This is a genomic window from Oceanotoga teriensis (assembly GCF_003148465.1).
GTDB lineage: Bacteria > Thermotogota > Thermotogae > Petrotogales > Petrotogaceae > Oceanotoga > Oceanotoga teriensis.
In genome coordinates, this window is record NZ_QGGI01000003.1 from 1 (window position 1) to 57,671 (window position 57,671).

The window sequence follows — 57,671 nt, forward strand, 5'->3', positions numbered from 1 at the left end:
AAACAGGCAACTATGGTGTAGATTTTTCCACACTTATTAAGAAATTGGAAAAGAGTAACTTATAGGCCCTTTTCCACCATAAAATCCGAATACCCAAAAAATATTTGATCAATATTAGAGGTGGAGATGTTTAATGGACACAAAACCGAGAATATTTATAATAACCGGTCTTTCTGGAGCAGGAAAGACCTTTTTATTAAAAACTTTAGAAGATGAGAATTATTATACTGTTGATAATGTACCTCCTCATCTTATAAATTCTTTTTTAGATGTTATAAGAACTTCAAATGTTAGGAAGTTAGCTCTTGTAAGTGATTTGAGGTGGAAAAATCCTCAAGAACTAGTTAATTCATTTTTGAGTATAGAAAATAATGCCCCAGAAAATATGGAGATAAAAAAAGTTTTTCTTGAAGCAGATAATCAAACTCTTATGAATAGGTTTAGAAAATCAAGGAGAAGTCATCCGCTTGGGACACCAGTTTTAGAAGCAATTGAAAAAGAAAGAAAATTATTGAATGAAATAAAGAATATATCTGATATAATAATGGATACTTCGAATACGGAACCATATGAATTTAGAAAAAATTTTCTTATGAGAATAAATGAAGGAAAAAGAACTCTAAAAATGAATATAATGAGTTTTGGATTTAAACATGGTATACCAGAATATTCTGATTATATATATGATGTTAGATACTTACCAAACCCTTATTATTTTACTGATATGTATAAACTAACTGGACTTGATGAAAAAGTAAGAATATATTTAGAAGAGTTTGAACAAACACATAAAACAGTTCAAATTCTCGAAGAAGCTATAGAAATAATAATGAAAGAATATACAGAATCTGGTAGAGTTGAAGCTTATTTTTGTGTTGGATGTACTGGTGGAAAACACAGATCTGTATATGTAGCTCAAAGAATTTATGATGAGATGAAAAAAAGAGGTTTTGATGTTATATTGCAACATAGAGATATTGATAAGGAATGATTTTTTATGAAGAATATAGTGGTTATTGGCGGAGGAACAGGATTAAATCAATTGCTTAGAGGATTAAAATGGGAAAAAGAATTTTCTATAATATCGGTAGTAGCAGTTACAGATGATGGAGGAAGTTCTGGTATAATACGAAATGATTTTGAAATTCTTCCACCAGGCGATATAAGAAATAATATAGTAGCATTAGCTGAAAAGGAATCTCTCTTGACTGATCTTTTAAATTATAGATTTAAAGAAGGCTTTTTGGATAATCATAATTTAGGGAATATCATATTATTAGCCCTTACAAGATTAAACAATAACAATTTTCCAATGGCTATAAAAAATTTATCAGAATTTTTAAACACCAGAGGAAAAGTCTACCCTTCTTCTACAGAATTGATAACCATTGCAGCTGAATTTGATGATGGTGGAATTGAATTTGGTGAAACTAATATTGTTAATAAGAATAAACCAATAAAAAGAGTATGGATTGATGGTAACAATGAAGCTTATGAACAAAGTAAAACGGCCTTGAAAGAAGCTGATGCTATAATATTAGGCCCTGGAAGTCTTTATACAAGTGTTGTGACTAATATTCTTGTAAAAGGAATAAAAGAAGCAATAAACGAATCAAATGCTAAAAAGATATATATATCAAATATAATGACTCAATTGGGCGAAACAATAGACTATGATTTAAAAAAACATGTTGATATAATTGAAAATTATTTGGATTCAAAACTCGATTATATAATAGCAAATGATGGAAGTATTCCTGATTTTGTATATAATAGATATAAAAAACAAGGTGTTGATAATGTTAAAATAGATTTTTATGATGACAGAATTATACAAAGTGATTTGATTTATTTTATCAATAAAGAAAAACCTATAATTAGACATGATTCAACGAAAATCTCTAAAATATTAAAAGAAATTATAATTGGTGATTAAAAATGGCTACTTTTTCAGAGGAAGTAAAAATGTCTTTAGTGAACACATCCTTTCTTTATCCCGAAATAGAACTTTTTGGGGCTATAAAAGGGAAGGGTGATTTTGTTTTAGATGGACATAAAAAATTTATAAAAATAACGGTTAGTTCTATAAGCTCTATGAAAAGAGTTTATAAGCTTTGTAAACAACTTTTTGGAGAATTTATCAGCGCATATGTTAAAATAGAGAGAAGATTAAACCTTGGAAGAACGGGAGAAATTTTATTAGATTTAAACTTTGTAGATAAAGTTTTATCTTCGCAAGGAATAAATTTATATAAAGATACTCTTCCGAAAGTATTGAAAGAAGATCCAGTTAAATTTGGAGTTTTTTTAAAAGGAATGTTTCTTACAACTGGTTCAATTTCATTGAAATCTTCATATCATATGGAGTTTTATCTTGATATATCAGAAGAATTTGTTAAAGATTTGATAGATAATTTTAAAATTCTTTTGGGGGTTAAAAGTAATTATATACATAAAAATAATAAAATAAAGTTTTATATAAAATCTTCTGGAGATATATTGAATATTTTGGAAGCTATGGATGCTCAAGAATCATCTAAAAAACTTTTGGATATAATGAGGATAAGAGGAATAAAAGGGAATGTTAGTCGTACTATAAACTTTTTAAGTGCAAATGCATCTAAAACAGCTGAGAGTTCTTCGAAACAAATAGATGATATAAATTATATATGTTCAACTATAGGAATAGACTCTTTAGATGATAATCTTAAAAAAATAGCTTTGTACAGACTTGAAAATACTGAAGACAGTTTAAAAGAAATGGCTGAAGCTTTAAATATGAAAAAATCTACTCTTTATAGCAGAATAAAAAAGATAAAAGGAATATCTAAACAATTACAGGATGAACAAAATCTTGAAGAGGAGGGTGAAAAAAAATGAAATGCCCTTTTTGTGATAATGAAGAAACAAAAGTACTTGATTCAAGACCTGTTGGAAGTGGTAACTCTGTCAGAAGGAGAAGAGAATGTTTGAAATGTGAAGGAAGATTTACGACTTATGAAAGGTATGAAGAGAGTAAGATAAGGGTAGTCAAAAAAGATGGAAAAAGGGAATTATTTGATAGGGAGAAACTAAAAGATGGTATAATTAAAGCCTGTGAAAAAAGACCTGTTTCTTCAGAAGATATAGAAGAAATAGTAGAAGAAATAGAAAATCTAATAAGAAGAAGTGGAAAAAGTGAAATCTTTACAACAGATATAGGTGATAAAGTTATGGAAAGACTTAAAAAAATAGATCAGGTTTCTTATGTCAGATTTGCTTCTGTTTACAAAGAATTTAGAGATTTAGATAGTTTTTTAAATGAAATAAAGAACTTAAAAAATAACTAATAAAAATTTATACTAAATTTAATAAAAAAAAATATTAATTAAAAAAACTGTGATATCTTTAAATGAATAAAAATTCCTTATGATACTGGGGAGGTATTATAGATGGCCGAAGAAATTTATCAACTTACCAAAGAAGGTTATGATAGGTTAAAAAAAGAAAGAGATGTTTTAAAAGTAAAACTAATGGGTGAAATTGCTGATAGAATAAAAGATGCAAGAGAACTTGGAGATCTTTCTGAAAATAGTGAATATGAAGAAGCTAAAAATGAACAGGGTAAAATAGATTCAAGGATAAAAGAAATAGATTATATACTTGATCATGCTGAAATAATAATTGAAACAGCTACGAGTGATGAAGTTAGACTAGGTACAAAATTAAAAATATATGATTTTAAATTAAAAAAAGAAAGAGAATTTATGCTCGTTACACCACAAGAAGCAGATTTATCTGAAAACAAATTATCTTCTGATTCTTTGATAGGTAAGGCTGTTTTAGGTAAGAAAAAAGGTGAAATAATAAGCATAAAAACAATAAAAGGTCAGATAAAAAAAATAGAAATAAAAGATATAAATCTATAAACATTACAGTAATCGGAGGTGTAAGATGAGTGATCTAAAAAAGCAGAGATTGCAGATGATAGATGAAATTAGAAATTCAGGAATAAATCCTTATCCATATAAATTTGAAAAGGAAATGTCGGCTTCTGAGATAAAAGAAAAATATGATGAAAAAATAGAAGCTGGGAATCTTTTAGAAGAAGAAGTTTTTAAATATGCTGGAAGAGTAATGACTTTAAGAAGTCATGGTAAATCAGCTTTCTTACATATAAAAGATGATACAGGAAGACTTCAAATATATATAAGAAAAGATAAACTTGGAGACGAAAAATATGAATTTTTCAAAAAGTATATAAATCCAGGTGATTGGATTGGAGTGAAAGGATTTCCTTTTAAAACGAGAACTGGAGAATTAACTGTTTTAGCAACTGATTTTGAATTGTTGACCAAATCAGTTAGGCCTATGCCAGAAAAATGGCATGGATTAAAAGATAAAGAAATAAGATATAGACAAAGATATGTAGATATGATATCTAATGATAAAGTTATAGAAACTTTTAGAAATAGATCTCTTGTTGTTAGATATATAAGAGAATATTTAAATGAAAGAGATTTTTTTGAAGTTGAAACTCCTATACTTCAAAATATAATGGGTGGTGCAAATGCAAGACCATTCATAACACATTTAAATGTATATGATATACCTATGTATCTTAGAATTGCCACTGAACTTCATCTGAAAAGACTTGTTGTTGGCGGAATGGAAAGAGTATATGAACTTGGAAGAATTTTTAGAAATGAAGGAGTAGATTATAAACATAATCCAGAATTTACAACGATAGAATTATATCAAGCTTATGCTGATTATAACGATATTATGGAATTGACAGAAAATTTATTAGCGTACGTTGCAGAAAAAATACATGGTACTACAAAGATTAAATATGGAGAATTAGAAATAGATTTTAAACCTCCATTCAAAAGAATAGATATGAGAGAATTTATAAAAGAACATCTTGGTGTAGACATATTAGAAGATTCAATAGAGACTATGGACAATTATTTAAAATCTAAAGATATAAACGTGGAAATAAAAGAAAGAGGTAAATATATAGATGAACTTTGGGATTTAGTAGAAGATAAGTTAGTTCAGCCAACATTTATAATGAATCATCCTGTAGAAATTTCACCTCTTGCAAAAAGACATAGAGAAGATCCAAGACTTACAGAAAGATTTGAACTTATAGTAAATGGTACGGAACTTGCAAATGCATTTTCTGAATTAAATGATGCTGCAGATCAATATTCAAGATTTAAAGCACAAGCAGATTTGAAAGATCTTGGAGATGAAGAGGCACAATTGATGGATTTAGACTTTGTAAGGGCTCTTGAGTACGGTATGCCTCCTACAGGAGGTCTCGGAATAGGTATAGATAGATTTGCCATGTTTATGACAAATACTCAAACAATAAAAGATATAATACCATTCCCACTTTCAAAACCTATGGCTTTTGAAATGGAAGAAGCTATGATGGATGAAAGTGAAAAAGAAGAATAAAATGCTTGAGATTAATTTTTATTAAAAATAAAGTAAAGAAATTGATAACCCATTAAATCTTATTGTATAATATATAAGGAATATAATGGAAAAATTTAATATATGGAGAGGAGGAGCACTGAAATGGCTAAAAGATGTGATATTTGTGGAAAAGAACCTAAAGCTGGTAATAAAGTAGCTCATTCAAAATCAACAACAAGAAGATGGTGGAAACCAAACGTACATAAAGTTAAAGCTGTTCTTAAAGATGGATCAGTTAAAAAAATAAATGTATGTACTTCATGTTTAAAAGCAGGAAAAGTTACAAGAGCATAATTAAATCCGACTCATAATGAGTCGGATTTTTTTAATATAAAGAAATGTTAATAAAACTTGACAAAAACATTTAAATATTATACAATAATATGGGTGTAAAAACAAAAAACGTTGAAACAAAAAGTTTCAACGTTATGGTGGGCTCGGATGGACTCGAACCATCGACCACCCGGTTATGAGCCGGGGGCTCTAACCAATCTGAGCTACGAGCCCTAAACACGTAAATAATTCTATCATAAGTTTTGGATTTTGTCAACACCCTAAATAAAAACGTTGAAACAAAAAGTTTCAACGTTATGGTGGGCTCGGATGGACTCGAACCATCGACCACCCGGTTATGAGCCGGGGGCTCTAACCAATCTGAGCTACGAGCCCTAAATCCGTAAATAATTCTATCATAAGAAATTGCTTTTGTCAATACTTTTTTTTGTAAAAATGAAAAAATAATAAAATGTTCAAAATACTGCAAAAAAGAGGTGTTTTACCATGATAAAAGATTGCATTGAAAAAGATGCCGGTCTTGATCCAGTAAGGATTGCATTATCCAAATACCCCAGAATTGTAGTTATAAAATCTGTAATCAAGATTTTGCAGAAAAGGAAGATCATAACATTACAGAATATAGAAGGTCAAGTACTGGAAGAATTAAAAAAATAGTCAGATAATTCTGACTATTTTTTTAATTTGATTATTTTTAAAGCTTTATTTAAATATTTGACTTTTAAAAATGTACAAGATATAAAAAACACAAAAATACCTATAAAAATTTGTATTATTGTACCAAAATTAGAATTGAATATCAAAGTAGAATATATCAATGATAAACTCATTATTAAAGAGGCTATTATTATTTTTAAAATTTCTATTAAATCTTCGATTTTAAAATATTTAAAAGATCTGTAAGAAGATAAAAACATTCCAACTATACCAGATATTGAAGTTGCAAGAGCTATACCATATATTCCAAATTTAATGGCCAATAAAATATCCAAAATAATATTAATTCCAAGCATTATAGATGAAATTAATGTTGGAGCTTTAGTATTTAAATCAGAATGATAAGTTCTGACAAAAATTCCATGTAAAGAATAAAATGGTAATCCTATTGAATAAAATACTAAAGTTTTTGCTGTTATAAAAGTATCTGCTGATGTGAAATTTCCATGTTCATATATTAAAGATATGATTTGATTACTTAAAAATATCAATCCAAAAGTAGATGGAATGGAAAAAAACAATATTAATATAACACTTTCTCTCAAATATTTTGAATAATCATTCTCATTCTTCATTTCTCGAGCATAAGATAGTTTGGGTAGCAATGCATTGGCAATAGAGACTCCAAATATTCCAAGTGGCAGTTGATAAAGTCTTAAGGCATATTGTATTGTAGAAACTCCACCTTTTCCCGTCCAAGTGGCAATATTTGTATCTATTACAGTATTAAAAGTAGAGATTGCAACTCCTAACAGTGCTGGACCAAAGAGATTTAAAATTTCATTAATATATTTTTTTTCAAAATCAAAAGTTATTTTAAAACCTGTTTTTTTAAGAAAACACCATACAAATAAAAATTGAGCTAATCCACCTATTGTAAAACCGATAGTTGGGCCTAAAATTTTTGGAAAAAAGTAAGAAGAAGTAAATATAAATATTATAGTTAATATATTTGTCAATGCTGGAGCTATTGCAGGAATAAAAAATATATTTTTAGTATTTAAAACACCTGAAATTACTGCCCATAAGGATATAAAAATTATAAATGGATAAGTTATTTTCATCAAATTGGAAGTTAAAGTTAATAAAGAATCTGAAAGCCCAGTTCCCATTATATAAGCAATTCCATCAGAAAATAACAAAATTGGTATATAAAGAATTACAGTTGCTATCAAAGTTGCCCAGAAAGTTGTACTAAAAAATTTTTGGGCTTCATCACCTTTTTTTCTTGTAAATAAAGGTATAAATGCTGATGAAAGGGCACCTTCAGCAAAGATACGCCTTAAGTAAAAAGGTAAAAGTATAGCTATTAAATAGGCATCATATTCTCCACTTCTTCCAAAATAATGAGCAAAAGCGGCATCTCTAAAGAGACCTAAAAATCTACTCAACATAGTTGCAAATGCAAAGAAAAAAGAATGCTTTAAAAGTTCAGACATTAAAATTCCTCCAAATAAAAAAAGGGTGCATAGCACCCTTGAATATAAAAGTTATTATTTTGTTCTATATAGCCTATCGCCAGCATCGCCTAATCCAGGAATTATATATGCATGATCATTGAGTTTTTCATCTACTTCAGCGATAAATATATCAACATCTGGATGGGCGTCTTGAACAACCTTAATACCTTCAGGTGCTGCTAATAAACACATAACAGTTATATTTTTACCACCTTTTGATTTAACAACATCAAGAGCATAATTCATAGAATGACCTGTAGCGAGCATAGGATCTAAAACAAATATTTGATGATTATCAGTGAGTTGTGGGAATTTGACATAATATTCTACAGCTTTTAAACTTTCTGGATCTCTGAAAACACCCAAAAATCCAACTCCAGCATTTGGAACCAATGAAAGAACTCCATCAAGCATTCCAAGACCGGCTCTTAATATGGGAACTATGGTGACTTTTTTATCATCAACCATTTCACCTTTTGTTCTTATTATAGGAGTATCTACATCAATTTCAGAAGTAGGTAATCCTCTTGCGGCTTCATAAGTCAATAGAAGTGTAATTTCATTCAACAGTTCTCTGAATTCTTTAGGACCTGTTTCTTTATTTCTCATGATAGACACTTTGTGTTTTATCAAAGGATGATCAGCTACAAATAGTTTTCCCATAAAAACACCTCCACTTCAAAATATTTTATCATAATATGGGTAAAATTAGCTTAAAAAATTGATAACAAAAAATCGGGAAAAATATCCCGATTTAATATAAATAATATTTATTTTTAAAAAAGAAAAAATGAGGTATTACAGACAAAAAATTGCCTGCTGAAAACTTAAAAAATTTATCAGTAAGTTTTAAATTCATCACATACCTCCTCGTTTTAACCTTTTAAGATAATAACAGATTAATATAAACATTTTAATACCATTAGATATAATTTTTATTTCAAAATAAATATTATATGTTATCATTATAATATTATAGTTTATCACTATATAAAATAAAAAAATGGAGTTGATATCATGAACATAATATTTGATATAGGTAATGTGCTTTTAAAATTCAATCCAGAGAATATACTCGAAAATTATCCTGTAAATGATAGAAAAAAATTAAGATAAATTATATTTGAATCTAAAGAATGGAAAGAATTGGATAGAGGAACTATAGAATCTGATTATGCATTTGAAAAATTTAGAAATGAAAATCCAAAATTGAAAAAAGAGATTACTGAAATAGAAAATATTTGGATAGATTATTTGATACCGATTGAAAAAAATATAAAAATATTAGAAAAACTTGATGAAAAAAATGAATTATTATTATTATCAAATTTTCATAAAAAAGCTTTTGAAATAGTGGAAAAAAAGTATGAATTTTTTAAAGTATTTAAAAAACGTGCCATATCTTGTTATATAAACAAGTTAAAACCAGATTATGAAATATATGATTATATCATCAAAAATTTTGATTTAAATAAAGAAGAAACTGTATTTATAGATGATACATTAAAAAATGTTGAAGCAGCTCTTGAATATGGAATAAAATCTATTCATTATAAATATGATATGAACTTAGAAAAAGAGTTAGAAAATATATGAAATGAAGGTGATTGAATGTATGATATTTCCATAATTGGTGCAGGGGTAGTTGGTTGCAATATTGCAAGAGAATTATCAAAATATGATTTAAAAATAAGTTTGATAGAAAAAAGTTATGATGTTAGTAATGGTGCATCTAAAGCTAATTCGGGAATAGTACATGGCGGTTATGCTGCAAAACATGGTACACTCAAGAGTAAATTTAATGTTCTTGGAAATAAAATGTATGAAAAATTAAATCAAGAATTAAATTTTGGATATAGAAAAACTGGTGGCTTAGTAATAGGTTTTGAAGAAGATGATTTGCAAAAAATAAAGGAACTTTATGAAAATGGTTTAAAAAACAATGTAGAAAATATTAAAATAATAGAGCGAAAACAGATATTAAATATAGAACCCAATATAAATCCAAAAGTGAAATATGCATTGTATTCAGAAGATGTTGGAATAACTTCACCATATGAATTTACAATAGCTCTTGCAGAAAATGCTGTTGAAAATGGAGTCGAACTTTATTTAAATTCTCAAGTAAAAGATATAAAAAAAGAAAAACAGTATTTTGAAATATATTTTAATGATGAAATGATAAGAACAAAATATATTATAAATGCTGCTGGAATAAATTCAGATAAAATAGCTAAAATGGTGAATGCAAATAATTTTAAAATAATACCTAAAAAGGGTCAATATATAATATTTGAAAAGGGAACAGGTAAAAAGTTTAATAATGTTATATTTCAAGTTCCAACAAAAAAAGGAAAAGGTGTACTTGTTACTTCAACATATCATGGAAATCTTATGATAGGACCGAATTCTGAAGAAACTGATGATAGAGAAGATATATCAACAGATATAGAAACATTAAAAAATATTATTAAAACTGCAAAAATGTCATATCCGGATTTAAATATGAAAAAAGCTATAAGAACCTATTCTGGATTGAGGGCGTCTTCTGATAAAAAGGATTTTATAATAGAAGAAAGTAGAATTAAGAACTTTATAAATGTTTCTGGAATAGAATCACCCGGATTGACATCATCTCCAGCAATAGCTATTGAAATAAAAAATATATTATCAAAAATAGGATTAGATCTAATAAAAAAAGAAAAATTTAGTAAATATAGAAAACCTATAATAATACAAAAAGAGTTAAGCGATGAAGAAGTAAAAAAATTATTGAACGAAGAAGGACCAAAAAAGATAATTTGTAGATGCGAAAGAGTTTATCAAGAAGAAATAGTTGATGCGCTTACAAGAAATATAGAGGTAAAAACACTTGATTCTGTTAAAAGGCGTACAAGGGCAGGGATGGGTAAATGTCAAGGATCTTTCTGCTCTTCAAGAGTTTCTGAATTGATAAAAAAATATAAAGGAGTAGATCCTGAAACTTATAAAAATCAATGGGAGTTATTGAAGAAATTAAAAAAATTAACATAGATTCACTTGAATTTAACTAAAATTAATAGTATAATAATATTACAGTTGATTATTTAATATTTGAGGGGTTGATAAAATGAAAAAATTGTCTATGAAGTTTTTAATTCCCACTGTTTTATCTATATTGATTTTTGGAATTATAATTTTAATACAGGGATACTATTCCAACTATAATTCTATTCTTCTCGAAAGAGAGAAACAAATAAGCGATATAGTTGACTATACTTATGGGTTTATGGAGAATACTTATAAAAATTATCAAAATGGTGAAATTTCCAAAGAAGAAGCTTTAGAACTCATAAGAGAAAGTATATACAATATGAAATTTTCAGAAGGTGGATATATTTTTGGTTATGATTATAATGCAAAAGTTATGATACCTTTTGCAGATAAAAAGGTTGGAGACGATCTTTCTAAGACTAAAGATGTAAAAGGTGCCTATATAGTTCAAGATATGGCAAATATAGCTAAAAATGAAGGAAAAGGTTTTTATAAATATTATTGGGAAAATTATGAAACCGAGACTATAGAACCAAAAATATCTTATGTTCGAGAATTTAATGATTTGGGTTTATGGTATGGAACTGGAGTATATATAGGATATATACAACAAAAAGCAATGGGTATACTTATACAACAAAGTCTTTTATTAATAGGTGGAATAGTTTTAATATTTATAATAATATATTTTATAGGTAGGAATATAAGCATAAGAGTAAAAAATCTTAATGAAAGTATTGAACAATTTTCTAAAGGTGATTTGACTGTAAGTTTTGAATCGAATGGTAAAGATGAGATTTCTCATATAACAACAAATCTTGATAGAATGGCGAAAGCATTGAACAAAATAATAACAAATATAGACGGATCTTCTGAAGATGTTAATTCTTCTGCAGATTCTTTATCCGCCTCAGCTGAAGAATCCAGTGCAACTCTTGAAGAATTGAGTTCTCAAATGGGAATTATAAAAGAGGGAACACAAAATTCAGCTGAAAGTGTTGAACAAATCAGTTCTGGAGTACAAGAAGTGGCTTCAAGTTCTGTTTTAATATCAGAAACAGCGCAAGATCTTGCAAAGTCTGCTTCAGAAACGACACAAGCGGCACAAAAAGGCTCATATTCTATAAATGAAATGGGAAATACTATAAAAAAAGCCGTTGAAAAATCAACAAACACAGAAAAAATAGTAGAAAAATTATCTTCAAATGCAAAAAATATAGGAGAAATAGTTAGTTCTATAGAAAATATTACTGAACAGACAAATTTGCTTGCTTTAAACGCTGCAATAGAAGCAGCTCGTGCTGGAGAAGCAGGAAAAGGATTTGCTGTTGTAGCAGATGAAATCAGAAAACTTGCTGAAGAAAGTAAAAAAGCAACAGAAGAAATAGCTGATATACTTGAAAATGTTCAAAATGATACAAAAGATGTTAATGACGCTACTTTGGAAACTGTAGATGTGATAAAAGATATAAATATTGAAATGAAAGATGTTTTGGAACAGTTTGGGATTATCTTATCTAAAGTTGAAACTATGACAACTTCAACTGAAAATCTTTCTTCAAGTTCAGAGGAACAGAGTGCTGCGGCAGAACAAATGAGTGCGTCTATGGATAATATTACAAGAACTGTAAATGATATAAACAAACAAATAACTGAAATAGATACTGCTATAGAACAACAAGCACAGGTTGCTCAAGAAATAGGGGCAAGTTCAGAAGAACTTTCTGGTCTTTCTGCAAATTTAAAACAATTAATAAAAAAATTTAAATTGAATTAATGATAAAAGGGGGAAAGTTATTATTAACTTTCCTCTTTTTCTATTTCAATGTATAATATATTAAATATAAAAAAGAAGGTGAATATAAAATATGAATAATATAATAAAATATTTATATATAAATGGATGTGATATAAAAAAAGACGAACCTTTAAAAAATCATACATATTTTAGATTGGGTGGTAAAACTCCATATATGATATTTCCTAAGACTAAAGAAATTTTTATAAATACTTTAAAAGTATTAAAAGAAAATAATATTAATTTTAAAATTATTGGTGGAGGAGCAAATTTAATAATTAAAGATGAAAACTTAGATTTTTTGATCTTATCTACTAAATATTTAAACAAAATCAATATAAAAAATGAAGATGTTTTAAATTATATACTTAAAGAAAGAAATAATGAAGAATATAAAAAGGTTGAAGTGTATGCTGAAACTGGTATATATTTAAGCAATTTAGTATATCAACTTGCAGAAAATAATTTATCTGGAATGGAATTTTCAAGTGGTATACCAGGTACACTTGGTGGAGCAATATTTATGAATGCCGGTGCATATGATGGTGAAATTAAACAAGTGATTTCTGAAGTTGAAATTATAGATTTAAATGATTTAAAAATAAAAAAAATTAACAATGAAAATATGAATTTTTCTTATAGAAGAAGCATATTACAAAATTCTAATAAAATAGCATTAAGTACAATATTAAAACTCGAAATCAAAGAAAAAGACTTTATAATAAATAAAATAAAGCAATTATCTGAGAAAAGATGGGAAAGACAACCCCTTGAATATCCATCTGCTGGGAGTATTTTTAAAAGACCTAAAGAAGATTTTTATGTGGGTACTACAATAGAAAAAATGGGTTTAAAAGGTTATAGAATTGGAGATGCTGAAATTTCAGAAAAACATGCTGGATTTATAATTAATAGAGGAAATGCAACTTTTAAAGATGTTATGAGTCTGATAGATTATATAAAAGAAAAAGTAAGAAAAGAATATAATATTATTTTAAATGTTGAGCCAGAAATTTGGAAATAAAAAACTCCGGAATAATTTATTCCGGAGTTTTTCTAATATACATGTTACGAAAAGGGGTATGGTTAAAAGTTATAACCTATTGAAAATGATAATATGTTAACTTTATTTATGAGCCCAAAATATCTTAAAGCTATGTATGAATTTCTTAAAAAGTTTATTGAAGTTCCAATATGAATACCAAGATCATTAAAATTAAAACCTTCTTGTAAAGCAGATGTATAAGTTCCAGTACCAAATTCTAAAGACAATGAAGGGTTAATATGATATATACCATATAATGAAAAAGAGATATCATTTGCATATTGTGAAACATCTTCAACGGTTCCAAGAGTATTTTTTTCTCTAAAGCTATATTTGTAAAAAAATCCATCTAATCCAATTCCAAACTGAGAATCAAGAATATTATTAATATTCACAGCAACCTCAAATCCTTGTCCTTTTTCATAATTATAAGAATACTCTTCTTTGTTATTAAACCCAATCATAGAATATCCACCAAATATTGTTAATGGGAATCTATAATTATTTATTTTTCTTTTAGTATCTTCATTTATGCTACTTGATACTGTTAGATTATTTCTCTTACCAGCTACAGTATAACTCAAATCAAAAATCATTGAATTTTGAGATAATTTTAGAGGCTCAAGTTTAAATTTAGCTTCAGTATCTTTTACAAAATTTCTATTGTTTATTAGAATATCTTTATTTAGAGATAGATCTGTTATTGGAACAAAAGGCATCTTAATCTTACCACCAGAAAAAATTACAGCTCTATCTTGAACTTCAAAAGGCGAAAAAGAAACAGGTCTAAAAGTTATAGGTCTTACTTGATTTCCAAAAGAATCTGTAAAAGTAGAACTATCCCAATCTATTTGAACAGTTTGCAAAGTTTTATTTATGATTTCTATATAATAATTATATACTTTTCCATCAGCTCCAAACCAATTTGTATATTGATCAAATCCATCAATTATTTCAAAATATACAGAAGAATTGCCAATCCAAGGACCATCTGGTTTTTCTACATATAGTTGAACTATTAAATCTTCGTTTTCTTCAAACCCAATATAATATCTTTTTGAAAAAATTGAAATAGATAATATTAATATAAAAATAAATATAAATATTTTTTTCATGATATTCCTCCCAAAATAAAATTATACTCAATTAATTATTCTATTAAAAAAAGTTAAATCCTCAAAATATTAGTATATTTGAAAAAAAATTCTGATGTATAAAACAATTATAATATAATTCAATAAAAAATCAAAAAATAAAAGAAATTTTTTTCACATGTATATACAGCAAATGAAAGAAAATTCAAGAAAAATAAAGATTTTTGGCTTTAATTATGTTTATTTGACAATAAAATCTGATTATATTATAATATACCTAATTTAATTTAAAAGGAGGGATTTTTGTGAAAAGACAAAGATGGGGCTCTCGATGGGCTTTTATTCTTGCGGCTGTTGGATCTGCTGCTGGGCTTGGTAATGCGTGGAGATTTCCATATAAGGCTTATACAAATGGAGGTGGAGCATTTTATATACCTTATTTTATAGCTTTATTTGTAGCAGGAATACCTCTTTTAATGGCGGAATTTGCTGTTGGTCAAAGTTTGCAATCAAGTGCACCTAAAGCAATGGCAAAAATTAATAAAAAAGTTGAGTTTATAGGTTGGTGGGGAATAGTAACTTCTTCTCTTGTAACATTTTATTATAGTGTTATTATGGGATGGATATTTAATTATCTTATTTTTTCATTTAATGTTTCATGGAAAGAAAACCCAGAAACATTCTTTCTTGAATTTCTTCAAAGAAGTTCTGGACCTGGAGAAATAGGAAATATAGTTATACCTGTTGCTATAGGACTTGCAATAACTTGGTTATTTGTTTATATAGTATTAAGAAAGGGAACAGAAAGTGTTGGAAAAGTTGTTTTATGGACAGTTCCTTTGCCTATAATTCTTTTAATAATATTGGGAATAAGAGGATTCACATTAGAAGGGGCTTCAACAGGATTAGATTATCTCTTCAATCCATCTCTTGAAAAATTGAGTTCTCCCAGTGTTTGGGCTGAAGGGTTTGGACAAATTTTTTATTCTTTAAGTGTTGCTTTTGGAATAATGATAGCTTATGGCTCTTTTAATAAAAAGAAACAAGATATAGCTAATAATGCAATAATAACAGCTTTGGGTAATTCTGCAACATCTTTTTTAGCTGCAATAGCAGTTTTTTCGGTTCTTGGATATATGGCAAATGTTTTATCTGTAAAAGTTCCAGAAGTAGTTACAGGAGGGATAGGTCTTGCCTTTGTGACTTATCCACAAGCTATTGCTCTATTGCCTGGTGGAATAGTTGTTCAAGCAATATTTGGGTTTTTATTTTTTGTGATGCTTTTAACCCTTGGTATAGATTCTGTTTTTTCACTTGTTGAGGCTATTGAATCATCTTTTTCTGATAAATTTAATTTTAAAAAGAAAAAATTTTTAGGTATTTTCATGGGAATAGGTTTTATAATGGGATTATTTTTTTCTACTCAGGGTGGAATATTCTGGCTTGATATTTTTGATCACTTTCTTGGAACTTATGCTCTTTTAATGGTAGGAATATTTGAAACTATAATATTTGGATGGGTTATGGGTGCTGAAAATATTAGAGATTATATAAATGAAGTATCAGAAATAAAAATAGGAAAATGGTTTAATATAGCTATAAAATATATAATTCCAATAGTATTAAGTATAATTTTTGTAAATGGACTTATAGATGAGATAAAAAATCCTTATGAAAATTATCCAACATGGTCTCTTATAATTGGATTTATGGCATTTGTTTTAACTCCTTTAATTGCACTTATATTCAGTATGTTAAAAGCCAAAAATCCAAAAGAGTTTTATAAAAAAGAAAAAATTGAAGAATCTCTAAAAGAAGATATAGAAAAAAACTTTGAATTGGAGGTTGATTAAAATGAGTTTAGGATCTATTCTTTTCATGCTTTTTGCTGGAATTATATTATTTGGTGGCCTTGGAATATCTCTAAATATCGCATACAAAAATATAAAAAAAGAAAAAAAACAATAATAAAAAAGATTCATATGATATATATCATATGAATCTTTTTTTTAGGGTATAATATACTGGATAATGGAGGTAGATTATGGATATTAGAGAACTTGAAATAAAAAATGTTTATCAAATAAAAAATAAATTATATGAAGATAAAAGGGGATATTTTTCAGAAATATATAGAAAAAATGATTATGAATTTTTGAAAACTAATTTTGTTCAAGAAAATTATTCTTTTTCAAATAAATATACTTTGAGAGGAATGCATTATCAAATAAAAAAACCGCAAGCAAAATTAATAAGATGTTTAAATGGTCAAATAATAGATGTTATATTAGATCTCAGAAAAAATTCAGAAACTTATTTAAAAGCTTTATCTATAAAATTAGATAAAAATTATACATTATACATTCCAAAAGGAATAGCACATGGATTTTTAACTCTTAAAGATGAAACTATTGTATATTATAAAACTGATGAATATTTTAATTCTAATGATGAAGATGGATTTATATGGAAAGATCCAAAAATATTTGAATATTGGAATTTAAAAGAATTTAATATAAAAGAAGAACAATTGATATTGAGTCATAAAGATAAACATTGGGGATACTTAAGATGAAAATTCTTTTAACTGGATCTGATGGGCAACTTGGAAAAGAATTTTCAAAAATTAAACTTATAAACTATAAAACAAATAAAAAAGATTTTGATATAACAAATTATTATCAAATGAAAGAATTTATAGAAAAAAATAAAATCACACATATATTGAATACTGCGGCATATACAGATGTTGAAAATGCAGAAATAAAAAAACAATATACTTTAGAAGTTAATAATCCAGAAAATTTGATTGAAATATGTAAAGAATATAATATAAAATTAATTCATTTTTCTACAGACTATGTTTTTAACGGTAAAAAAATAAATTATACTGAAAAAGATGAAACTAATCCAATAAATTATTATGGCTATAGTAAACTATTGGGAGAAAAAAACATACAAAGAAAATTAAAAAATTATCTAATATTGAGAACTTCATGGTTATATGGAGAAAAAGAGAATAATTTTATAAAAAAAATAATAAAAAATACTGAAAATAATGAAATTATAAAAGGTACCATAGATGAGATATCATCTCCGACTAATGTTAAAGACTTATTGATTCCAACTTTAAAACTTTTAGAAAAAGATAGTGTAGGTATATATCATATATCTGGAGATGGAATATGTTCAAGATATTTATGGATAAAATATATATTGAAATACTTACAAAGAAATAATAAATTAGAAAGAGTTTATCAAAAAGATTTCAAATTGATAGCTAAAAGGCCTATTATATCAGTTCTTTCAAATGAAAAGATAAAAAATGAATTAAATATAAAAATAAATCATTGGAAATATTCTACTTTTGAATATATAAACTTTTTAAAAACAAATTCATAATAAATTAGAATAAAAATGATATATTATAATGGTGATAAAAATGATAGATATATTCGTTACGGTAATAGACAATTATGGTGATGCTGGATATACTATAAGATTAGCTTCTGCACTTCAAAAAACATATCAACAAAAAGTAAGAGTAATAACGGATTATAAAAAAATATTTTATGATATAAACGATGAAATAGACTTTGAAATTTTAGAAATTAAAGATATAACAAATTATAGAAGTTCAGAAAAAATAGTATTTATGTTTCAGTATTTCCCAAATGAAGATTATATAAAAATAATAAATAAATATTCAAAAATATGTGTAACTATTGATTATTTTACTCCAGAGAAGTGGGCAATTAATTCAAATAACACGATGTCATATCATCATGGTTTGAACATAAAAAATACTTTTCTTGTTCCAGGTTTATACAAAGAAACTGCGGGTATATTAAACTATAGTTTCTTTACTTCAAAAATAAAAGGGTATCATAATGTTTATATGTATACCCCAGAAAAAGTCAATTTTTTAAATGATCCCATAACCCTTTGGGGGAAAAAAATAAAAAAAGAAAATATAAAAAATATGGATATATCTCCTCAAAGAATATTTGATAATTATATTTATGGTGCTAAATATAATTGGATAAGAGGAGAAGACTCTCTTCAACTTGCTTTGAATTCTGGAATACCATTTTTTTGGGAAGCTTATAAACAAAAAAATCAAATACATCATTTAAAAGTTGAAGCTTTTTTACACTTTATTAAAAGTTTTTTTGAAGAAGAATATCTTTATAATTCTTATTCTTTAATGATAAAGTATTTAAATGATTATAAAATAAAACAAAGTATAATTCAAGAATATAAAAATATAGATAAAAATTACAATTCTTTACAAAAAACATTTAAGAAATTAAAAAATTATTTTCAAATAACATCAAGTCTTCAAGAAAATTTAATACAAAAACTTGAGATAATATAGTAAAATAATCTTGAAAATATTAAGAAATGGAGTGATATAAGTGATTTTTGCATCAGAATTAAAACCAGGATATGTTATAAAATACAATGGACAGCTTCATACTATACAAAAGTATAAATATAACTGGTCTGGAAGAAATGAAGCTACAGTTACATTAAAAATGAAAAATATTGAAAATGGTTCAACTGTAGACACATCCATGAAAGGTGGAGAAAAGTTAGAAGATGTAGTTTTAGACCAAAGAGAAATGAATTATATATATAAAAATGGAGATTATTATGCACTTATGGATAATGAAACATATGAACAAATAGAAGTTCATATAGATGATCTTGGAGATATAGTAAACTTTCTTGCAGAAGAAGGAACAGTTTTTGTATCTTTCTATGAAGAAAGACCTGTATCTTTTTCATTGCCTAAAAATGTTACACTGATTGTTGAATATACAGAACCAGGTGAAAAAGGTGATTCAACAGGAAATCCTTTAAAGCCTGCAAAATTGAATACAGGTGCAGAGGTTAATGTTCCATTGTTTGTTAACATAGGAGACAAAATAGTAATAGATACATCAAATGGTGAATATTTATCGAGGGCATAAAAGTATAACTCAAAATTATTTTTGCTGTACTTCAACATCTTTGAAGTGCAGCTTTTTTAATTTAAAATTAAAAAAAATAAATTATAATATAATAAAATACATAGAGGGGGTAAAAAATGAATTTTTTAAAAGTAAAATCAGAACCCATACAATTAAAAATAAAAAGATTAAAAGATGGAAATTTAAACGAAACTTTATGTGATGAAAAATCAAAAAAAAATCCAGGTATTGGTGAATTAGAAATAATAAGACAAAAAATACTTGGAACATTAAAATCAATATTTTATACAACTCAAGTTTTAAGTGTTAACTCATCTAAAATACAAAGAATAACTGATAAAATAATACAATTGACAGAAAAATTAGATGATTTTATAAATGAAACACAAAATAAAATAGATGATACAGTTTCTTCAACAGAAGAAGTAAATGCTGGTTCAGAAGAAATAGCAGTGTCTTCACAAGATATTGCAAATTCGTCTGAAAAAATAAGAGAAAGTTCTGACAATCTTTTAGATAAATCAAAAATTGGAAAACAAAAAATAGAAAATATAACTAAAATATCAAAAGATTCATCAAATCAATCTGAAAATACTTTTAAAATAATGAGTGAATTAACTGAGAATATATCAGATGTTTCAAGAATATTAGATACAATAAATTCGATAACTGAACAAACAAATCTTTTAGCTTTAAATGCTGCAATAGAAGCTGCTCGTGCGGGAGAAGCAGGAAAAGGATTTGCCGTAGTTGCTGATGAAATAAGAAAATTAGCAGATGATAGTAAAAAGGCAACGCAAGAAATAGCTCAAATAATACAAAAAGTTCAAAACACAAGCAATGAAGCTGAAAAGTCTGTAAAAAAGACAGTTAATAATATAAATGATACTTATAAATATTCTTTTGAGATTTCAAAAATGTTTGATGAAATAACACAAGATGTATCTCAAGTGCATAAAATGATAGAATCGTTGACTTCATCTTCAGAAGAACAAAGTGCTACAACCGAAGAAATGTCTTCGGCAATGAATAATATAAGAAACATAATAGAAGATATATCTTCCGAAATGCAAAATATATCATTTTTGTCAAAAGATGAAAAAGAACTTACCAATACTTTGGAACAAGTATTGCCAGAACTTACAGAAACAAAACAAAAACTTTTAGATGTTTTTAAAGAATATAATATAGCTGAAAAAAATTTTGTTCAAGAACAAACTGAAATAGCTATACAAGCACATCAAAAATGGGTTCAAAATTTAAATTTAGCAATAGAAAATAAAAATTTTATGAATATTGAAAATGATTCTAAAAAATGTAAATTTGGTATATTTTTGCAAATAATTGAAAAAAATATAGAAGATCAAAATTGGAAAGAGATTATAGAATTACATGAAAAACTTCATGATGCATCTAAAAAGGCTGAAAATAACATAAAAAATAAAGATTTTGAAAAGGCAAATGAAAATTATGAACAAGCCGAATTGATAAGTGAAAAATTAATTAAAAAACTTCAAAAAACTAAAGAATAAAAAATTAACATTTTTTTAAACAAAATTATATATAATAATTATGACAGGGGAAGCATATATAGATTATAAAAAACGGTTAATCCGTTCAAATACAACAATAAGGGGGATCTATGTATGAAAAAAATCCAAAACAGAATATCTTATCAAAGGTTTACTCAAAAAAAACCAGAAGGTTTTGTGATGGTGTTCAAGAATGATGAAAAAGAAATCGAGGTACATGATTTTAATTGTAAACACGTAGATTTAGGTTTTTTTGAAAAAAATTCAGAAGATCTCGAAAAAGGCAAAAAAGAATTTTATTTTACTACAAGGCTTCAAAAAAATGTAAGGTCAAATAAAGGATCATATAAAATTAAATTTTGTCCAGAATGTATAGAAAATAAAACATCCATGATGACAAGAATGAATAAAGTTATGAGTGAATTATAAATATATAGCTCCTGTATAAAACACAGGAGCTATTTTCATATAAAATTATAATTTGATAAAATTTATTATAAATCAATGTTTCAATTATTTCTATAATTAGATGATTATATAATGTATTAATTTGGTGACTTTAAAAATAATGTAAAAAAACAAGCGAGTAATGAAACAAAAAATTAAACAAAAGAGGGTGATAAGGATTAGATTTTTATCAAGAACTAAAAACGTTTGCAAAAACATCATTTAATAGGTACAAAAAGGAAGTTAAAAAATTATTTGAATAATCCAAAAGGGTGATGTATATGAGAAAATTTGTACTTATAATTAGCTTTTTAATAATAATAATTTTGACATTTTTAATGTTTTTTTTAGGTAAAAATATTATTTTTGGTATTATTGGGTCAATAGTTGGAATATTTATTGGTTTTTTTGTAGGAAAAGGCATTGGTATAGCTGGAATAATTAGTAAAGGTGGTTTTGGAAAAAATGGCAGTATAATTTTTGCGATTATTGGTGCTATAATAGGTGCTCTAATTGGTTTAAATTTTTAAATGATATTGAAATTTAAAAATTATCAAAAAATATACAGCTAATATTTATAAATAAAGTATTATAAGAAATGGTTTTTTCTGAAAATTTGAAAAATATAGAAAAAATAAAAAACGATGATTTTAAAATCATCGTTTTTCTTTGTCAATTAAATCAAAAAACTGATAAAAATTAGTATATGAATTTAATTTAGAAAGATTAGATTTATTATCAAAAGAACTGTAATTTTTTAATAACTTTTTTCTTTTAGCCATCAACATCAACTCTGTCTAAAATATCATTAATATAAGGTATAGCCCCATATCTTCCAGATAAGTATTCATTTTCAAAGTTACCAGATCTTCTAACATTCTTGATTTCTAATAATGAAAAAAGCTCTGACGCTCCATATTTATTTTTTGTAGCGAACCATATATTATCTTTGTTCAAAGTTTGATTTTTTAAAATTCTTGTGTTATGAGTAGAAAAAATTAATTGAGCATTTTTTTTATTATATTCTGAATTAAAAAGATCTATAATTTTATCTAATAATAAAGGATGAATACTTGTATCTAACTCATCTATTAATAAAACCCCACCTCTTTTTAATGTAGCCAAAAAAGGGCCAATAAGTGAAAAAAACTTTTTAGTACCTTCAGATTCTTCTTTTTCAAAATCTAAAACTACACTCGATTTTTCATTATAAAATTCTCTGAATTTTTTGCGGAATTCAGAGAAGAAAACAATAAAAGAGAAAACATATTAGTTGAAATTTAAAATCAGAATAAAAAAATAAAGGAATATATCTTGGAATATCAAGTTGAGATAAAATGATAATATTTTGAAAAAGAAGTTTTTTTCTCTTAAAACTTTCAAAAATATATAGAAAGCTATTTATTACAATGATAATTTTATATTAATACGAGAATGAATACCACTGCATTTTTTTAATATTGAATGATATAATTGAAATGTATTATTTTATTATTAAAGGGAGAGTTAAAATGAATAATGATATTATTATATATAATAAGTCTACAGATGAAAGAGTTAAATATAATAACAATTCAAATGTTAAAAATGAAATAAGAAGAAATTTAAAATCTATTGATTATCAAAATGCTTCTAAGAAAATATTATTCTCCGAATTAAAAACAAATGATCTGACTTTTTTTGACGTAGAAAATATTTTGATTTATAACATAGGAACTAGTTACTTTAAAAATTTAGCTAGAGATGGTTTGGTATTTTATCATAATGAATCATCAATTGACGATAGAAATTATAATTATACATATAAATTGGTTTCAAAAGCTGATACTGATTGCTTATTTGAAAGAAATAGATTAATTAATTTTGATATATCGTTAGATAAATTAACTACTAAAACACATCCTTTGGAATTTATGAAAAAAACAAAAATACATCCAGAGGATAATTATAATAGTGAATCAATATCAAAAATTGGAATAGATTTGGTTTTAAAGTTTAAAAAAGAAAATAATAAAAACTTAACTTCATATATTAAGAAAATTATAGATGGTATAACTCTATCTTTACATTGTTTTGGGGACATAAGTGAAGATTTATTAAGAAGTATGAGAAATAAATACAATGATATTTGTCGAGAAGATTTTAAATTTGAAAAGTATAAAATATTTGGTTGTAAAGAGAACTTAATATTTCTTTATAGGAATAGTATAAAAGTAAACCCTGATGACAATAAAGTTAAATTATTTAGAATAACAAGAAAAATAGATAATAAAATAAACTCAGAAGTTAAAATTAAAGGCTCAATATACAAACTTTAATAAAATTTAAATAATAGAAAACTAATAATAAATATAATGACGTTTTTCAATTATTTCTATATTTAGACGATTAATATTATGAAAATAAATTATTGTGGAGGTAAAATTTTATGTATGAAAATATTATAGAAATGATAGAAAACGCTCAATATAAAGATGCTTTAACCGAAATAGAGAAGATAAATAATTCAAAGTGGGAGAAGTATAATTTAAAGGGTATAATTCTCTTCCAAACTGAAAATATAGAGCTTGCAATTCGTTTTTTTAAAAAAGCATTATCTATAGAAAAAAATAATGATATTTATTATAATTTAGCTCTCTGTTATTATAAAAAAAGTATGTTTAAAATATCATGGAATATTTTAATGAACTTAAATAATAAGGATGAAAAAATTTTTTATCTACTTTCTTATATTGAATTTGAACAAAGAGATTTTACACAATTAAAAAAGATAGATTATTATTCAAGTGCTAAATTTAAAATCAATGATTTAAATAAAAAGGTTAAATACTTACATTTTATGATTGATAGCCCTATTTCAAAAAAATATATTGAATTTATAAATGAGAATTTTACAAAGGAAGATCATAAATTTATTATTATTAGTAATGATGTTTTTACTGATGATTATTATGTCATTAATAATATTGAATCTATAAGATTATTAGCGACAAACTATGAAAAAATACTTCTACATGGAATTTTTAATTATGAAGTTATGTATTATTTATTTTTAAATGAAGAAAAAATTGATTTTAAAAAAGTATATTGGTTTATTTGGGGTGGTGATTTATATTATTATAAATTTAGAAAAAATAATTTTAATTCTGATTTATTTGAATTTGTTAGAAAAAAAATTCTAAAAAAAATTGTTAATATTATTACTGTAACCTCTGAGTATGACTTTGAATTAGCAAAAAAATGGTATAAAATTAATGCAAAAAAATATTTATTATTATATCCTAATTTAATAGATTATAAATTCCTTAAACGATTAAAAAATAAAAAAAGATCATCTTGTAACCTTAGAATACAATTAGGGAATTCGGGTGATCCAAGTAACAAACATATAGAAATGTTGAATATTTTATCAAAATTCAAAAATGAAAATATTGAAATAATAACGCCACTATCTTATGGAGGAAGTAAAAATTATATTGAAAAAGTAATTGAAACCGGAAAAGATATTTTTGGTAAAAAATTTAATTACTTAAAGAATTTTTTACCCCCTCAAGAATATGGTAAGTTTTTAAGTTCAGTAGATTTAGCTATTTTTAATCACGACAGGCAACAAGCTTTTGGGAATATTTTATATTTATTATTTCTTGGTAAAAAAGTTTTCTTAAAAAATGATACTACTTCTTGGAAAACTCTAAAAGAAAAAAATTTAATAGTTTGGAATACTTATGATATTTATCAAATGACATATAATGATTTAATAGAAATTAATGAAAGCGATAAAAATATTAATAGTGCTATTATTGAAGAAGAATATTCTTTTGAAACAAGATTTAAGTTATGGAAAGATTTTTTTGATAACAAAAATAATTATTGATAGAAAGGAAGTTAGAAATGAGAATATTGATAATAGGCCAAACAACTTTACACTGGGGAAGAATGGAATTTGGAAATATAGGTAATTATTACATCATAGAACCATTCATTAGAGAGCTTCATAAAACTTTTGAGAATTCTGAAATAAAAACAACACTACAAATGTCAAAAAGATTTTGTAAAGATGAGAAAGTTGAAAGTTTACCGATAGATCTATATTATGGCTTTAACAAAAGTAATAATTTAGAATTAGCAAAATATGAATTAACTTTGGTAGAGGATTATTTAAAGAATGGAAAATTTCAAGAAATAACACCATACATAAAAGAAGTTTTAGAATCTGACATAGTCATAGATTTTAGTGGCGATATTTGGGGAGATAACGCCAATTTTTTGGGAAAAGATAGATTTGAAGTCGGTTTATATAAGGATTTAATAGCTCAAAAATTAAAGCCTACTTATATGATAGCTGGTTCTCCTGGTCCATTTAAGGATATCAAAACTAAAGATTTAGCAAAAAAAGTATATGAAGGATTTGACTTAGTAACAAATAGAGAACCTATAAGTTCAGATATAATTAAAAGAGAAGGTTTTAATACTAATAATACAAGTGATTTAGCTTGTCCAGCATTTTTATTTGAACCAATAAATATAGAAAAAGCTAAAGAAAAAGAAGAAGTAAAAAACATATTTGATAAATCAAAATTAAATATAGGTTTTGTAATTTGTGGCTGGAATTTTGAACAAGGACCTTTTGACAAATGGCCAAGAGATGATAAAGATTATATAACATTTGCTAAATCAATTGAACATATAGCTAATAAATATGATGTAAATATAATTTTGATGTCACATTCTAATGGATTTCCTATTCCACCTAAAAAATTTAAATTACAGCATGGAAGAGATTATCCTATTATAAAACAATTAGAAAAAATACTTAAAGATAGAGGCACAGCTAAAAATATTCAAACTATTGATGGAGTATATGATGCTTGGACAACTAAGGGAATTATTGGTAATTTAGATTTAATGATAAGTGGAAGAGTACATGCTGCAGTTGCAGCTTTATCACAAAAAATACCAACAGTTATAATAGATTATGGGCATGAACCAAAAGCCCATAAATTAAAAGGTTTCGCTAAAGTGTGTGAAATGGAAAACTATGTAGCTGATCCAAGCAAAGAAAATGATTTGATACAAAAAATTGAAAAGCTATTAGATAATAAAGATAAAATAAATCAACATCTTAATTTTAAGATAGAAGAAGTTAAACAAATGGCGAAAAACAATTTTTATGAAATAAAAGAACATTTAAAAAGAATTGGAGTTTTATAAATGAAGATAGGAATTATGCAACCATATTTTTTACCATATATTGGATATTGGCAATTAATGAATAAAGTAGATAGGTTTGTTGTATATGACAATATTCAATATACTAAAAGAGGCTGGATAAGAAGAAATAGAATATTGATGAACAATACAGATAAAATGATAACCCTACCCATAAAAAAAGATTCTGATTTTTTAGATATAAAAGAAAGATTCTTATCTGAGAGATATGAAAATGAAAAAAGTAAAATTAAAAATCAGGTAAAAGAAGCATATAAAAAAGCTCCTTATTATAAAAAAATAGAACCATTATTAATTAAAATACTTGATTTTGAAGATAAAAATTTATTTAATTATTTATTAAATTCATTACGTATTATCAAAGAATATCTAGGGATAAAAACAGAAATAATAATCTCTTCTGAAATAGAAATGAACCATAATTTAAAAGCTGAAGAGAGAGTTATTGAAACATGTAAAAAAATGGAAGCTGATCATTATATAAACCCTATAGGTGGAACAGAACTATATAATAAAGAAGATTTTAAAAAAGAAGAGATAAAATTAAATTTTATAAAAACAAATGATATAAAGTATAAACAATTCAACAATGAATTTATTCCAAATCTATCTATAATAGATGTAATGATGTTTAATTCAAAAGAGGAAATAAAAGATATGCTAGAAAAATATACTTTAGAATAGAAATGGGGACTATATTATGAATTATTGTTTTTATGTTTCTGGCAAGGCTAGTAGGCTTTATAAAATAATTAAATACGCAAATAAAAATTTTATAAAAAAAATAAAATTTGTTTACTCTGATAGTAAAGATAATAGATATTTAAAAGAAATCTTAGAAGATAAGAGTATTTTATATATTTTAAAAGACTTTTATGAATTAGAAAAACCAGACAGAAACTTAAAAAATTCTGATAATTTACTCAGGCTGATGAAAAAAAATAAAATAGATTATTGTTTTTCTTTCGGAGATCACATATTAAAAGGAAAAATTTTAAAAGAGTATAAAAATAAAATAATAAATTTTCATCCTTCTATTTTGCCAAATTATCCTGGAAGAAACGCCATTGATAAAGCTATAAATGATAATGCTTCTATTTTAGGAAATACTGCTCATTTTATAGATGAAGGAATTGATACAGGGCCTATCATTTTGCAAAGTGTTATTTCGTCAGAAGCTTTTTATAAAAATGGTTATGATTTTATTTTAGATTTACAAATAGAGATGTTATTTAATCTTGATAAATTATTGGAAAATAAAAAGATAAAAGTAGAAGGGAATAAAGTGAAAATAATAAATGCTGATATTACAAAATATTTTATTTTGCCAGATATTAAGGACTGATTAAATGAATAAAAAAATATTAGTTACAAAATCATCTATGCCCAATTTAGATGAATATGTAGAAGAAATAAAAGATTTATGGGATACTCATTGGTTAACCAATATGGAAATTAAACATGATTATTTAGAATAATTTATAAAAAGATTTAGTTGAATTAAGTAAATTAATGAAATTTCACAAAAAATTAGAGTTATGAAGTTATTTGATGATTAACATATATTCTTATGATGACGAGGGTAATAAAGTTTATATAAAAGTTCAATTAAATAAGGATGATTAAAAGACTATGATTACTTTAAATGATTATATTAAATCTTTAAATACAGCGAAAACTTATAATAAAACCAAATATTTGTTAAAATGGATTAATGAAAAAAACAAAACTACTTATGTTGATATCAAAGAAATTAAACTTGAGGATAGTAACTATTGGTTTTATGATAAGAAAGAAGGAGCTATAAGAAATAAAAATAATAGTTTTTTTTCTATTAAAGGTATAGAAAAATACAAATTAGGTAAACTATTAGAATCTCATCCTATTATCATACAGGATGAAATAGGTTATTTAGGTATAATTACTTCAAAAATAAATGGAGTTTTACATTTTTTAATGCAGGCAAAAATTGAACCTGGCAATATTAATAAAGTTCAAATTTCTCCAACTATTCAAGCCACAAAAAGTAATTTTTTGCAAAAACATGGGGGTAAAAAACCAGCCTTTTTAGAATATTTTATAAACTCTGAAAAATATGAAATCATAGTAGACCAAATACAATCGGAACAATCATCGAGATTTTATAAAAAAAGAAACAGAAATGTAATATTATACATAAAAGATCATATAAAGGAATCTGAAAACTTTCGATGGTTTACATTAGGCCAAATTAAAAAGCTAATGAAATATGATAATTTAGTTAATATGGATACAAGGACAGTGCTTTCTTGTATACCTTATTCTACGTTAAAAAGAGAAAAATTTACAGAAGATATAAATAATAGTATTTTTTTAAATCAATTAAATCTAAAAATAAATCATGAAAAAATAAAAAAAATATATTATAGTTTAAACAACAAAAAAATGTTTAATAATTATAGTATAAGATTAACAGATCTTTATTCTTTAAATAACTGGAAAATGGAACATGGAAAATTTCAAGATATTGAAAATAAATATCCGTTTGAAGTTATTTTTGCAGATATAACAATACAAGGTAGAGAAGTTTATAATTGGACGCAACCACTTTTTAAAGCTAAAGGGAAAGCTACTTTTGGTTTGGTTTTTTTTGAAGAAGACGGAGTTATTCATTTTATTATAAAAGAAAAACCAGAAATTGGTTGTTTTGATTATGTTGAGTTAGGACCAACAATACAAAAAGAATTTAATGATAATTTTGAAGATAATATTGAAAAATTATTTGAACAAAATTTAATTCGAAATTCTGGAATAATAGCAAAAGTATTACTTTCAGAAGAAGGTGGAAGGTTTTATCAAGAACAAAATTTAAACATTATAATGAAAATAGACAAAAATGAATTAAATAAAATTTATCTTCCAAAAGAATATCATATAATTGATTTTATTACTTTAAATAAAATGATACAAACTAATAATTTGATCAATATTCAATTAAGGAATCTCATATCTTTATTGGAGGGTTAAGTATGAAAAAACTAAAAATGGGAATATTATCAACATCAAATATAAATCGAAGAAAGTTTTTGCCAGCTTTGAAAAAAAATAATTTTTTTGAATTTATAGGAATAGCTGTAGCCAACGAAAAAGAGAGAAATGTTTTACTTAAAGATGTTAATTTAAACGAAAACATAAAAAAATCTTTAGAAACAGCTAAAGAAATAGTTGATGAGTATGGAGGTAATATTTATAATAGTTTTGAAAAAATAATTAATTCGAAAAAAATAGAAGCAATATATGTTCCTTTACCGCCTGCTTTACATTATTATTGGGCAAAGAAAATATTAGAAAAAAATAAACATGTTTTTTTAGAAAAACCTTCAACTATAAATTATAAAGATACTTTAAATTTAATAGATTTAGCTTTAGAAAAAAATCTATCTATACATGAAAACTATGCTTTTGTTTATCATAAGCAATTATTTATAATTAAGTCATTAATAAAAGAAAATACCATAGGAGATATAAGAAAAATAACTACAAATTTTGCGTTTCCATTTAGAGGTAAAAATGATTTTAGGTATAAAAGAGTATTAGGTGGTGGAGCTTTATTAGATTGTGGTGGATATCCTATAAAAGTATCTTCAGAAATATTAGGAGAGGATGTTGAAATTGTTTCTTCTGTTTTAAATAAAAAAGATTTTGAAGTAGATTTATTTGGAAATGTCTTATTAAAGAACAAAAATAATATTGTTTCTAGCATTTCTTTTGGAATGGATAACTCTTATAAATGTGAGTTGGAAATTTGGGGAAGTGAAGGAACTATTTATACTGATAGAATTTTTACTGCTCCAGAAAATTATAATCCAAAAATTTATATAAAAAATAATAAACAAAATAAAACAATAACAGTGGAAGAAGAAGATCAATTTTCAAATTCAATAGATTTTTTTTATAATACAATCATTAATAAAAGTATAAGAGAAGAAAATTTTAAAAAAATAATAATTCAAAGTAAATTAATTGAACAAGCATTTGATAAAAACAAGGGAGATATATATGAAAGATAAAATAATACCATTAGTAAAACCTTCTATGCCTCCATATAGTGAATATATAAATGAAATAAAAGATTTATGGGATACTAGATATTTAACTCATACAGGTCCCAAGCATAATCGGTTAGAAAAAGCATTAAGCAATTATTTGAACGTTGATAAAATTGCTCTTTTTACAAACGGGCATTTAGCCTTAGAACTTTCAATTTTAGCTCTTGAAGTAAAAGGAGAAGTTATAACTACTCCTTTTACTTTTATTTCTACAACCCATGCTATTGTAAGAAATGGATTGGATCCTGTTTTTTGTGATATAAAAAAAGATGATTATACAATAGATGCTTCTAAAATTGAAGAGCTAGTAACAGAGAAAACCTCTGCAATTCTTCCTGTTCATGTATATGGGAATATTTGTGATTATAAGGAAATAGAAAGAATAGCAAAAAAATATAATTTAAAAGTAATATATGATGCAGCACATGCATTTGGAGAAACGGTAGATGGAATAAATGTATCTAATCTTGGAGACGCTTCTATGTTTAGTTTTCATGCCACAAAAGTGTTTCATACAGTTGAAGGTGGTGGAGTTACTTTTAAAGATGATAACCTTTATAACAAATTTGGAAGTTTAAGACAATTTGGGATGAATCAAAAACATGAAATTATTGATATAGGAACAAATGCAAAAATGACCGAAATTCATGCTGCTATGGGATTATGCAATATGAAACATATTGACGATGAAATTAAAAAAAGAAAAAAAGTAGTAGAAAGATATAGAGAAAGGCTTTCAGATATTAAAGGAATAAAATTAAATGAAGAAAAAGAAAATATAAAAAATAATTATGCCTATTTCCCAGTTTTATTTGATGGATACAAGGCAAATAGAGATGAAGTTTTTGAAGAATTAAAGAAAAGCAACATTATGGCAAGAAAATATTTTTTTCCGTTGACAAATAATATAGAATGTTATAAGGACAGATTTGATGTAAATAAAACACCTATTGCAAAATATGTGGCAGATAGAATATTGACTTTGCCATTATATGCTGATTTAGAATTATCAGACGTAGATAGAATATGTGATATTATAATAAATATTTAAATGAGGTGATAATGTGAAAGGTATTATCTTAGCAGGGGGAAGTGGAACGCGACTATATCCAATTACAAAAGGAATAAGTAAGCAATTATTGCCAATATACGATAAACCTATGATATATTATCCTTTATCAGTATTGATGTTATCAGGAATAAAAGAAGTTTTAATAATTTCAAATCCAGAATATATTGATTTATATAAAAATTTATTTGAAAAAGGATCTAAATTAGGAATGAAAATAGAGTATAAAATACAGAAAAATCCAAGAGGGCTTGCAGATGCATTTATTGTAGGTGAAGATTTTATAGGAAATGATGATGTCGCTTTAATATTGGGAGACAATATTTTCTATGGTCAAGATTTTGTACCAAAATTAAAAAAAGCTGCTGACTTTGAAAAAGGTGCTACAATTTTTGGTTATTATGTTAATAATCCTAAATCATTTGGAGTAGTTGAATTTGATGAAAATAATAAAGCGATTAGTTTAGAAGAAAAACCTGAAAAACCAAAATCAAAATATGCAATACCAGGTTTATATTATTATGATAATTCTGTTGTAGAAAAAGCAAAAAATCTTAAACCCTCAGATAGAGGAGAGTTAGAAATAACAGATTTGAATAGAATATATTTAGAAGAAAATGAATTGAATGTAGAGGTTTTGGGAAGAGGAGTTGCTTGGTTAGACACCGGAACATATGATGGCCTTGCTAATGCATCAGAATTTGTTAGAACAATACAAAAAAGAACAGGGTTATATATTTCTTGTCTTGAAGAAATTGCATATAGAAATAAATGGGTAAGCAAAGAGCAATTGATTGAAATTGGAAAAGAATATGAAAAAACAGAATATGGTAAATATATCTTAGATATAGCAGGTGATATAAAATGACACTATTAGTAACAGGGGTAGCAGGATTCATAGGAAGCAACTTTGTATACTATTACCTAAGAAAACATATAGATAGAAAAATAATCGGATTAGATAGTCTAACATATGCAGGAAACATAGACAATCTATCTAAACTTACAGAAGAAGAAAAAAGTAGATTTAGCTTTATAAAAGGCGATATTACTGATCAAAAAACAGTACAAAAAATATATGAAGATTATGAAATAGATGGAATAATAAATTTTGCAGCAGAATCTCATGTAGATAGATCTATACATGATCCTCAAATATTTTTAAAAACAAATATATTGGGAACACAAAATTTATTAGATATATTTAAGAAAAATTATAAAGAAGGAAATAAATATTTACAAGTATCAACAGATGAGGTATATGGTGCCCTTGGTTCAACAGGATTTTTTACAGAAAAAACACCTTTAGATCCACATAGTCCATATTCAGCAAGTAAAACGAGTGCAGATCTTATAGTAAAAGCATATCATGATACCTATGGAATAAATGTAAATATAACGAGATGTTCAAATAATTACGGACCATATCAATTTCCCGAAAAATTAATACCATTAATAATAAATAATGCTTTAAATCATAAAGAATTACCGATATACGGCGATGGCAAGCAGATAAGAGATTGGTTATATGTAGAAGATCATTGTCAAGCAATAGATATGGTATATGATAAGGGTAAAAAAGGCGAAGTATATAATATAGGCGGACATAATGAAAAAGAAAATATAGAAATAGTAAAGACTATAATAAATTATCTTCAAGAAAAAACAGGAGATAAAAAAATAAATGAAGATTTAATAAAATATGTAAAAGATAGACTTGGACATGATAGAAGATATGGAATAGATCCAACTAAAATAAAAGAAGAGCTTAATTGGGAACCAACTATTATGTTTGAACAAGGAATAAAAATGACTATAGATTGGTATTTGAATAATAAAGAGTGGATGGAATCTGTTATAAGTGGCGAGTATTTAGATTTTTATGAGAAAAATTATATTGATTAGAGGGATATTATGGATTAAAAAAATTCTATTAAAGGTATTTGAATCTAATTTTATTGCTTTTATTGGTGGGGATAATCAAATATTTTTTTCAACGTTTTTATACCTCTCATAAATAATATCTTGTATGAAGTTAAGAATTAAAGTAAATAATCAATATTGAAGGTATTAAGAATTTTTTACATTAATGTTCTGAAGTCTTTAAAATTTTAGAACTTAGAGGGTTTGGATGAGGTCAATGTATGTATCTGATGTTGGTGATGGTTTGTGTATGGCTATAGACACATTTTTTGGGAAAACAATTCAAATTGACTGTGGTAGTAAACAAGGCAGTGAAGTTGCATTAAGAGGTCTTATGAATCTTTACAATCGTTTTTATAACCCTGATGTTTTTATGCTTTTTCACTTTCATAAGGATCATTACAATGGTCTTATGTTTGCTTCTTCCAAAAGTTCTTTTTCTTATACGTGGGGAATAAAGGAAGTCTATTATCCCAAAATTCCTAATTTTCCAAAAAAAGATAAATTTATGACCTGTTTATTTACAATGAACCTTAGACTCTTTGGGAACGAAACAGGTATTATGGAATATGATTTTTTGAAAGCGATATCAAGAATAAACAGAGGAAGACCTTTTAAATACAAGCCTTTCTCTAAAGGGGATGTAATAAATATAGATGAAACATCATTTGAGGTTTTATGGCCACCAATGGAAATTGATGGAAAAGAAACGAAGGCTGAAGGGATGTAATAAATGATTTTAATAAAGCAATGGAAATGGAAGAGGATAAAAAACTAAAAGAACTATATGAACGTGTAAAATCAGAAGGCCTATTTAGGAAATATTTTGAAGAAAGCCAACGAAAATTTACAGAAGAAAGAGACCATTCTAAAAATGTCAATGAACTAGTAAAAAAAGAATATGAAAAGAAAAAATTACCAGACATTTTCAAGAGAGCAAATGATTCTCTTAAGAAAGTAGCAAATCATTTAAGTCTTACTTTATTAGGTGATGGTGGGTTATTGTTTTTAGGAGATCTGGAGCACCAAGAAATAAAAAAAGTAATAGGTGATTTGATAGCAGCAGGTAAAAAGAAGTTTTATACGTTGATAATCCCACATCATGGTACACATTGGGATAATAGTTTAAAAGATATTAAATGTATTTATTCCATAACTTCTAACGGCAGAAGATTATGTTTTTATATAAAGCCAGGATTTAAGAGTATATCGAAAAAGTCTTTTGCAATTCATGTTGATGGTGATATAGCAATTCCTCAATTTCTGCCTAAAAAAATTAATAGATTTTATCCAAGGTGGTTTTATGATGAATATTGATGTTTTTTGCTTAACTATGGATTAACAGCGTACTTAGTTTTCCAGACTATCTTTATTAGAATTAAATAATTTTATTCATGAAAAATCTAAAGTAAATAATAAAAAGAACGATAATACTATGAAGTTCTCTGGCCGGAGATAAAAAATATTAGCCCATGGAAGGGCATAAAAAAAACATGGAGGTGGAATTATGAGAATAAATCATAATTTAAATGCATTAAACGCATGGAGAAACTTAGGAAATGCAAATTCAGGAATGGGAAAATCATTAGAAAAATTGAGTTCAGGATTAAGAATTAACAGAGCTGGAGACGATGCTGCAGGATTGGCTATATCAGAAAAGATGAGAGCACAGATAAAAGGATATGATATGGCAACAAAGAATGCACAAGATGGAATATCATTGATACAGACAGCAGAAGGAGCGTTAACAGAGGTACATTCAATGCTTCAAAGAATGAGAGAAATATCAGTACAGGCTGCAAATGATACAAACAACACAGAAGATAGAAGTGCATTGGCAAAAGAAATAGCTCAATTACAAAAAGAAATAAACAGAATAGGATCAACAACTAAATTTAATGGTAGTTCATTATTTGCTGCAAATAAATCATTCAATTTACAGATAGGTCCAGATAAATCATCAGACCTCGTTTTAAATGTAAAATCTCAAGCTGTTACAACAGCTACTCTTACAATAAGTGCTATTTCAATAACTTCTAATACAGCTGCACAAAATGCTATAGCAAGTATAGAAAATGCAATAAAAGTTGTTTCAAGTTTAAGAGCACAATTTGGAGCATATCAGAACAGATTGGAACATACAGTAAATAACTTAAGTGTAGCAAGTGAAAACTTAACAGCAGCAGAATCAAGAATTAGAGATGTTGATATGGCGAAAGAAATGATGAGTTTCACAAGAGAACAGATATTATTACAATCATCAAATGCTATGTTGGCACAATCAAATCAATTACCACAAAATGTATTATCATTGTTGAGATAAAAAATATAGCTGACCCAAGGAAGGGTTAAATAATAATTAATTACATGGAGGTGGAATTATGAGAATAAATCATAATTTAAATGCATTAAACGCATGGAGAAATTTAGGAAATGCAAATTCAGGAATGGGAAAATCATTAGAAAAATTGAGTTCAGGATTAAGAATTAACAGAGCTGGAGACGATGCTGCAGGATTAGCTATATCAGAAAAAATGAGAGCACAGATAAAAGGATATGATATGGCAACAAAGAATGCACAAGATGGAATATCATTGATACAGACAGCAGAAGGAGCATTAACAGAGGTACATTCAATGCTTCAAAGAATGAGAGAAATATCAGTACAGGCTGCAAATGATACAAACAACACAGAAGATAGAAGTGCATTGGCAAAAGAAATAACTCAATTACAAAAAGAAATAGATAGAATAGGATCAACAACTAAATTCAATGGTAGTTCATTATTTGCTGCAAATAAATCATTTAGTTTACAGATAGGACCGGATAAATCATCAAATCTTGTTTTAAATGTAAAATCTCAAGCTGTTTCTTCCACTGTTTTAACTATAAATGGTTTAGATATATCTTCAAATGCAAATGCACAAACGTCTATTTCAAAGATAGATGGTGCTATAAAAGCAGTTTCAAGTTTAAGAGCACAGTTTGGAGCATATCAGAACAGATTGGAACATACAGTAAATAACTTAAGTGTAGCAAGTGAAAACTTAACAGCAGCAGAATCAAGAATTAGAGATGTTGATATGGCGAAAGAAATGATGAGTTTCACAAGAGAACAGATATTATTACAATCATCAAATGCTATGTTGGCACAATCAAATCAATTACCACAAAATGTATTATCATTATTGAGATAATTATTAAAATATATTGGCAGGCTTTTTGCCTGCCTTTATTTTATAAAATTAATTTTATTGTATAAAATAAGGGGAGGAATAAAATGCCAAAAATTTCCGCGTGTTTAATTGTTAGAGATGAAGAAAGTAACATTCAGAGATGTCTTGATTCAATAGTTGAACAAGTAGATGAAATAATAATTGTAGATACTGGATCAATTGATAATACTGTTGAACTTTGTAAAAAATATACAGATAAAATATATTTCAAAAAGTGGAATAATAATTTTTCTGAAGCAAGAAATTATTCGATAGAAAAATCAACGGGTGATTGGGTATTTTTGATAGATGCAGATGAAGAATTATTTATAAAAAATATCGATAAAGATTTAAAATTCATAGTAAAAAAGGCAGAACAAAATAATTGCAAAGTGATAATTCCTATAAATAGAAATTATATGAGTTTTGATTATCAAACATATGATGAATTTAATCTTCCAAGATTGTTTACAAAAGGAAATATAAAATATGTAAATTCGGTACATAATCAGCCGATTTATAATGGTAAAGAATTTCATACATCAGATATAAAAATATATCATTATGGATATTTATGGACAGAAAGCCTAAAATTGAAAAAATTAAATAGATCATATCCACTAATACTAAATGAGATAGAAAATTTTAAAGAAAAAAATCATGATTCACAATATTATTATATAGGACAAAAACTAAAATTGGACTTAATATCAGAAAATGATTATATTTTTTTAAGAGATTTTAAAAAATATAAGAAAGAAATATTAGAAAAGTCTAAAGAAGAAGCCATGTCTATAGAAAATGTTAAAGATTATATATATACAATAGAAAAATATGGAATGGTTTCAGAGGCTAAAGATATAACAGAAGTTTTTTATTTAAACAATAAATTAAATCCAGATATTTCTTTGATAATGGCTAATTTCTATTATAAAGAAAATGATTATAAAAACAGTATTAAATACTTTGAAGTTTTTTTGAATGCTTTGTACAATTATTATAATAATATTTCGAAGATAAGTTTTTCTGTTATTTATAATTCGATACTATTTAAAACATTAAAAATGATGTTTCTTTGTTTTTCAAGAGAAAATATTGAATTAAAATTTGAAAATGTTTCAGAAGAAAAACTTATATATATATATAATAACAATGATTTTAATTATATGTCGGAGTTATATTTTTATTTTTTATTAAAAGACTTAAATATAAATGTAAAAAAACCATTATTATTACAAGAAAATTTTAAAAATGAAGTTCTCGAAAGAAATATAGGAAGATATTTAATTAAAATAGATAAAGAAAAAAAAGATTTAATATATTTTTTGATATTATCTTATTCATTATATTTTGAAAATTTGGATTATATGTACTCTAATATATTTGAAGTTTTTAATGAAAATTTAAATGGTAAAAACTTGGCAATAGTCCTTATATTTGCAGAAGAACTCTTTGATATTTTAGGTAATAATATATTTTATAAATTAACTCTAAAAGCTTTAGGAGAAAATTCGGATCTTTGGAAATATTTTGAAGCTGTTTTTTATTTTAAAAATAAAGATAAAATAAAAGGAATGGCTTTTTTCAATAAAAATAAATCAATTCATAAAAAAAGTATGACAGAAGATATAATGTACAGATATATTAAAGATATAGAAATAACTAATTATTCATTGATAAAAAGACCATATATATTATCTGTTTTGGACAGTAATATAAATTTATATGAGAATGAGAAAATATTTCATAGTTCTATTTGTAAAATTTTTGAAAATGATAATATATCTCAAGAATTTATTACATTTATGAATATATCAGATTTAAATAATATCAATAAAAGTTTAGTTGAAGATTATTTGTGCTTATATGAAAAAAATAGAGATTTAAATGTAATGGAATGTTTAAAAAATTATATAATCAAAAAAATAGAAGATAAATCTGAAAAAAATCTAAAAAGTGTAATTAAAGATATAGAAAAAATATTAGAAAGTTTTCAAAATCCTTATATACCAACACCAAAATGGGCAATATCTGTCTTAGAAGATAAAAATTCTAAAAAAAGTTGTTTTTTTGATTTGAAAGATAAAATAATTTATTTATCTATACCTGCTTTTAATTATAATTTAGATATGGAAATAACTTTTTTAAATATTTGGAAAGAAAAAAGAAATTTTTATTATAAAGAAAAAATTTTAGATAAGAAAGATAATTCAAATATAATAAAATATTTTGAAGAAGATATAAATATAATTAATTCTTATTTAGATAATTATATAGATATTGAGGAAAATATGCTTTTGATAAATTTTAACAAAAAGTATGGAATTATTGGCGAAAATGATGAATTTGATTTTAAATTATTTGATGAATCAGCTATATTTTTACCAGAACTATTAGATGAAAAAAACTTTAAAATATTTTTGGAAGAAGATTTTTTTAATTCTAAATTGATAATAACTTTTTCAGATCCTGAAAGTGCATTTAAAAATCCATATTCAAACTTCTATTTAAAAGATAAGATTTTTTTGAAGAATGATTATCATATCATTTTAAATGATGGTAAATATAAATATTATATAAAAAAATAGCTACGATTAAAATCGTAGCTATTTTTTTATCCCATTTTACTCAATAAATAATTACCTTGTGATTGCATTTTGCTTATAGCTTGTTCCATTGCAGAAAATTGTCTTACATACATGGCTTCTTTCATATTTATTTTTCTTGTTAAATTGAGCATACGTTTTGAAAGGCCTTTCATTTCTTTACTCAAAGAACCTTCGAGGCCATTTATTTCATCAATAAAGCCTTTATACTTTGTAGTATCCCAAACATAATCTTTTATTTGATTTGCAATACCACTTTTTTTGGAATCATCATTTATTATGTTGAATAAATCAAAAACAGCATCAGAATTAGTTCTTAAAGCTTCTTTAAGTTTTGTTTCATCTATTGAAATTAATCCTTTACGGGCATTTTCAAGGTTTGATTCAACTAAAGAACTTGATATACCTGAAGAAATACCTACACTTGCAAATGAATTATAAGCTAATGAACTATCTTCTATAGTTCCAAATCTCAAAGATTTTAATTTTTCAAATACGGTTCTTAAATTTGAATTTCCTTTTAAAACTCCTTTAGCTTTTTCTTCATCTGTCATCTTGTCTTCTTCTTTTCCTTGCACTTCAGTTTCTGTATACAATTTATCATAAAGAAATTTCATAACTTCATTGTATTTATCTGTGAATTCTTTTATATTGTCATAAGTGGCATTCACATCATCTTCAACTGAAATCTTTGTCCAATCAGTAGCTTCAGATTCTTTTTGAATATTCAAAGTCATACCATTAAATGAAACAGCATTTGAAGAAGAGTTCAAGGTTAATTCTTCTGTTCCATCTCCATTTAAATCTATAGCGATTTCTGCATCTTTACCTAAAATACCTTTATAATTAGCTGTAGAGGAAGTTGTATCTATTGTATCATTTGCATTTAAAGATGTTCCATTGTTTAATATGCTACCTAAGAATTTTCCACCATCAGCATCAACAGCAGTTAAAGTAAAGTTTTCTTCACCTGTATTTTTATTCATTACAAATGCTTTAAAATTAGATCCTGATGAATCTTTTTCAAAGATTATATTTGCATCCGGCATCTTTGAACTCATATTTTTTAACACAGAATCTATTGTTGCATCTGCATCATATTTTGATAAATCAAATTCTATGGCTTCTTTTGCCGAACCATCAGGATTTAAACCAGACATTTGAATTTTAAATTTTCCAGAAGTTAAACCGAGATCGGCTAAAGTTTTAGATTTATCATCTATATTTGACTGTCCTTCAATATATCCAGCTGTTGCAGCTTGTTTAATATTGACATAAAAAGTGGAATTTCCTGCATTTCCATTCGATGAAACTTTCATTATATCTTCATTTGAACTCATGGCATTTTTCTTCAAAAAACTTGATTTTAATTTGAAATTGTTTAAATAATTATAAAATTCTTCTAATTTATCATCTATTATATCCCAAGCCTTCTGAGTATTTTGAAGTACTTTATATTCATCTTGAGCTTTTTCTAAAGGCATAGATTCTATTTTCATCAACTGTTGTATTACTGTATTTGTATCAAATGAACCCGAAAGTCCTCCCAATTGAAAAGAACCTAATAAATCATTAGACATATTAACACCTCCATACGAGTATTTTCTTTCAATATAATATCGGTTATTGTATAAAATACTTTATAAAAAATATAATTCTTGAAATTTTTGTATGGTATAATTTAAATGTTAAATTGATTCCGGGAGGGCGAGATATTATGAAAGATTTAAAAGTTATTTCATATGAAAAATTAAATGAATGGATTGAAAAAACAGAAAAAGATGTTAAGGATGAATTAGAAAAAATAAAAACTAATGAAGATGAGATATTGGATAGATTTTATAAAGATCTTGAATTTGGAACTGGAGGAATGAGAGGTAAAATGGGTGCTGGAAGTAACAGAATGAATATTTATACAGTTGCAAGAGCTACACAAGGATTTGCAAACTATATAAAATCAAAAAAAGACTTTCCTTCTGTTGTTATTGCATATGATAATAGAAATATGTCACCTGAATTTTCTAAAATAGCTGCTCAAGTTTTTGCTGGAAATGGTATTAGAGTTTATTTATTTCCTGAATTGACAGCTACTCCCATATTATCTTATGCTGTAAGACATTTATCAGCTGATGGGGGAATTGTTATAACTGCAAGTCATAATCCTCCAGAATATAATGGATATAAAGTTTATACATCTGATGGTACACAGGCAGTTCCAAAATATGCTAAAATGATAATAGAAGAAGTTAACAAATTAGATTATTTTAATGATATAAAAATTATGAATTATGATGAAGCAGTTGAACAAGAAAAAATAAAAATCTTAGATGATGAACTTTTTAATGATTATATAGATGAAATAGAAGGATATATAAGATCTATAGATCCTTCTATAAAAAGAAATCTTGATATAACTTATACTCCTTTGCATGGAACAGGATTAAAGCCTGTTGAAGAAATTTTGAGTAAACTTGGTTTTAATGTTAATATAGTAAAGGAACAAGCTATTCATGATGGAAATTTTCCAACTGTAAAATCTCCAAATCCAGAAGAAAAAAAAGCATTTGATATGGCTTTAAAACTTGCAAAAGAAACTAATTCAGAATTAGTTCTTGCAACAGATCCGGATGCGGATAGAATAGGTGTCTTTGAAAAAAATGGAAATGATTATGTCACATTTAATGGTAATGAAATGGGAATAATGTTGAGTCACTTTTTGCTAACAAATATGAAAGAACATGCCATATTACCTAAAAATGGTGTTATAATAAAGACAATAGTTTCAACAGAGATGATAAAACCTATGGCTAAAGAATTTGGAATTGAAGTTGAAGAAACACTTACAGGATTTAAATTCATAGGAGAAAAAATGGAATATTATGATCAAACAAAAACTAAAAAGTTTTTGTTTGGATTTGAAGAAAGTTATGGATGTTTAGCTAACAATCATGCTAGAGATAAGGATGCTGTTATAGCTTCAGCGTTGATAGCTACATTAAAATCAAAATTAAAACAAGAAAAAAAGACTTTAAAGGAATATTTACAAGAATTGAATGAAAAATATGGTTTTTACAAAGAAAAATTATTATCTTATACATTTGAAGGCATTCAAGGAAATCAAAAGATATCCAAACTCATGAAAATTATAAAAGAGGAACCACCTGCAAAATTAAATAATGCAGAATTATTTGAAACTGTTGATTATAATTCTGGAATAAATGGATTACCAAAGTCCAATGTTATTGAATTAAGATATGAAAATATCAAAATAATTGCAAGGCCTTCTGGAACAGAACCTAAAATTAAATTTTATCTTATGGCAAAAGGAAGTAGTTTTGAAGAAGCTATGAGCAAGATTGACTTTGCCGAAAAAGCTGTTTCAGAAATAGTTAACAAGATTTAATTAGGAGGAAAATTATGAATTTTTCATCTATTATATTCGACACTGAAGGAAATTATCATAATGTTAAGAGATTTTTATATAAAAGTTTTGATACTTTGATATTAACAGAAATAAATCCAGAAGATTACTTTGCCAATATTTCTTCTGGTCTTATTGGATATTTTTTAGTAGAAGAAGGTAATCAACTTTCAGGAATGAGAAGATATTTAAAACCCGATCTTAGAATGAAAAAATCTTTAAAAACATTATATGTCGATTATATATCAGATGAAATAAGAGATATATATGGAGATTATATAGAATTGATATCGGATAATATTGGTTTGAGAAAGGTTATGAGTTCTTTTAATGATTTAATAGAATCAAAAGAGATTATAGCAAATTATGATAATTGGATAGATGGAATATCTAAGGAAATAAATTCTAAAAATAGAGAATTGATAGCACAAAAAATAACCAAATTTGCAAATATATATCTCATAAGAGTATATGAAAGACTTTATGGGAAGAATATAGATCTTTTAAAACAACATGAATCTGAAATTGCATATAAAATACTCGAAACATCTTTGATGCAGAAAACATTTTGATTTTAATTACGGAGGAATTTTTATGAGAATGGTTGCAGCAACGGTTGCATATGATGGTACAGATTTTTATGGCTATCAGGGTCAAAGGACTTTTAGAACTGTACAGGGAGATTTTGAAAATGCCCTTGAAAAAATCTTCAAGGAAAAAGTTATATGTCATGGTTCGGGAAGAACAGATACCGGTGTTCATGCTTATGGACAAGTTATAGCTTTCAAAGTTCCAAATGATAGAATGACTGTTCAAAATGTTAAAGATGCTTTAAATTCTGTGCTTCCAAATGATATATATATAAGAGAGTTAAAAGAGGTATCTCTTAAATTTAACCCAAGATTTATGGCAAAAAAAAGAATTTATCATTATTATATATATACTGGAAAACAACCCAATATTTTTATGAGAAATAGAGTATGGTGGTTTCCATATGATTTGGATATAGAAAAAATGAGAGAAGCTGCAAAACATTTTGAAGGTGAAAAAGATTTCTCAAGTTTTAAGACAGGAAATGATGAGAGAAATCCAATTAGAGAAATAAAAAGGGTTAGAATAATAAGAACTTCAAAAGATATGATATTGATAAGAGTTGAAGGAACTTCATTCTTAAAAAGAATGGTAAGAAATATAGTAGGGTCACTTGCAAAGGTGGGAACTAATACATGGGAACCTCAGAGAATAAAAGAAATAATAGAAGCAAAAGACAGATCAAAAGCACCAGCTTCAGCACCACCAGAAGGATTATACTTTTATCGTGTTATGTTTTAATAAATATAATATATTTTTCAGTTGACTATATCGGTCTCATCTATGATGGACCGATTTCATACTTTAGCGATATATTGTATAATGTTTATAAATATACAGATATAATAATGCCTCCAAACGGAGATTCTAAAATACTTAAAATAAAATATGAAAACGATGATTTCATATTGAAATTTGAAGATAAAATTATAAATTCAAATTATGAAGAACTTGATGAAAATCTTGCCAAATTAATAAAAAAAATTCCAAGAAGTATTTTTTTAATAAGTGATAATAGCTATATAATAACAGATAATGCAACTTTAACTTCAGATTTTTTTATATGGAATAAAAGTATAGACATAAAACTCTTAAAAGATGAAATATTGTATGATTATTCTTATACTCCTGTTATGGGAGAAAGAATAAGTCATATTCCAAATAAGTTTATAAAATTAAATATAGAAGGTGGAGATGAAAGAGTTAGTATTAATGGAGTTGAAATTAAAACTCCAAAAACATTAGAAGTTCCGCCATCTATTATAAATATAACTAATGGCTTGGAAGAGTTTAGTCTTGATTTAAAAAACTATAAAAATGATGTATATGATTTAAACCTTAAAAGATCTAATCTTATAAAAAAAATTAATACAAAAATATCAAAAGTTTTTGAAATTGAAAGCGGAATATTTTTACAGGGAAATCCATATTCAATATGGATAAACAAATATAATATATTTGAAGAAAAATCAAGATTTTTTTGTGATTATGGAAATGTGGAAGATAAAAATTTAAAAGGTGATATAGTATATGTTACAGAAAGAGATGGTTCTGTATATATTATAAGTAGTTATGGACAACTTTTGACAATGGGGAGAAAAAGCATATTTACAGATTTTGGAAGAGCTCCAATGTCAATTATTGAAAATCAAGATTATCTTTTAATAAAAACCTTTAAATTGGAAAATTATAGAATAAATTTTAATGGTGGAGTGTTTAAAGAAGGAAATGCTTATTCTGTTAATATGGATATAAAGAATTTTGATTTGAAAAAAGATTATTCTTTTGAAAATTACGAAATAGAGATAATAAAAGATGTGGTATACATATATTCAAAAGAAAATTAAATTATTTTTTAAGGTTAAGTTTAAAAAAATATGTATAATATTAATGTATAATTGAATTTGAGGTGCATTTGATGAAAGCAAAAATTTCAATTTTATTTTTGATTTTGAGTTTAATAATAGGTTATTCTGAATCAGAAATAAAGATAAAAAACATAAAAAATGTATATGATAATCTTATAAATGAAATACCTCTTTTGAGATTCATTAATTCAAAAGAGGGGCTTGGTTATTCTAATGTACTCAATCTTATAACTGGAGATATTACTTCAGATGCTACGTCATTGGACAATATTCTCAATACTGGAATAATATTTAAAACTAATAAAGATTATACTTATGAAGATTTTTTGAATCCTGATTATATAAATTTTTTAAATGATTTGATAATAAATTCAAAATCCATAGCTTTTTATAATGGAGATTTCGATACTTTTAAAGAAATAGTAAAAGGATTATATGAATATGAAATCACACAAGATGGAATAATAATAAATGATAACAAATATCCAATATATAGATCAGAAAATTTTATAGGAATAAATACACTTTACTATGAACCAAATTTTGGTATAAATATTATAGAAGGTACTACAAGAAACTTTCTCAAAAAAAATAATTCATGGGATTTCTATATAAACAATGAAAATAAAAGTTTAAATGCTAAATTTTATTCTGATACATATCAAGATTTAAACTTGAAATTTGATATAAAAACTGTTGAAAACTATAAATTTTTTGGTGATATACTTTATTTTCACAAAATGCAAAAAAATCAATTTATCTCTTATATTCAAGAGTTTTTTGTGCCTTATGAAAAAGAAGATTTAATATTTTTTGATTTAATTGAATCTATGATCAGTTCTGAAGAATTTTTAGCTGTTGATTCTAAATCCATGATAAATAATTATGATTCATCTATTTTTGTCGTATCGGATATAAATACAAAATCAATAGAAGATTATATGGGATTTAGAAATATAGAGCCAAAAAGATTAGGAACTTATGATTTTGCACTCATAACAAATCAAAATAATGGAGATAAAATATATATTTATTATTCAAAAGATGATATGATAATAACAACTTTATCTCCAGAAACGATGAAAGTAAACTTAGGAGAAGTTCAAAGATTCAAATATACAAAGAAGTTTAAGGCATTAAAAAAACATGAAAATTTAAACAGGGCAATTTTAATAGATTTTGAAAGATATCTAAATAAAAAATTTTATGGGAATTTATACTCTTATTTAGTATCTGAATTTTATTATGATGAAAATGGAAGTTATAACATAGATGTGGCCCTGAAATGAGGAGATAAATAGTATGAAATTATTTGGATTATTTGATAAAAACAAAAAATTATTAAAACAATACTCTAAAAGAGTTGAAAAAATAAATGAATTAGAATCTCAAATGACAGAATTAAAGGATGAAGAATTAAAACAAAAAACAGAAGATTTTAAAAATAGACTTAAAAATGGTGAAACCGTTGAAGATATATTAGAAGAGGCTTTTGCTGTTGTCAGAGAAACATCTAAGAGAATACTTGGAATGAGACATTTTGATGTTCAATTAATAGGTGGTATATCCTTACATGATGGTAAAGTAGCTGAAATGAAAACTGGAGAAGGTAAAACGCTTGTTGCTACATTACCGTTATATTTAAATGCTTTAACAGGTAAAAATTGTCAACTTGCTACACATAATGATTATCTTGCACAAAGAGATGCTAATTGGATGAGACCAATATACGAATTTTTAGGTTTGAGTGTAGGGTTTATTTATTCAGGAATGAGCAAAGAAGAAAGAAAAAATGCTTATGAATGTGATATAACTTATGGTACAGCTAATGAATTTGGATTTGATTATTTGAGAGATAACCTTGTTTATTCTTTAGAAGATAAATCTCAAAGAGATCATTACTTCACAATAGTTGATGAAGCCGACTCTATTTTAATAGATGAAGCAAGAACACCTTTGATAATATCAGGACCTTCTGATACTCCTTCAGAACTCTATAGAAGGTTTGCAATGTTTTCTAGAAAATTTGAAAATGAAAAAGATTATACAATAGATGAAAAACAAAAAACAGTAGCTTTGACAGAAGAGGGAATTGAAAAAGCTGAAAAAATGTTAAATATAGAAAACCTATATGATCCTCAAAATATAAAATATCTATTCCATCTTTTGAATGCACTTAAAGCGAATTTGTTTTTTAAAAAGGATAAAGACTATATAATTCAAGATGGAGAAGTTGTAATAGTCGATGAATTTACAGGTAGACTTCTCGATGGAAGAAGATATTCTGAAGGTCTTCATCAATCAATAGAAGCAAAAGAAGGAGTTAAAGTAAATCAAGAAAGTCTTACATATGCTACTATAACATTTCAGAATTATTTTAGAATGTATGATAAATTAGCTGGAATGACAGGTACTGCCAAAACTGAAGAAGAAGAATTTCAACAAATATATAATTGTGATGTAATAGTTATACCAACTAATAAACCCGTTGTTAGAATGGATAAAAATGATCTCATTTTTAAAACTGAAAAAGAAAAATATAATGCACTTATAGATGAAATAGAAGAAAGAAATAAAAAAGGTCAACCTATGCTTGTAGGTACAACTTCTATAGAAAATAGTGAATTAATAAGTAAACTATTAAAAAAGAGAGGCGTAAAACATGAAGTTTTGAATGCAAAGCAACATGAAAGAGAAGCCGAAATAGTTATGAATGCTGGAAATAAAAATTCTGTTACAATAGCTACAAATATGGCTGGTAGAGGTACAGATATTAAAATAAATGATGAAGTAAAAGAATTGGGTGGACTTTATGTAATTGGTACTGAAAGACATGAAAGTAGGAGAATAGATAATCAACTTGTAGGTAGATCTGGTAGACAAGGGGATCCAGGAGAGTCAAGATTTTTCTTATCTTTTGAAGATGAAATGTTGAGGCTTTTTGGTGGAGAAAAATTAAAGAATATAATGAACACATTAAAAATAGAAGAAGGACAACCAATTGAACATAAGCTTTTATCTAACATAATAAGAGATGCACAAAAAAAGGTTGAAGGAATTCACTTTTCAATAAGAAAAAGATTGTATGAACTAGATTCTGTTATGGATCAGCAAAGAAATTCTATATACAATCATAGAAATTGGATACTTGAACAAAGTAATCATGATGAACATATAAAAGAAATATTTGAAGATGTTACAGAAAGAATATCTGAAAGTGCTTGGGATGAAAAAGAAGAAAAGTTAGATAAAGAGTTAGTTAAAAATAAATTAAATTCATTTTTGATAAATAAAGAGATAAAATCTCAAGATATGCAAGAATTAAGAAATGAAATTTTTGATCTTGTTTGGAATAGATATGAACAACAAAAAGAAGATTTCGGAGAAGAATTTTCAAAAGTCTCAAAATATGTTATGTTGAGAATAATAGATGAAAAATGGAGAAATCATCTCGATGCTATAGAAGCTTTAAAAGAAGCAGTTGGATTGAGGGCCTATGGACAAAAAAATCCAACGATAGAATTTAAAAAAGAAGCTTATTATATGTTTACTCAACTCGTAGATGGAATATACGATGATATAGTTAATTATTTACTTAGAATAGTAAAAGTAGATTCTCAAAGAGAAGAAAAGGAAACAAAAAAAGTAACGGATAGTTTGAATTATATGCATGGAGAATATTCGGCACTGAATAGAGATGGAAGAAGAAAAGAAAAACAGACTACTTACTCTGAAAAAATGGGTAAGATTAGAAGAGGAAAGATAAAAGTAAAAAAATAAAAATTGGGCACACGAAAGTGTGCCATTGTTATGCTAATTTTGGGAGGTAAAAAATGATAGAATATGAGTTAAAGGTAAAAATAGAAAATCTTAAAAATAAGTTTGAAGATTTAAAAAAACTTTTTGATCTTGAAAGAGCAAAAGATAGAGTTGATGAACTTCAAGAAAAAATGATATCTCCAGATTTTTGGAGCGATCCATCAAATGCTGAAAAAATTTCAAGAGAAAATCAACATTTAAAAGACCAGATAAATGATTTTAATAAATTACAAGGATTATTTGAAGATATAGATGTTGCCATAGAATTTTCTGATGAAGATCCTACCATGATAAATCAAATAATGACATCTTTAAAAGAAGCAGAAAGGATGACTAAAAACTTTGAATTAAATCTTTTATTATCTGGAAAATTTGATGATTCAGATGCTTTCGTTACTATACATCCAGGAGCTGGAGGAACTGAATCACAAGATTGGGCTTCCATACTTTTGAGGATGTATAAGAGATGGGCTGAAAATAATAAGTTCAAACTTGAAACTATAGATTTTCAAGATGGTGATGAAGCAGGTATAAAAAGTGCTACATTAAAAATATCAGGTCCTTTTGTATATGGAAAATTAAAATATGAAACAGGTGTTCATAGACTCGTTAGAATATCACCTTTTGATTCAAATGGAAGACGTCATACATCATTTTCATCTATAAATGTAACTCCTGTTATAGATGATGAAATTGAAGTTGAAATAAAAGATGATGATTTAAAAATAGATACATATAGAGCAGGTGGTGCAGGTGGGCAGCATGTAAATAAGACAGACTCAGCTGTTAGAATAACTCATTTGCCTACAGGTATAGTTGTAGCTTGTCAGAATGAGAGATCTCAGCATCAAAATAAAGCAACAGCAATGCAAATATTAAAAGCAAGATTATATGATCTTGAGATGAGAAAAAAAATAGAAGAAAAAATGAATTTAATGGGAGATGTTAAAGATATATCTTGGGGAAATCAAATAAGATCTTATGTATTATACCCATATCAAATGATAAAAGATCATAGAACTGAATGTGAAACTTCTGACTCTGAAGGTGTTTTGGATGGAGAAATAGATAAATTTATAGAAGCAGAATTATTATATTTTGCAGATCTAAATAATGCAGATTAATGATTTTGGCTTAATTTGACAAAAAGGTTAAGGTGGTGTATAATTATTGAGACAATACCATGATTATCATAGAAGTATTATGGTTGATGAAATATTAAATCAAATGATAACTAAAAAAGATGGAATTTATGTTGATTGTACTGCTGGAGAAGGAGGACACTCCAAAGCTATATTTGAGTATTGTGAAGGAAATGCAAAAGTAATTGCTGTGGATGTAGATTATGAAGTACTTGAAATAGCGGAAAAAAGATTAAAAGAACTATCAGAAAACATAGAATTTTTTAAAGCCCCTTATCAAGATATTGATTTAGTAATAAAAGGTCTCGGTTTAAAAAAAGTTGACGGTTTCTTGATGGATTTAGGAGTATCTACTTTTCAGTTAAAAGGTGTTGGAAGAGGCTTTACTTTTATGAATGATGAACCGCTTGATATGAGAATGGATACTCAATCGACTTTAACGGCAGCAAAAGTAGTCAATGAATATTCAGAAAAAGAGCTTGCAGATATAATATTTGAATATGGACAAGAATTCAGATTTGCAAGAAGAATAGCTGATTCTATAGTTTATAGAAGGCCTATAAATACAACTTTTGAGCTTGTTGAAGCGATAAGAAAAGCACTTCCTTACAAGGAAATAAATAGAAGAAAAAGGCATTTTGCCACTCAAACATTTCAAGCTATAAGAATAGAAGTTAATAAAGAATTTGATAATATAAAGACTGCACTTGATAAGTTTGAAAGATTTTTAAATGTTGGGGGAAGAGTTGCAATACTAACATTCCATTCATTAGAAGATAAAATAGTAAAGCATTATTTTAAAAATAATGAACATTATAAACTATTGACCAAAAAACCACTTTATCCCACTGAAAAAGAGATTGAAGAAAATCCAAGATCTAGAAGTACCAAATTAAGAGTTGCCGAATACATAGGCTGAGCCTTTCACAAAAAGGGAGGCGAAAAGTATGCCTGATAAAATTTATGATAAAACTCAAGCTATTCAAGATGTAAAAACGTCGAGTAGAACTGTTGATATAATATTGATTATTTCTTTTGTTATGGCTATACTAACATTTAGTATATGGATGTCATTATTTTTGACTTTTGGAAAAAACATAGAAGTTTATAAAGATTCTATAAAAGTTGAAAAAGAAAACTTAAAAAATAAAAAAGAAGAAATAGCTATAATGGATGAAAAGATAAATAAATATGTACAAATATTATCGGTGCTTGAGAAAAAATAGTGGTGAAAAATATGAAATTAAAATTTCTTTTAATAAGAGCTATGCTTGCATCTTTATATATAGTTCTAATTTTTGTTGGTGTGTTTTTTAATTACAATTTAAAACCTTCTGTACCAGAAGAATACAGTGAAGATATTAATAAAAAATTAGCGACCCTTGTAGATAGCAAGGGTCATTTTCTTGTTTACAATAGAAAAAAATATGAAGCATGGGTTGATTTAGATTTTATGAAGAGAAGAAATAAATATAGAGATTTAAAGTATGTTTTAAATCAAAGATTTTCAGATAAAGAATTAGAAGAAAAAAAATATATAAAATGGGGATTTTATGATACGTATAAAGAAGCAGTTGATGATCTTGGTTATTTGAAGAGATTTTCTAATATACATACAATAAATGATAGAATTTATAATGATTTATTTTCTTATTCACAATTAATAGGAAAAATTGATAAAACTGAGTATGGAATAGAACCTTATTTGTATGAAAACAATATATTACAAGGTAAAGAAAAAATTAAACTTTCATTGGATACAAATCTTCAAAAATTTTTATATGATTCCTTAAATGAAGTTGTTAAAGAAAGACAAGCAGATGGAGCTGTTGCGATAATAATGGAAACAAAAACTGGAAAAATAAAAGCATCTGTTTCATTATATCCATGGAATATGGGATATATGGGATATATAGAACCTGGTTCTACATTGAAACCTATGCTTTATGCGATAGCCTTAGATGAACAGATAATTAGAATAGATGATGTATATACTTCAGATTATGCGTACTATCCCGTTCCAGGAATAAATTTTAAGGTTACAGAATCAGTTCATTATGGTTATGGAGATTTAACTATAAAAGAAGCTCTTATAAGATCTTCCAATGTAATAATAGCAAAAGTTATAAATGAATCTTTAAAAGAATTTTCAAATGAATGGTTGTACAATGAAATATTGAAAATGGGATTTGGAGAGAAAACTGGGATAGAATTTAAAGGAGAAATAAATGGAATCTTCCAATCACCTTATGATTGGTATCCAATAACTCCATATCAAATTGCAATGGGACAAGGGTTGGGAACAACACCTATACAACTTGTAACTGCTTTTAATGCAATTGTAAATGATGGATACATAGTAAAACCATCATTTTTACAAGATAAAGAAATAGAAAAAAGATTAATATTTACACCTCAAAGTTCTAAGATATTAAAAGAATGGATGAGTTATATAACTATATCGGGTACGGCAAGACTTGCGTATAAAGAAGGATTAATAATTGGAGGTAAAACTGGAACGGCACAAAAAGCTATAAAAGGCGAAGGTTATACTGATGAAGATTACTACTCTTTGTTTGCAGGATTTTATCCTGTATCAAATCCAAAATATACGATAGCTTTAATAGTAGATTCTCCAAAAGATGAGTATTATGGAGGAGAAGTTGCAGCACCAATAGTAACTAAGATATTTTATGAGTATGAAAAATCTCTTGGCGAAAATTTTGAATATACTGATACACTTTATAAAAATATAATACCAGAATTTAAAAATTATAGATTAGAAGAAGCTTATAATATACTTATGAATTTTGGGTATAAAGAAAATAAGATAATAATACATGGTAATGGAGAAAAAATTATTAAACAATTTCCAAATTCTGGTAAAACTATAAACACTGAAGAATATATAGAATTATTTACGGAGTGATTATATGGAAAAGATATATATAAAAGGTGATTCGGAGATTTTAAAGAAAATGAAATTTGAAGAGATAATAAAAAATAAAAAAAATCCCTTAGAAGTAATCATACCTGAAGATTTCGATGAAAGTAATGTTTATAAACTTTTCACAATGATGGGAATGTTTGCAACTGAGAAGACATGTTTGATAAAAAATTTTGAGAAATTAAAAGATGATCAAAAAAAATTGATAAAAAAGCTTTTATCAATAGAAGATTCTACTGTTAGTACTTTAATAATAACTTCAAGGGGAAAAACTGGATTGAGCAAATCCATTAAATTTGATCATATATTCGAATATAAACTTCCAAACCCATGGGAAGAAGATAAATGGGTAAAAATAATAGAAGATATAGCTAAAAAATTTGATAAAAATATAGATAAAAATGCTGCTATAAGGTTAATAGAACTTGCTGGAAAAAATGATGAATATTTATATCAAGAAATAAAGAAATTATCTATATATTCTTCAGAAACTATAAGTTTTAATGATGTAAATGAGATAAGTAGTAGTTTCTCTAATCCAGAATATGAAGATATTTGTTATGCTATTTCATCTAAAAGTTTTCAGATAGCTTTAAAAAAAATAGATGAATTAATGGAAGATCCAACATTTTATCCTTTAACTTTTTTATATTATTTATTTAACTATTTTTTAGATATGATAAAAGTTGTGTATAATGGAGAAGGAAAATTAAAATATACATGGAATCAAGTAGAAAAAATAAGTAACAATTCTGGAGTAAAAAAAGGTAGAACAAAAAATTTCTTAGGAGTTAATTTTAAAAATGATTATATAAGAAGAATAAATCATGAGAGAATATATGATATTCAATCAATAGAAGAAATATTGATTGAAATAGAAAAATTAGATAGAAGAATAAAATATGGGGAAAATTTTAAAATAATTATTACTGATTTAATAAACTATATAAAAGAAAAATAAAGACTACTGAATTTTCAGTAGTCTATCAATTATTTTTAGGTGGATTTATTTTTAAAGGTAATTTGATTAAAGTTTTTGTACCATAGCCCATTTCAGAAGTCATATCTATAGATCCTTTTAAGGATTTGATAGTTTTTTTAACTATTGCAAGACCAAGACCGCTACCAGGCTTATCTTTTGATAATCTATAAAAAGGCTTAAAAATATCTTTTAATTTATTTTCAGGAATTCCAGGTCCAGAATCATCAACTTCGATTGAAAACAATTTTGTACCTTCATTATATGAAATATTTATATCTACATACCCATAATCTGTATATTTTACAGAATTTCCTATAATATTTACAAGTATTTGTCTGAGTTTAGTTCCATCAGTTATTATATTTTCAGGAATTTCAGTCTTATAATTTATATTGAGTTCAACATCAGGAGAAGTCATTGGTTCAACGATGGAAATAGATTCAAATAAAATTTGTTTAAATTTGATTTGTTCAATTTTCATTTTAGTTTGTCTATTCAATTTATTGAAAGTAGAAATATCATCTATTAAAGAATTTAAATGTTTTGCAGAAGCATAGACTTTTCTCATGAATCTACGCATATCTTGAGGTTCTATGTCATCATCAGATAAAACAGTTTCTGAAAAACCAATGATTGAGGTCAATGGAGTTCTTAACTCATGAGTTATAAAACTCAAGTATACACTATTCAATTCATTGGCTTCTTTTTCTTTATCTCTTAAATTTCTTAAAGACAAAAAAGTAGATGCAAGGTTTGAAAAAACTTTTAACATTTTTTTAGAGTTATCAGAAAATTTTTCTAATTTAAAATTATCTATGTATAAATGTCCAACTATTTTATTTTTAATTCTTAAAGGAGAAATTATTGTTACTATTTCTTTATGCTCGCTATGAAGCTTAGAACTTAGTTCAAAAACATTTTTTCTTTTATTATAATTTGATATATTATGAACTTCATGAACTTCTTCATCCATATGATTTTTTATATAGGATTCTTCAAAAGGAATTTCCATGTTATTTAAAAGTTCTTCATCATATAAATAACCTGCAACTGCTTTATATAGAGTTCCTTCTATTTTCCATATAGAACCGCTTTCAGCTTCAGGAATACTTTTTATTGCTACATCAAGTAATTTGTTCATAAAGTCTTTTTCTGTTTCTTCTCCTGTTATCTTTTGAAACAATTCAGACATATCTTCAAACCCTTGCATATAATTTTTAATTTCTTGATTTGAATCCATTTCAGTATTTCCCCCCAAAAATTAGAATTCTTTTTGCTTGTACAAAAAATTGTACTATTAATATATATTATACCACTCTTTGCTTAAAAATTAAAATTATTTTTTTCTTTTATTAACATTTTTCGTCTTTTTTTTATTAAAATCATTATTTGTATATACATCTTTAAATTTAACACGAGTTTTTTCATCTTTTTCTATGTAAATTTTTTTTCCTTCAAGATTAAGATTTGTATAATACATAGTTGTTGAATTAGTTGAAGGAGTAGGCGTAAAAATTTGAACATCATTTGGTACAAAGCCGAAAGAATTTTTTATTCTATTTTTAGAATTTTCTTCCATTTCTTTATTAGAGCCGGGATGAGCGGCAATTAAATAAGCAGAAAATTTTGTATTTAAATTTAATTTTTTCCCTTCATTTCTTAGATCGTTTATGAATTTTTCTGTTAAATCAAAAGATGGTTTGTTCATAAGTTTTAAAACTTCATCATCTGCATGTTCAGGGGCTATTTTAAATCTTCCAGGAATATGTTTTTTTATCAAATTTTTTAAAAACTTCATTCCATATTTTTTATCTTTATATATCAAATCAACTCTTATGCCAGAAGATATAAAAACTTTTTTAACGCCTTTAACTTTCTCAACAGAATTTAGTAATTCGATATATTTTGAATGATCTGGAGATAAAGAATTACAGAATTCATAACCAATACAAGATTTTTCTTTACAAGCACCTAATTCTATCTTTTTTTTGCAATCATATCCATACATATTGGCTGTTGGACCACCAACATCGCTTATTATTCCATTAAAATTTTTTTGAGAAGAAATTATTTCAGCTTCTTTTATTATTGATTCTGGACTACGACTTTGTATAGTTCTTCCTTGATGTAAAGTTAAAGCACAAAAATTACATTCGCCATAACATCCTCTATGAGAAGTTATTGAATTTTTAACTGTATCAAAAGATTTAACATAACCTTTTTTTAATTCAGAGGGAGCAACTTGTCTTGTATATTTTAATGAATATACTTCATCCATTTCTTGAGTTGTTAAACAATATTGAGGAGGATTTTGAATAACATATCTATTAAAGTGTTTTTGGATAATACCTTTTGCATTTAAAGGGTCTGTTTCTTTTTGAAAAGTTTTAAAAGCTAAAAAATATTTTTGTTTATCTTTTTTAACTTCTTCGAGTGAAGGAATATTTATGAAATCATAATTATTTGGCATTTCAGATTTCCAATAAACTATACCCCTCAAAGATTTACAATCTTCAATTGTTCCACCATTTTTAAATATATTACCGATTTCTATTATAGTTTTTTCTCCCATTCCATAAACAATTAAATCTGCCTTTGAGTCAAGTAATATAGAATTTTTTACTTTATTCTGCCACCAATCATAATGAGCCATTCTCCTTAAAGAGGCTTCTATTCCGCCCAAAATTATAGGTTTGTTAAAATATTGTTTTATGAGATTAGAATAGACAATACTTGCTCTATCAGGTCTTTTACCGAATTCGGTATTTGGAGAATAAAAGTCTGTTTTTCTTTTCTTTCTTGATGCAGTATAATTAGAAACCATTGAATCAAGGTTTCCTCCAGAAACACCAAAAAAATACTTAGGTTCGCCAAGTTTTTTAATATCTTTTTCACTTTTCCAATCTGGT

55 protein-coding genes, 2 tRNA genes and 1 pseudogene (1 of these 58 running past the window's edge) are annotated in these 57,671 nt (G+C 25.9%); 48 read left to right on the plus strand and 10 right to left on the minus strand.

Annotation, left to right across the window (positions count from 1 at the left end):
• Window positions 1–133: 133 nt before the first annotated feature.
• From rapZ to rpmB, 7 genes are all read left to right on the plus strand, one after another.
• Complete coding sequence (rapZ, locus tag C7380_RS02685) at window positions 134–991, plus strand: RNase adapter RapZ (protein ID WP_109603947.1); 858 nt, start codon at window positions 134–136, stop codon at window positions 989–991.
• A 6-nt stretch (window positions 992–997) separates the two neighbouring features.
• The gene (locus tag C7380_RS02690) at window positions 998–1,936 is read left to right on the plus strand and encodes a gluconeogenesis factor YvcK family protein (RefSeq protein WP_109603948.1); all 939 of its coding nucleotides are present in this window, start codon (window positions 998–1,000) and stop codon (window positions 1,934–1,936) included.
• A 2-nt stretch (window positions 1,937–1,938) separates the two neighbouring features.
• Window positions 1,939–2,880 (plus strand): DNA-binding protein WhiA, encoded by a 942-nt coding sequence (gene whiA, locus C7380_RS02695; RefSeq protein WP_109603949.1) that lies wholly within the window; start codon window positions 1,939–1,941, stop codon window positions 2,878–2,880.
• Window positions 2,877–3,329: a transcriptional regulator NrdR gene (gene nrdR, locus C7380_RS02700; protein ID WP_109603950.1), complete on the plus strand. Its 453-nt coding sequence runs from the start codon at window positions 2,877–2,879 to the stop codon at window positions 3,327–3,329. Before whiA ends, nrdR begins: the two co-directional genes overlap by 4 nt.
• A 102-nt stretch (window positions 3,330–3,431) precedes the next feature.
• Entirely contained in the window at window positions 3,432–3,908 is a 477-nt protein-coding gene (gene greA / locus C7380_RS02705; RefSeq protein WP_109603951.1) for a transcription elongation factor GreA, read from the plus strand.
• Window positions 3,909–3,933: 25 nt separating this feature from the next.
• Window positions 3,934–5,445, plus strand: coding sequence for a lysine--tRNA ligase (lysS, locus tag C7380_RS02710; protein ID WP_109603952.1), 1,512 nt, complete (start codon window positions 3,934–3,936; stop codon window positions 5,443–5,445).
• Between the two features lie 123 nt (window positions 5,446–5,568).
• Complete coding sequence (gene rpmB / locus C7380_RS02715) at window positions 5,569–5,760, plus strand: 50S ribosomal protein L28 (RefSeq protein ID WP_109603953.1); 192 nt, start codon at window positions 5,569–5,571, stop codon at window positions 5,758–5,760.
• Window positions 5,761–5,895: 135 nt separating this feature from the next.
• Here rpmB and C7380_RS02720 read toward each other — a convergent pair.
• Window positions 5,896–5,973: transfer RNA gene (locus C7380_RS02720), tRNA-Ile, on the minus strand.
• An 84-nt stretch (window positions 5,974–6,057) separates the two neighbouring features.
• Window positions 6,058–6,135: transfer RNA gene (locus C7380_RS02725), tRNA-Ile, on the minus strand.
• A 111-nt stretch (window positions 6,136–6,246) separates the two neighbouring features.
• Here C7380_RS02725 and C7380_RS13595 point away from each other — a divergent pair.
• Window positions 6,247–6,417, plus strand: a complete 171-nt coding sequence (locus C7380_RS13595; RefSeq protein WP_170110813.1) for a hypothetical protein — start codon at window positions 6,247–6,249, stop codon at window positions 6,415–6,417.
• A 14-nt stretch (window positions 6,418–6,431) separates the two neighbouring features.
• On the opposite strand, the gene murJ is transcribed toward C7380_RS13595, so the two are convergent.
• Together murJ and upp are read right to left on the minus strand one after the other, a co-directional pair.
• Entirely contained in the window at window positions 6,432–7,916 is a 1,485-nt protein-coding gene (gene murJ / locus C7380_RS02730) for a murein biosynthesis integral membrane protein MurJ (RefSeq protein ID WP_109603954.1), read from the minus strand.
• 54 nt (window positions 7,917–7,970) lie between these two features.
• Window positions 7,971–8,600, minus strand: coding sequence for a uracil phosphoribosyltransferase (gene upp, locus C7380_RS02735; RefSeq protein ID WP_109603955.1), 630 nt, complete (start codon window positions 8,598–8,600; stop codon window positions 7,971–7,973).
• Window positions 8,601–9,083: 483 nt separating this feature from the next.
• Between upp and C7380_RS02740 the strand changes: the two genes are divergently transcribed.
• From C7380_RS02740 to murB, 4 genes are all read left to right on the plus strand, one after another.
• Complete coding sequence (locus C7380_RS02740; protein WP_158274759.1) at window positions 9,084–9,533, plus strand: HAD-IA family hydrolase; 450 nt, start codon at window positions 9,084–9,086, stop codon at window positions 9,531–9,533.
• Between the two features lie 15 nt (window positions 9,534–9,548).
• Complete coding sequence (locus C7380_RS02745) at window positions 9,549–10,970, plus strand: NAD(P)/FAD-dependent oxidoreductase (RefSeq protein WP_109603957.1); 1,422 nt, start codon at window positions 9,549–9,551, stop codon at window positions 10,968–10,970.
• A 76-nt stretch (window positions 10,971–11,046) separates the two neighbouring features.
• Window positions 11,047–12,747, plus strand: coding sequence for a methyl-accepting chemotaxis protein (locus C7380_RS02750; RefSeq protein ID WP_109603958.1), 1,701 nt, complete (start codon window positions 11,047–11,049; stop codon window positions 12,745–12,747).
• 91 nt (window positions 12,748–12,838) lie between these two features.
• A complete protein-coding gene (gene murB, locus C7380_RS02755; RefSeq protein WP_109603959.1) occupies window positions 12,839–13,792 on the plus strand; it encodes a UDP-N-acetylmuramate dehydrogenase in 954 nt (317 codons plus the stop codon).
• 62 nt (window positions 13,793–13,854) lie between these two features.
• Here murB and C7380_RS02760 read toward each other — a convergent pair whose 3' ends face one another.
• Window positions 13,855–14,928: a hypothetical protein gene (locus C7380_RS02760; protein WP_109603960.1), complete on the minus strand. Its 1,074-nt coding sequence runs from the start codon at window positions 14,926–14,928 to the stop codon at window positions 13,855–13,857.
• A 284-nt stretch (window positions 14,929–15,212) separates the two neighbouring features.
• Between C7380_RS02760 and C7380_RS02765 the strand changes: the two genes are divergently transcribed.
• From C7380_RS02765 to C7380_RS02805, 9 genes are all read left to right on the plus strand, one after another.
• Window positions 15,213–16,760, plus strand: a complete 1,548-nt coding sequence (locus tag C7380_RS02765) for a sodium-dependent transporter (RefSeq protein WP_109603961.1) — start codon at window positions 15,213–15,215, stop codon at window positions 16,758–16,760.
• Between the two features lies 1 nt (window position 16,761).
• The gene (locus C7380_RS02770) at window positions 16,762–16,875 is read left to right on the plus strand and encodes a MetS family NSS transporter small subunit (protein ID WP_109603962.1); all 114 of its coding nucleotides are present in this window, start codon (window positions 16,762–16,764) and stop codon (window positions 16,873–16,875) included.
• A 76-nt stretch (window positions 16,876–16,951) separates the two neighbouring features.
• On the plus strand, window positions 16,952–17,482 hold the full coding sequence (gene rfbC / locus C7380_RS02775) for a dTDP-4-dehydrorhamnose 3,5-epimerase (protein WP_109603963.1): 531 nt from the start codon (window positions 16,952–16,954) through the stop codon (window positions 17,480–17,482).
• Window positions 17,479–18,309, plus strand: coding sequence for a dTDP-4-dehydrorhamnose reductase (rfbD, locus tag C7380_RS02780; RefSeq protein WP_109603964.1), 831 nt, complete (start codon window positions 17,479–17,481; stop codon window positions 18,307–18,309). Before rfbC ends, rfbD begins: the two co-directional genes overlap by 4 nt.
• Window positions 18,310–18,349: 40 nt before the next feature.
• The gene (earP, locus tag C7380_RS02785; protein ID WP_158274760.1) at window positions 18,350–19,285 is read left to right on the plus strand and encodes an elongation factor P maturation arginine rhamnosyltransferase EarP; all 936 of its coding nucleotides are present in this window, start codon (window positions 18,350–18,352) and stop codon (window positions 19,283–19,285) included.
• Between the two features lie 40 nt (window positions 19,286–19,325).
• The gene (efp, locus tag C7380_RS02790; protein WP_109603966.1) at window positions 19,326–19,883 is read left to right on the plus strand and encodes an elongation factor P; all 558 of its coding nucleotides are present in this window, start codon (window positions 19,326–19,328) and stop codon (window positions 19,881–19,883) included.
• Window positions 19,884–19,999: 116 nt separating this feature from the next.
• On the plus strand, window positions 20,000–21,415 hold the full coding sequence (locus C7380_RS02795) for a methyl-accepting chemotaxis protein (RefSeq protein WP_109603967.1): 1,416 nt from the start codon (window positions 20,000–20,002) through the stop codon (window positions 21,413–21,415).
• 114 nt (window positions 21,416–21,529) lie between these two features.
• Window positions 21,530–21,844: a hypothetical protein gene (locus tag C7380_RS02800; protein ID WP_109603968.1), complete on the plus strand. Its 315-nt coding sequence runs from the start codon at window positions 21,530–21,532 to the stop codon at window positions 21,842–21,844.
• Window positions 21,845–22,143: 299 nt separating this feature from the next.
• A complete protein-coding gene (locus C7380_RS02805; RefSeq protein ID WP_109603969.1) occupies window positions 22,144–22,392 on the plus strand; it encodes a GlsB/YeaQ/YmgE family stress response membrane protein in 249 nt (82 codons plus the stop codon).
• Between the two features lie 126 nt (window positions 22,393–22,518).
• Here C7380_RS02805 and C7380_RS13735 read toward each other — a convergent pair whose 3' ends face one another.
• Complete coding sequence (locus tag C7380_RS13735; RefSeq protein ID WP_306765949.1) at window positions 22,519–22,644, minus strand: hypothetical protein; 126 nt, start codon at window positions 22,642–22,644, stop codon at window positions 22,519–22,521.
• Window positions 22,637–23,116: an AAA family ATPase gene (locus tag C7380_RS02810; RefSeq protein ID WP_109603970.1), complete on the minus strand. Its 480-nt coding sequence runs from the start codon at window positions 23,114–23,116 to the stop codon at window positions 22,637–22,639. Before C7380_RS02810 ends, C7380_RS13735 begins: the two co-directional genes overlap by 8 nt.
• A 257-nt stretch (window positions 23,117–23,373) precedes the next feature.
• On the opposite strand from C7380_RS02810, the gene C7380_RS02815 reads away from it, so the two are divergent.
• From C7380_RS02815 to C7380_RS02890, 16 genes and pseudogenes are all read left to right on the plus strand, one after another.
• Complete coding sequence (locus C7380_RS02815) at window positions 23,374–24,180, plus strand: hypothetical protein (RefSeq protein ID WP_109603971.1); 807 nt, start codon at window positions 23,374–23,376, stop codon at window positions 24,178–24,180.
• A gap of 110 nt (window positions 24,181–24,290) precedes the next feature.
• On the plus strand, window positions 24,291–25,736 hold the full coding sequence (locus tag C7380_RS02820; protein WP_109603972.1) for a TDP-N-acetylfucosamine:lipid II N-acetylfucosaminyltransferase family protein: 1,446 nt from the start codon (window positions 24,291–24,293) through the stop codon (window positions 25,734–25,736).
• 17 nt (window positions 25,737–25,753) lie between these two features.
• On the plus strand, window positions 25,754–27,073 hold the full coding sequence (locus C7380_RS02825; protein ID WP_206050496.1) for a polysaccharide pyruvyl transferase family protein: 1,320 nt from the start codon (window positions 25,754–25,756) through the stop codon (window positions 27,071–27,073).
• Window positions 27,074–27,775 (plus strand): WbqC family protein, encoded by a 702-nt coding sequence (locus tag C7380_RS02830; RefSeq protein WP_109603973.1) that lies wholly within the window; start codon window positions 27,074–27,076, stop codon window positions 27,773–27,775.
• 16 nt (window positions 27,776–27,791) lie between these two features.
• A complete protein-coding gene (locus C7380_RS02835) occupies window positions 27,792–28,436 on the plus strand; it encodes a formyltransferase family protein (protein ID WP_109603974.1) in 645 nt (214 codons plus the stop codon).
• Between the two features lie 4 nt (window positions 28,437–28,440).
• Window positions 28,441–28,566: pseudogene (locus C7380_RS13740) on the plus strand (DegT/DnrJ/EryC1/StrS family aminotransferase); the annotation flags it as partial.
• A gap of 157 nt (window positions 28,567–28,723) precedes the next feature.
• Complete coding sequence (locus tag C7380_RS02845; protein WP_109603975.1) at window positions 28,724–30,097, plus strand: NDP-hexose 2,3-dehydratase family protein; 1,374 nt, start codon at window positions 28,724–28,726, stop codon at window positions 30,095–30,097.
• Window positions 30,098–30,099: 2 nt separating this feature from the next.
• Window positions 30,100–31,140, plus strand: coding sequence for a Gfo/Idh/MocA family protein (locus C7380_RS02850; RefSeq protein ID WP_109603976.1), 1,041 nt, complete (start codon window positions 30,100–30,102; stop codon window positions 31,138–31,140).
• The gene (locus C7380_RS02855) at window positions 31,130–32,230 is read left to right on the plus strand and encodes a DegT/DnrJ/EryC1/StrS family aminotransferase (protein WP_109603977.1); all 1,101 of its coding nucleotides are present in this window, start codon (window positions 31,130–31,132) and stop codon (window positions 32,228–32,230) included. Before C7380_RS02850 ends, C7380_RS02855 begins: the two co-directional genes overlap by 11 nt.
• Window positions 32,231–32,243: 13 nt before the next feature.
• On the plus strand, window positions 32,244–33,116 hold the full coding sequence (gene rfbA, locus C7380_RS02860; RefSeq protein WP_109603978.1) for a glucose-1-phosphate thymidylyltransferase RfbA: 873 nt from the start codon (window positions 32,244–32,246) through the stop codon (window positions 33,114–33,116).
• Window positions 33,113–34,153, plus strand: coding sequence for a dTDP-glucose 4,6-dehydratase (rfbB, locus tag C7380_RS02865; protein WP_109603979.1), 1,041 nt, complete (start codon window positions 33,113–33,115; stop codon window positions 34,151–34,153). Before rfbA ends, rfbB begins: the two co-directional genes overlap by 4 nt.
• Before the next feature lie 226 nt (window positions 34,154–34,379).
• Window positions 34,380–34,901: a ComEC/Rec2 family competence protein gene (locus C7380_RS02870; protein WP_109603980.1), complete on the plus strand. Its 522-nt coding sequence runs from the start codon at window positions 34,380–34,382 to the stop codon at window positions 34,899–34,901.
• A gap of 26 nt (window positions 34,902–34,927) precedes the next feature.
• Window positions 34,928–35,488, plus strand: a complete 561-nt coding sequence (locus C7380_RS02875; RefSeq protein WP_146192147.1) for a hypothetical protein — start codon at window positions 34,928–34,930, stop codon at window positions 35,486–35,488.
• A gap of 190 nt (window positions 35,489–35,678) precedes the next feature.
• The gene (locus tag C7380_RS02880) at window positions 35,679–36,494 is read left to right on the plus strand and encodes a flagellin N-terminal helical domain-containing protein (RefSeq protein WP_109603982.1); all 816 of its coding nucleotides are present in this window, start codon (window positions 35,679–35,681) and stop codon (window positions 36,492–36,494) included.
• A 58-nt stretch (window positions 36,495–36,552) separates the two neighbouring features.
• Window positions 36,553–37,368 (plus strand): flagellin N-terminal helical domain-containing protein, encoded by an 816-nt coding sequence (locus tag C7380_RS02885; RefSeq protein ID WP_109603983.1) that lies wholly within the window; start codon window positions 36,553–36,555, stop codon window positions 37,366–37,368.
• 83 nt (window positions 37,369–37,451) lie between these two features.
• Window positions 37,452–39,974 (plus strand): glycosyltransferase family 2 protein, encoded by a 2,523-nt coding sequence (locus C7380_RS02890; RefSeq protein WP_109603984.1) that lies wholly within the window; start codon window positions 37,452–37,454, stop codon window positions 39,972–39,974.
• A 26-nt stretch (window positions 39,975–40,000) separates the two neighbouring features.
• On the opposite strand, the gene fliD is transcribed toward C7380_RS02890, so the two are convergent.
• The gene (gene fliD / locus C7380_RS02895; RefSeq protein ID WP_109603985.1) at window positions 40,001–41,572 is read right to left on the minus strand and encodes a flagellar filament capping protein FliD; all 1,572 of its coding nucleotides are present in this window, start codon (window positions 41,570–41,572) and stop codon (window positions 40,001–40,003) included.
• 137 nt (window positions 41,573–41,709) lie between these two features.
• Between fliD and C7380_RS02900 the strand changes: the two genes are divergently transcribed.
• The 11 genes from C7380_RS02900 to holA all read left to right on the plus strand — a co-directional run bounded on the left by C7380_RS02900 (window position 41,710) and on the right by holA (window position 54,741).
• Window positions 41,710–43,395 (plus strand): phospho-sugar mutase, encoded by a 1,686-nt coding sequence (locus tag C7380_RS02900; protein WP_109603986.1) that lies wholly within the window; start codon window positions 41,710–41,712, stop codon window positions 43,393–43,395.
• Between the two features lie 14 nt (window positions 43,396–43,409).
• Entirely contained in the window at window positions 43,410–43,985 is a 576-nt protein-coding gene (locus tag C7380_RS02905) for a hypothetical protein (RefSeq protein WP_109603987.1), read from the plus strand.
• A gap of 22 nt (window positions 43,986–44,007) precedes the next feature.
• Window positions 44,008–44,745, plus strand: coding sequence for a tRNA pseudouridine(38-40) synthase TruA (gene truA / locus C7380_RS02910; protein ID WP_109603988.1), 738 nt, complete (start codon window positions 44,008–44,010; stop codon window positions 44,743–44,745).
• Window positions 44,746–44,819: 74 nt separating this feature from the next.
• The gene (locus tag C7380_RS02915; protein ID WP_109603989.1) at window positions 44,820–45,851 is read left to right on the plus strand and encodes a hypothetical protein; all 1,032 of its coding nucleotides are present in this window, start codon (window positions 44,820–44,822) and stop codon (window positions 45,849–45,851) included.
• A 71-nt stretch (window positions 45,852–45,922) separates the two neighbouring features.
• Window positions 45,923–47,161, plus strand: a complete 1,239-nt coding sequence (locus C7380_RS02920) for a hypothetical protein (protein ID WP_109603990.1) — start codon at window positions 45,923–45,925, stop codon at window positions 47,159–47,161.
• 13 nt (window positions 47,162–47,174) lie between these two features.
• Window positions 47,175–49,652: a preprotein translocase subunit SecA gene (gene secA / locus C7380_RS02925; protein ID WP_109603991.1), complete on the plus strand. Its 2,478-nt coding sequence runs from the start codon at window positions 47,175–47,177 to the stop codon at window positions 49,650–49,652.
• Window positions 49,653–49,705: 53 nt separating this feature from the next.
• Window positions 49,706–50,815, plus strand: a complete 1,110-nt coding sequence (prfB, locus tag C7380_RS02930; RefSeq protein WP_109603992.1) for a peptide chain release factor 2 — start codon at window positions 49,706–49,708, stop codon at window positions 50,813–50,815.
• Between the two features lie 46 nt (window positions 50,816–50,861).
• Entirely contained in the window at window positions 50,862–51,752 is an 891-nt protein-coding gene (gene rsmH, locus C7380_RS02935; RefSeq protein ID WP_109603993.1) for a 16S rRNA (cytosine(1402)-N(4))-methyltransferase RsmH, read from the plus strand.
• 28 nt (window positions 51,753–51,780) lie between these two features.
• Window positions 51,781–52,059, plus strand: coding sequence for a hypothetical protein (locus C7380_RS02940; RefSeq protein ID WP_109603994.1), 279 nt, complete (start codon window positions 51,781–51,783; stop codon window positions 52,057–52,059).
• A gap of 11 nt (window positions 52,060–52,070) precedes the next feature.
• Window positions 52,071–53,762 carry a penicillin-binding transpeptidase domain-containing protein gene (locus C7380_RS02945; protein ID WP_109603995.1) on the plus strand — a complete coding sequence of 564 codons (1,692 nt, stop codon included), beginning with the start codon at window positions 52,071–52,073 and terminating at the stop codon, window positions 53,760–53,762.
• A gap of 4 nt (window positions 53,763–53,766) precedes the next feature.
• Window positions 53,767–54,741, plus strand: coding sequence for a DNA polymerase III subunit delta (gene holA / locus C7380_RS02950; protein WP_109603996.1), 975 nt, complete (start codon window positions 53,767–53,769; stop codon window positions 54,739–54,741).
• A gap of 25 nt (window positions 54,742–54,766) precedes the next feature.
• On the opposite strand, the gene C7380_RS02955 is transcribed toward holA, so the two are convergent.
• Complete coding sequence (locus C7380_RS02955; protein ID WP_109603997.1) at window positions 54,767–56,002, minus strand: GAF domain-containing sensor histidine kinase; 1,236 nt, start codon at window positions 56,000–56,002, stop codon at window positions 54,767–54,769.
• Window positions 56,003–56,098: 96 nt separating this feature from the next.
• A protein-coding gene (locus C7380_RS02960) for a YgiQ family radical SAM protein (protein WP_109603998.1) crosses the window boundary here: on the minus strand, window positions 56,099–57,671 show its 3' portion. Its footprint extends 170 nt past the window's final position; the window shows 1,573 of its 1,743 coding nt (coding positions 171–1,743); its start codon lies off the right edge, out of view; its stop codon occupies window positions 56,099–56,101.

What these genes read in the sequence shown, in the direction of transcription:
- murB (WP_109603959.1), top strand. Translation starts at nt 12,839, where the DNA reads ATGAATAATATAATAAAATATTTATATATAAATGGATGTGATATAAAA.
- C7380_RS02905 (WP_109603987.1), top strand. Translation starts at nt 43,410, where the DNA reads ATGAATTTTTCATCTATTATATTCGACACTGAAGGAAATTATCATAAT.
- C7380_RS02770 (WP_109603962.1), top strand. Translation starts at nt 16,762, where the DNA reads ATGAGTTTAGGATCTATTCTTTTCATGCTTTTTGCTGGAATTATATTA.
- C7380_RS02875 (WP_146192147.1), top strand. Translation starts at nt 34,928, where the DNA reads ATGGAAGAGGATAAAAAACTAAAAGAACTATATGAACGTGTAAAATCA.
- C7380_RS02820 (WP_109603972.1), top strand. Translation starts at nt 24,291, where the DNA reads ATGTATGAAAATATTATAGAAATGATAGAAAACGCTCAATATAAAGAT.
- C7380_RS02835 (WP_109603974.1), top strand. Translation starts at nt 27,792, where the DNA reads ATGAATTATTGTTTTTATGTTTCTGGCAAGGCTAGTAGGCTTTATAAA.
- C7380_RS02890 (WP_109603984.1), top strand. Translation starts at nt 37,452, where the DNA reads ATGCCAAAAATTTCCGCGTGTTTAATTGTTAGAGATGAAGAAAGTAAC.
- lysS (WP_109603952.1), top strand. Translation starts at nt 3,934, where the DNA reads ATGAGTGATCTAAAAAAGCAGAGATTGCAGATGATAGATGAAATTAGA.
- C7380_RS02825 (WP_206050496.1), top strand. Translation starts at nt 25,754, where the DNA reads ATGAGAATATTGATAATAGGCCAAACAACTTTACACTGGGGAAGAATG.
- C7380_RS02885 (WP_109603983.1), top strand. Translation starts at nt 36,553, where the DNA reads ATGAGAATAAATCATAATTTAAATGCATTAAACGCATGGAGAAATTTA.
- C7380_RS02855 (WP_109603977.1), top strand. Translation starts at nt 31,130, where the DNA reads ATGAAAGATAAAATAATACCATTAGTAAAACCTTCTATGCCTCCATAT.
- rfbD (WP_109603964.1), top strand. Translation starts at nt 17,479, where the DNA reads ATGAAAATTCTTTTAACTGGATCTGATGGGCAACTTGGAAAAGAATTT.
- C7380_RS13735 (WP_306765949.1), bottom strand. Translation starts at nt 22,644, where the DNA reads ATGGCTAAAAGAAAAAAGTTATTAAAAAATTACAGTTCTTTTGATAAT.
- C7380_RS02800 (WP_109603968.1), top strand. Translation starts at nt 21,530, where the DNA reads ATGAAAAAAATCCAAAACAGAATATCTTATCAAAGGTTTACTCAAAAA.
- truA (WP_109603988.1), top strand. Translation starts at nt 44,008, where the DNA reads ATGAGAATGGTTGCAGCAACGGTTGCATATGATGGTACAGATTTTTAT.
- prfB (WP_109603992.1), top strand. Translation starts at nt 49,706, where the DNA reads ATGATAGAATATGAGTTAAAGGTAAAAATAGAAAATCTTAAAAATAAG.
- greA (WP_109603951.1), top strand. Translation starts at nt 3,432, where the DNA reads ATGGCCGAAGAAATTTATCAACTTACCAAAGAAGGTTATGATAGGTTA.
- C7380_RS02955 (WP_109603997.1), bottom strand. Translation starts at nt 56,002, where the DNA reads ATGGATTCAAATCAAGAAATTAAAAATTATATGCAAGGGTTTGAAGAT.
- murJ (WP_109603954.1), bottom strand. Translation starts at nt 7,916, where the DNA reads ATGTCTGAACTTTTAAAGCATTCTTTTTTCTTTGCATTTGCAACTATG.
- nrdR (WP_109603950.1), top strand. Translation starts at nt 2,877, where the DNA reads ATGAAATGCCCTTTTTGTGATAATGAAGAAACAAAAGTACTTGATTCA.
- upp (WP_109603955.1), bottom strand. Translation starts at nt 8,600, where the DNA reads ATGGGAAAACTATTTGTAGCTGATCATCCTTTGATAAAACACAAAGTG.
- C7380_RS02870 (WP_109603980.1), top strand. Translation starts at nt 34,380, where the DNA reads ATGAGGTCAATGTATGTATCTGATGTTGGTGATGGTTTGTGTATGGCT.
- whiA (WP_109603949.1), top strand. Translation starts at nt 1,939, where the DNA reads ATGGCTACTTTTTCAGAGGAAGTAAAAATGTCTTTAGTGAACACATCC.
- rfbC (WP_109603963.1), top strand. Translation starts at nt 16,952, where the DNA reads ATGGATATTAGAGAACTTGAAATAAAAAATGTTTATCAAATAAAAAAT.
- C7380_RS02760 (WP_109603960.1), bottom strand. Translation starts at nt 14,928, where the DNA reads ATGAAAAAAATATTTATATTTATTTTTATATTAATATTATCTATTTCA.
- earP (WP_158274760.1), top strand. Translation starts at nt 18,350, where the DNA reads ATGATAGATATATTCGTTACGGTAATAGACAATTATGGTGATGCTGGA.
- rfbB (WP_109603979.1), top strand. Translation starts at nt 33,113, where the DNA reads ATGACACTATTAGTAACAGGGGTAGCAGGATTCATAGGAAGCAACTTT.
- C7380_RS02830 (WP_109603973.1), top strand. Translation starts at nt 27,074, where the DNA reads ATGAAGATAGGAATTATGCAACCATATTTTTTACCATATATTGGATAT.
- C7380_RS02745 (WP_109603957.1), top strand. Translation starts at nt 9,549, where the DNA reads ATGTATGATATTTCCATAATTGGTGCAGGGGTAGTTGGTTGCAATATT.
- rpmB (WP_109603953.1), top strand. Translation starts at nt 5,569, where the DNA reads ATGGCTAAAAGATGTGATATTTGTGGAAAAGAACCTAAAGCTGGTAAT.
- fliD (WP_109603985.1), bottom strand. Translation starts at nt 41,572, where the DNA reads ATGTCTAATGATTTATTAGGTTCTTTTCAATTGGGAGGACTTTCGGGT.
- C7380_RS02795 (WP_109603967.1), top strand. Translation starts at nt 20,000, where the DNA reads ATGAATTTTTTAAAAGTAAAATCAGAACCCATACAATTAAAAATAAAA.
- rapZ (WP_109603947.1), top strand. Translation starts at nt 134, where the DNA reads ATGGACACAAAACCGAGAATATTTATAATAACCGGTCTTTCTGGAGCA.
- C7380_RS02805 (WP_109603969.1), top strand. Translation starts at nt 22,144, where the DNA reads ATGAGAAAATTTGTACTTATAATTAGCTTTTTAATAATAATAATTTTG.
- holA (WP_109603996.1), top strand. Translation starts at nt 53,767, where the DNA reads ATGGAAAAGATATATATAAAAGGTGATTCGGAGATTTTAAAGAAAATG.
- C7380_RS02945 (WP_109603995.1), top strand. Translation starts at nt 52,071, where the DNA reads ATGAAATTAAAATTTCTTTTAATAAGAGCTATGCTTGCATCTTTATAT.
- C7380_RS02940 (WP_109603994.1), top strand. Translation starts at nt 51,781, where the DNA reads ATGCCTGATAAAATTTATGATAAAACTCAAGCTATTCAAGATGTAAAA.
- C7380_RS13595 (WP_170110813.1), top strand. Translation starts at nt 6,247, where the DNA reads ATGATAAAAGATTGCATTGAAAAAGATGCCGGTCTTGATCCAGTAAGG.
- C7380_RS02880 (WP_109603982.1), top strand. Translation starts at nt 35,679, where the DNA reads ATGAGAATAAATCATAATTTAAATGCATTAAACGCATGGAGAAACTTA.
- C7380_RS02815 (WP_109603971.1), top strand. Translation starts at nt 23,374, where the DNA reads ATGAATAATGATATTATTATATATAATAAGTCTACAGATGAAAGAGTT.
- C7380_RS02920 (WP_109603990.1), top strand. Translation starts at nt 45,923, where the DNA reads ATGAAAGCAAAAATTTCAATTTTATTTTTGATTTTGAGTTTAATAATA.
- secA (WP_109603991.1), top strand. Translation starts at nt 47,175, where the DNA reads ATGAAATTATTTGGATTATTTGATAAAAACAAAAAATTATTAAAACAA.
- C7380_RS02690 (WP_109603948.1), top strand. Translation starts at nt 998, where the DNA reads ATGAAGAATATAGTGGTTATTGGCGGAGGAACAGGATTAAATCAATTG.
- C7380_RS02850 (WP_109603976.1), top strand. Translation starts at nt 30,100, where the DNA reads ATGAAAAAACTAAAAATGGGAATATTATCAACATCAAATATAAATCGA.
- C7380_RS02845 (WP_109603975.1), top strand. Translation starts at nt 28,724, where the DNA reads ATGATTACTTTAAATGATTATATTAAATCTTTAAATACAGCGAAAACT.
- C7380_RS02900 (WP_109603986.1), top strand. Translation starts at nt 41,710, where the DNA reads ATGAAAGATTTAAAAGTTATTTCATATGAAAAATTAAATGAATGGATT.
- C7380_RS02750 (WP_109603958.1), top strand. Translation starts at nt 11,047, where the DNA reads ATGAAAAAATTGTCTATGAAGTTTTTAATTCCCACTGTTTTATCTATA.